Origin of the sequence: Rubritalea squalenifaciens DSM 18772 (genome assembly GCF_900141815.1) — a bacterium.
Classification (GTDB): domain Bacteria; phylum Verrucomicrobiota; class Verrucomicrobiia; order Verrucomicrobiales; family Akkermansiaceae; genus Rubritalea; species Rubritalea squalenifaciens.
Window position 1 is genome coordinate 749728 of sequence record NZ_FQYR01000003.1, and the last position, 56134, is coordinate 805861.

Below are 56134 nucleotides of genomic sequence, written 5' to 3' on the forward strand. Positions count from 1 at the left end.
GAATGAGAGAGAGATGGAGCCAGCGTTGAGATCGCTCTTTGCAGGAGGTTATCAGGATATGGCTGGTGAGCTATTTTCACGGTATGATGACACTCAATACTCTCAATACCTTGATGCCTATGAAAGGCCTACTCAGGCGTTAGAGGTCATGGGAATCCCGTCTGCCAAAGATGCCCCCAAAGAGTATTACGATTGGGTCAAGGATTCCGTGAAGCGCTCCATTACAGAAGACCAGGATAGTGAGTCAGGCCATCAGGCGCGCATTTTAGAAGCGGCTATATTCTATTTCTCAAGAGGGGAGGTAGAAATTGCGCGCTCTACCCTCAAAGAGCTTCTGATTGTGCTCGAGAAAGAAGGTCTTGATAGATGGCATGAAGTCGTCCGCAGCCTTCCTGAGGCTGGCATGTCTGAGATGGCTGTGGAGTTTATTTTAGAGCGAGGTAATGCAAACAATGATCTCGATAATATGGTCAACGCTCTTTACGGGGATACCCTAGCCATCAATCGAATATGGAAGAGCTTGCGCGATAGAGAGAACACGATCGAAAAAGACTTTGTCGACATGTCCATCCTTATGGGGATGTATCGTTCGAAACTTGCCGAAGGGAAGAAGCTTGAGGCATATGTGCTGGAGAAAGCCAAGAAAAGTGGCCGCAATGCCTACATCGACATGCTTTTCAGTCTCGCTGAGGCTGCTACTGTAAGGAATGATCTCGCTGGAAGTCTGGACTACTATCGAGTGATCAGCAAGCTGGGCAAAGAAGTTGCTGATCGCGGTGACTGGAGAAGTCATTACCGTGAGCTCGCTGAGGGCCTTCAGAGCTGGAAGGACTACATTTCTGCTTATGAACTTCAGGAAAACAATCTGCGAGAGCTTCCTGTTGAGATGGCGAAATATGCTATTTCATTAAAAAAAGTAGGCCGTAACCGGGATGGGGATGAGCAGCTGGAGAAGGCTGTGACTATGACCCTGAGTATTCCAACGGAATACAATGAGATCGCCCTTTTGCTCTATGGTGCAGGCTACAAAGATCAAGCCATACAAATGTGGGAAGATACTTTAATCGGGTTCAAGCCGACGGACTGGGAATTCCATTACACGCTACAATACATGGGCCTCTTATCCCGTTATCACATTTTGAAGGGTGACTGGAAAATGGCGTCAACAGTCGCCAGTGTTGAGGCAGCGCTCAGTCTCAAAAATTTGTCACGTGATTTCAGCCCGGCGTACTCATTGCGTAGCGGATTCTACGCCTTTTTCACAAGCGGCATGCTGGACTACCATTCAAACAGAAAGGAGGTAGCTATCTGGAAGCTGCATAAAGCCCATCAAATGGGTATCGGAGACGGCCTGTTAGCCGATGAGTTCTACCCATCTATGCGGAATACGAGCTTAGCCAAAGAGTACGATGCTTGGTTTGGCGATGCTTATGCCTTTTTGGAAAAGGTTCTTCAAAAATACCCCAACGCACACAACACTCACAATACCATTGCTTGGCTCGGGTCCCGTGCCGTTAGGAATCTGGAAGGGTCACTCACCCATGCTCAAAAAGCGGTTGAGTTAGCCCCTAAGCAGGGCGCTTATTTAGATACCTTGGCTGAAGTTTACTTCGCGAGAAGAGACCGCAGATCTGCCGTCAAGTGGAGCCAGGCCGCAGTACAATCAGTCTCTGACGGTTCAATGGCGTATCAGCGGGCTCAAGATACAGTATACAAGAGTCACATAGACCTCACTGATCAGATGAAAAGGTTCAAGACTGAGGAGTTCCCGTCTGCTGAAGTGAAACCATCGACCAAGAAGAACTAAGCACCCATGTGGCGTCTCATAATTTTGGTCTCCGCTATTCCTTTTATCGCTGGAGGCTTGGCAGCACATCTACTCGGGGTCCGCTTTCTCAAGCGCAGTATGCAGACGCATCTCGATGTAGAGACTCTCATGAAGAAACTATTGCTGTTATCAGGTCATGCGGATGACGTGGTTCAATACAGCACGAAATACTGGAGCGCTGCTTCTAATCTGAATGAAAAACAATTTGTGCTGGATGAAAAAATCCGCACGAATAGGGACGTTAACTCACTCGCGCATGCGGCTATCCAGTTTGGTCTTTATAGCTTGCAAAGAGAACACTCGGCAACCATCCAATGGCGCGTGAAAGTAGTTAAATCTGGCTACCTCCTACCTACCTTTGTCATCCTGATCGCGCTCTTCACGAGCCTTGTGGGCAAGTTGCCGGTTAAGATTGCCTTGGCGGCGGTGGCTGCGAGTTTCGGCTTCATCACTGTCATGCTTTGGCTCAGCATGCCCGTCGAGCGAGAGGCAGGTAAGTATGCCGCTGAACTCATAGAGGAACACAGGCTGTTCGCACGTATCCGAGAGGAAGAAGCGGTGGTTAGAGCCATTCATGCAACTGTATGGACGTCTTTAATTCCAGGCGTGCTGCGCAAATTAATTGTAGGCTCACCAGCAATAAAAAGCCCGGACTCATAGACAGAGCCGGGCTGTAATGGTTTGGGCAGTCAAGCTGCACAGGTCGGTCTTAGACTAGCTCTGCAGCGACGATGTCTTCAACAGTTTGTCTTGGGCGCACTACTTTTGATTCACTGCCATCCACTAGAATTTCTGCGGGGAGGCCGCGTGTATTGTAGTTGGAAGCCATGACATAACCGTATGCACCTGCGCTGAGAAGAGCGATCACATCACCTTCATCAAAGTTTGGTAGCGGGCGATTCTGGCAGAAGAAGTCACCAGTTTCACAAATAGGGCCTACTACATCAACAGTCTCGGTGGTATCATCAGCGGGCTCTCTAACTGGTGCGATATCGTGATGACCTTCATAGAGCGCAGGGCGAATCAGATCATTCATTCCAGCGTCAACCACCTTGAACGTTTTGGCAGTGCCTTTCTTCTCATAGAGACAGCGCGTAAGCATGACGCCGGCATTACCTGCAATGTAGCGGCCTGGTTCCACCAAGATCTTCAATCCAAGTCCCTTGAGGTGGGGCAGGATGCCTGCACAATATTGCTCGATCGTCAGCGGGCGCTTGTCTTCAAGCTGGTTGGCCCACCACTCAGGCTTGCCTGAATCGAGGGACTCATCATAAACGATCCCTACGCCGCCACCGATAGAGAAAAATTCTATATCGTAGAGCCCTTTGAGATCAGCAGCAAGTGGAGCCACTTTCTCGACAGCTTCAATGAAAGGTGTGACTGATGTGAGTTGGGAGCCGATGTGCATCTGCAAGCCACGCAGTTTGATATTCTGAAGCTTAGCGGCACGCCCGTAGGCATCACGGATAAATTCAAAATCAATGCCGAACTTGTTTTCTGACTTCCCGGTAGAGATATACTTGTGAGTCTTTGCGTCTACATTTGGATTCACGCGGAGGGCAACAGGAGCAACAAGTCCCAGTTCACCAGCAACTTTATCGATGAATACGACCTCAGCCTCGCTCTCAGCATTGAAGCAGTAGATACCTTGTTTAAGAGCATACTCAATCTCTTCGCGTGTCTTGCCAACACCGGCAAAGGTGCATTTTGCCGGGTCGCCACCAGCTTTGATGACTCGATACAGCTCACCGCCGGATACGATATCGAATCCGCTTCCTAGCTCAGCTAGTAGACGCAGCACTGAGATGTTTGAGTTAGCTTTAACTGCGTACTCAATCGCGTGATCCACCTCGCTCAACGCTGCATCAAGTCGGGTGTAGTGATCGCGAAACGTGTTGGCACTATAGACGTAAGTCGGAGTGCCGTAGGTGTCTGCAATGGTCTGCAAGCTCACGTCTTCACAGTGAAGCTCGCCATTATGATAATGGAATGAATGCATAGTGTTTAATGAAATTTAGAATAGATTAGATGTCTGTTACGTCTGGGTAGCTCCCTAGGAGCTTGACGAGTGAGCAGTGACGAGAAAGCTCATCGAGCGCCGCTGCTACATTCTCGTCTTCACAGTGTCCAGCCAAGTCTACGTAGAAAATGTACTCCCAGTCCCTCTGCTTTGAAGGGCGTGACTCGATCTTGGACATGTTGATCGCGCAGGATTCGAATGAGGTCAAGGCCTTCACCAAGGATCCGGGCTGATCCTTCATGCTGAACAAGATGGAAGTTCTGTCATTGCCGGTAGGCGGGCACGTTTTCTCACCAATGACGAGGAAGCGTGTCGTGTTTGTAGCTCTGTCCTGTATACACTCTTCCATCATATGCAGGTCGTACATTTCAGCTGCCAATGGGCCTCCGAGTGCGGCAGCACCTTGGTGCGCATTTTCTTTGGCTAGTTTGGCGGCTTTAGTTGTGGAGGAAACCTCCACGAGATCCGCCTTAGGGAAATTCTGGAGAATCCAGTTGCGACACTGTCCGAACACCTGTGGGTGCGAATAGAGGGTCTTAATTTCCTCACGCGGGATGCTGGCCATTAACCCGTTCTCGATTCGAAGCAGGATTTGAGCACAAATGCGGAGAGGGGAGTCTACGAACAAATCAAGGGTGTGAGACACAGCGCCTTCGGTAGAGTTCTCAATTGGTACGACACCGTAACTCGCTTTTCTGCGGGCCACTTGATCAAATACTTCGGCAAAGTTAGCTTGGGGCAAGTACTCCACTGAGTGGCCAAATTTCTTGATGGCAGCCTGATGAGTCCAGGTTCCTTCAGGACCCAGGTAGGCGATTTTGAGATCATCCTCCAGCGCAAGTGCTGCGGACATAATTTCTCTATAAATGGCCCTAATAGACTTTTCAGGAAGTCTTCCTTGGTTTTTCTCAACAAGCTTTCTGAGCAGGCTTTCCTCACGTTCGGGGGCGTAGATCTGAAGGCCCTCTTGCTTCTTGATTTCTCCAACGATATGTACGCACTCAGCCCTCTGGGATAATAGGTCCAGAAGCTGGGTGTCGATGGAATCAATTTTCTTACGTATGTCGTCTAAAGGCACGGCGCTAATATAGTGTTTGTAAAATGGTAGGGGACAAAATCCCTGAAACGTCTGCTAGGCATTTGAACCTTCTTGATCGACTGATGTGCCGCCATCAAGTTCAAGCGTTGCTTCCTCTTTGTCAGATGCAGGCTGAGATTGATCTTCCTCATCAGATTTTGGCTCAGGAAGCTTCACTGTCCTCAGTTCTCCAGCGTTGGGAAGATCGTCGATAGACTTAATCCCGAAGTGTTCATAAAATAAATCAGTCGTCTCGTATAGCAAAGGGCGTCCAGGAAGGTCCGCGCGGCCACCAATACGAACTAATTCACGATCCAATAGTTTCTGAATCATGCCGTCACATGAGACGCCACGAACAGCTTCCATAGCAGCTTTAGTGATAGGTTGACGGTAAGCAATAATCGCAAGGGTCTCCATAGCTGGACCACTCAAGCGTTGAGGCTTCTGGCCGGGAAACAGCTGGCGTACAAAATCAGCATACTCCGGCTTCGTATAGAATTTCCAACCCTTGGCGCGCTCAATGATGACAAAGGCACGGTGATTGGCATCATAAAATCTATTCAGGCTAGCCAGAGCCTCTGAAACTTGCTCCTCAGATGTGGTGGCAAGACTAGCCAGTGACGGATCTAATGTGCGGTGTTCGCAAGAATCTCCGGCATCTTCATTTTCGACTTTGATTAATTCGTCAGCCTCAGCAACACGCGCACGAACAAGTCTAGCTAGTTCGTGGGTTGGTAATGGATCTTCGGATGCAATCAGAAGTGCTTCGAGAATGGCTGTCAGTTCCATAGATAGATGCACAGACTAGATACGGGGTGAACGAATGCAAGTACAAGACGCTTCATACGATGAAAGACCCAAATAAACTCAAAACGCATCCGACCAGCGAATTCACCCATGGATTCATTACTTATACATAACTTCGCACAATGTATGTAATGCGGATATCGTAACTGTGGTCTACAGCCCTACTCCCAATCACCCTGAAAAAGGATGATCTTGACGTTCGGGAATCAGCTGCGAAGTATTGTTAGTAATGAAGCACCTCATGAGATCCCTTGCTCTCGCAGCTGTAGCCTGCAGCTCATCACTGACTCTTACCAACTGCGCCGGCACATACGGCGGATACGGCAAACCTAATATGGGAACCACGCCTACCACCGAGGAGCGCTCACTGCAGATCAGCTCGGAACCTACAGGCAACTTCTACTATGGTCGCCGCTATTTCGTCTATAAGACCCGCTTTTGGGGTTACCTACGAAAGCCGAGGCAGCCATGGTCAGAGGCTGCGCTTGTCATCATGAATGAAAATTCAACCTATCAGCCCGACCGCCTGCCTGAAGATGGTCCCTATGACGAGCGCCACGGCTATGACCAAAACTACAATTACAAAATTACTGGCTCATACACAGGTCGTAAAATATACGACCCCAACAGCAACCTGTTTCTCCCGGAATTTAGAGCGACTAGCTTCAAGCTGATTGATCGTTCACCAGGTTGGCTATTTAGCCCCGCCGACCACTATAATCCAAGCGTCATCACATTGACGAATAAATCGGTACAGATGCCGCGCTAGTGACCGGTGCGGGGTTAGTCAAGGTGACTCCGCATCCATCCAATCTCCGCTCTCAATAAGCTCGAGCTCTTCCGTTGCCGGCAAATACTCCCAGACAATAGCCTGGTCGCAGTTCTCGCATTTACGCACCTGCACACTTTTCTTTTGGTATTCACCACCCTCGTATTCATCTAGGGCCGCCATCATCGAGTCTCCAATTCTGTATACCTCCCCGATCACCTCACTGGCGTCATCTCTATCATTGGAGAGCTTGATACCCGGATACCAATCGACACGATATAGTCTACCGCTCACGACTCCAGGGCCAAGAAGCTCTGCACCAGCCATGCGAAAGCTATTGGACGCCCCCTGCCTTAGCGAGCCATAGACAAACACCTCAAACATGAATCACGCAAGCCTCACGTAAAGATCGTGTTAAATACTCATAAGCCACACAGGGTCAACATGTTAACCTACTTATTCGGTTGGTACGCTACCGTTTCACAGAGGAAGCTGCGAACATCATCAAGCCCCTCTTCTTGGTCAGCTGAAATCGGGATGATTTTCACCTTCGGGAATCGCTGTTTGAAGTTCTTAAGGTTTTCATCAGCCCCCTCCAAGTCCATTTTGTTGGCGATCACGATCCAGTCAAATTTAGCCAGATCTTCATCGTACATACTTATTTCTGCACGCAGGGTTTGCAGGTCTTCAATAGGATCTCGACCGTCAACTCCTGCCATGTCGATTACGAAAAGCAATAAGTGGCAGCGTGTGATGTGCCTGAGGAATTCATGACCCAGGCCACGGTTCTGGTGAGCGCCTTCAATAAGCCCAGGGATATCAGCTACTGTGCATCGCTTGAATCCAGGAAATTCAACCACACCCACCATAGGCTTTAAGGTGGTGAATGGATATGAGGCGATCTTCGGCTTAGCTGCTGAGAGCTTGCTTACCAATGTAGACTTGCCTGCATTCGGGAATCCCACCATGCCGGCGTCAGCAATTCTTCTCAACTCAAAATAGAAGACCCCCAGATCTCCCTCGGTTCCCAGAGTATGCTCTTCGGGCGCGCGATTGGTGGACGACTTGTAGTGCCAGTTCCCTTTTCCTCCCTTGCCCCCTTTACAGAGGACATATGTCTGGCCATGCTCGGTCAAATCAACAACAGGATCAAGATCGATGCCTTCATCTCGTTCCATGGCGACAGCCTCCTGAAGGTCTATTGCGGGACTGCGATAAATCACGGTGCCCGGCGGGACCTTGGCGATAACTGTCTTGCCATTCTTGCCGTGCTTGCGCTGGCCAGCGCCATGACCACCACCTTTGGCGACCAACTTAGGATCGTAGAAGAAAGCTTTCAGGTTATCTGTGTGGTTGGAGCACTCAATGATGATATCACCGCCATCACCGCCATCACCCCCATCTGGACCACCCTTGGGCAGATATTTTTCCCTGCGGAAATGGACGACTCCATTACCACCATCTCCTGCCTTGCAATATACTCGGATGTGATCGACAAACATAATAGTTCAGAATTGTATGAGGGTTTGATAACCTGCGGGCGCGCTACATAACAGCAAAACCCGATTCGGCAACCAACAAATGCTCCCCGTTCAACTAATTTTGTGTCTTTCAAGGCCTTAAAGGCGCTCCAAAACACCTAATTTAGCCTGAAATTTGACGTTAGTTAAGAAATATGAATCATTTTCCTAAATTTTCTCTTGGCAAACATGCCTGATTCGTGCAAGTTCCCGCCCCCGTCGCAGACAGATGTGCGACGAAGCAATTTTTAACAAGATCCTAGATCATGGTAGCACTTCGACTCAACCGCCAAGGTACAAAAGACCGCCCTTACTACAAAATCGTAGCTGTGGACAGCCGCGCACGCCGTGACGGCCGCTACATCGAGCAGATTGGTAACTACAATCCAATGATTGAGGGTGTTAACTACAACCTCGACCTCGACAAGGCTGAGAAGTGGATCAAAAACGGTGCTCAGCCATCTGACACAGTTTCAAGCATCATCAAGAAGGCCCGCAAGGCTGCTCTTGAAGCTTAATCCATCTTCCCTACAAAGTTTTCATTAAGCCGTCCGCTTTTAGCAGACGGCTTTTTTACGTTCCCTCCTCACGTGTTATAATGTAGCTCGCTCGATCTAATCTAGGCATCAAAAAAGCACCTACCATGTTAATGGTAGATGCTTTACGAAAATTTAATAAGCGCCTGACTGGCTACACCAGCGGAAGATCGTAACTGCGACCAGATTTACCCTCGAACCAGTTAATGTAGGCAGCGTTCACTGTAGCCATTCCACCAGGAGTCGGGAAGTCACCAGTGAAATACCAATCACCACATGGCCCTTTGATCGAAGCATGAAGGTTATCGATGGTCTGGAAGATGATCTGAACCTCACCGTCCCAGTCTACATCTTCAGGGTAGACCATGCGACTGACTTCAGCTGAGATTTGATCGTCAGTGAAGCACTCATAAACGCGCTTCACTTGATTAACTCGCTCTTCAGCCGGCTTACGAAGCTCTTCCTTGCAAGCTTCGTAAATTTCCTTAAGGAGCTCATTGTTGCCCTCACGCTCATGGAGAGCCACTGCAGCCTGGAAGGCAATGAACTTGCCAAGTTCGGACATATCAATGCCGTAACAGTCAGGGTAGCGGATTTGAGGCGCTGTAGAGCAAACAACAATCTTCTTAGGATTCGTTCTAGAGAGAATCTTTAGAATAGATTGCTTCAAGGTGGTTCCTCGAACAATCGAATCATCCAGCATCACGAGTGTATCCACCGGCTTCACCAAGTCATAAGTGATGTCGTAAACGTGGGATACCAACTGAGCCCTGCCTTTCTCCTGGGAGATGAAGGTGCGCATTTTGATGTCCTTATGCGCCACCTTTTCAGATTTCGGCCAGTTTCTCAAAATTACTTTATCAAGCATCTCTACATCGAGAGTGCCGTTTTCGATGGCTTCCACAAGCTCGGCGCGGACCTGCTGACGGCGATACATGCGCAAGCCATCCATAAGTCCATAGTACGCGGTCTCCGCCGTGTTTGGAATGAATGAGAATACAGCCTTGTCGAAGTCATTATTCATGGCATCAACCACCTGATCCACAAGAGCCGCCCCCATAGCCTTACGTTCACGATAGATAGAAGGGTCGTTACCTCGTGAGAAATAGATGCGCTCAAAGGAGCACGGGGCCTTTTGAACCTCTGGATGGAAGCGCTCAGTGCGAATCTCGCCGTTATGGCCTATAATGGTCACATTACCGGGCTCCATCTCTTTGACCTGCTCCTTGTTGGCCTCAAAGACAGTCATGAGAGGTACACGTTCTGAAGCGAATGCTATCACTTCATCATCAATATAATAATGGCATGGACGAATGCCGCGAGGATCACGCATGACAAACGTGTCCCCGTTACCTACGGCGCCGCAGATCGCATAACCTCCATCCCAAGATTTAGCTGATTCACTGATTATCTGCAGCAAGTCAAGATTCTCAGAGATCATGGCGGGAATCTCTTGGCCGTCCACTCCCTTGTCACGCAGTTCACGATAAAGATCCGTGTGTGCCTCATCCAGGTGGAAGCCCAATTCCTCAAGTACAGTTTGCGTATCTGTACCAAAAACCGGGTGCTGCCCCCTTTCGATCAACTTCTGATTCAATGCTCCTGCATTGGTCATATTGAAGTTACCTTGAACCAGAAGAGTTCTTGTTGGCCAGTTACTGCGACGCAGGTATGGGTGACAGGAGCCCTCATCAAAGCGACCTGAGGTTCCATAGCGCAGGTGCCCCATCAATACTTCACCACCGAAATCGAATACGTTTTTAACGCTGCCAGCGGAGCTGGGATCGAGCATCTGCTTGCGGGCAAGCTTGTTGAACGTTTTGATCTCTTTATTGAAGACTGTAGCCAAGGAGTCCTTGCGGGCATCGCGGCGGCGAAAGATGTATGGCTGCCCGAGTGGCATACCCAGCTTACAGCAACCGATGCCAATACCATCTTGACCACGATTGTGCTGCTTCTCCATGAGAAGGAAGAGCTTGTTCAAGCCCCACAGCGGAGTGCCGTATTTTTCAATATAATAGGAAATAGGCTTTCTAAGGCGGATCAAGGCGATGCCGCACTCATGCTTTAAAAAGTCGCTCATGAATCAATATGTTCGGTGATTGATTGAAAAATAATAAGTTGAGGTGCCGGAAAGTGGCACCTCTTGTAAAGTTTGGCAAATTAAGCTTCGCGCTCAACTACGCGAACACCCTCCTGGGATACCACCTTGCCAATGACATGTCCGCCCGGGCCGGCCTTGAGGATCTTGTCAGTATCCTCAGGTGACACGATGCATACCCAGCCGATACCCATATTGAAAGTGTGGAACTTATCCTCAGCATCCACGTACTTGAAGACTTTGCGCATTACCGGATTGTCCCAGAACGGGATTTCCAAGTCAGCCCCAAGACCACGGAAGAGGCGCTCCAAGTTCTCAGGTAAACCTCCACCCGTGATGTGAGCCATTGCTTTTGGGGTCACACCTGCTTCACGAACATCCTTAACGACATCGTGGTAAAGGCGCGTCGGAGCAAGCATTTCACGCACCTCCTCAGCGGAGAAATCAGAACCGTGCTCAGCCAGGACGCGACGGATAAGGCTCCAGCCGTTGGCGTGTGGTCCATCAGATGCATAGCCCACCAGAACATCACCCTCCTTCATCGTGGATGGATCAATCAGGTTCTGCTTCTCAGAGCAGCCAATGCAGAAACCGCTAAGCTCAACAACATCCTCCGGGACGATGCCCGGCATTTCAGCAGTTTCACCACCTGCAAGTATGCATCCGCAATCTTCCAGGTAGTCACACATTCCAGCAATGAGGGCTGTAATGCGTGGCTTATCGAGTTTGGCGATACCGATATAATCAAGAAAAAGCAACGGATCCCCACCAGTGGTGAGAATGTCGTTCACACTCATTGCAACAAGGTCCTTGCCTGCAATCGCAAGTTCATCATGCTCAAGCAAAAGCTCAAGTTTGGTGCCCACTCCATCACAGCCTGTGACGATAACGGGTTCTTTGTATTCACTGAGATCATATGCTGCAGCGAAGAGACCGAACGCTCCGTGAAGTTGACGCTGCTGCTGAGTGCGACGCACATGTGTACCGATGTCTCCCACGAGGGCTGCTGCCTCTCGTGTGTCGACTCCTGATTCTTTGTAGGTAAGCTTGCCTGCCATGGTGTGGCTTTGTTGTAACAGTCCCCCTCCACGTGGCAAGTCCCAAGCGGAGAGTTTTCTATTTTCTGGATTAATCATTCTGCTTCAAACTCATTCATAGATGAAGCAAAAATGCGCACCAATTAAGGTGCGCATGAAAAACGTTTGAATGCTAGTGATTAGTGGCGGAAGTGACGATGACCGGTGAAGACCATGGAAATGCCAGCCTCATCAGCAGCAGCTATGACCTCCTCATCCCTGATGGAGCCACCAGGCTGGATACATGCTGTGGCTCCTGCTGCAATGGCTGCCTGAAGCCCATCAGCAAATGGGAACATCGCGTCAGAGGCGATCACGCTACCATTGAGGGATAAGCCAGCTTCCTCCGCCTTCCAAACCGCGATGCGGGATGAATCAACGCGGCTCATTTGGCCTGCACCGATGCCGAGTGTGCGATCGGACTTGGCATAAACGATTGCATTGGACTTCACGTGCTTAACCACGCGCCAAGCAAAGCGCATTGCGCGCATTTCCTCCTCTGTTGGCGGGCGCTTGGTGACTACGCGCTCTTCAAGATTGTCCAGACCAAGGGCTGTATGATCACGATCCATAACCATGAGGCCTCCTGGGCAAGAGCGGATCACTGGAGCCTTCTTAGCAATAGCGTAGGCGTCTTCATTCATTTTGATCAGGCGGAGGTTCTTCTTTTTCTGAAGAATAGCGCGAGCTTCAGGCTCGAAGTCTGGAGCAATGATCACATCAGTAAAGATCGTAGAGATGATCTTGGCAAGCTTCTCAGTAAGAGGTCGATTCACAACGATTACCCCACCAAATGGAGCTTGTGTATCAGTTTCGAACGCACGCTGCCAAGCCTCGCGCAAGCATTCATCATCCTGCCCCACGCCGCACGGGTTAGTGTGCTTAAGGATTGCAACGGTAGGACGGGCAAAATCACAGATTAGATCAGCTGCGGCTTCAATATCTAGAATATTTGTGTAGCTGAGCTCCTTACCCTGGAGCTGGACAAAGCAATCACTGAAATCGCCGTAGAGAGTAGATGCCTGATGAGGATTATCCCCGTAGCGAAGTTCACGCTCGAAAGGCAAAGTGATGGAGAATGAAGAGCGTGTGCCCTCTGCCGCCTGGCTGAGGTAGTTGGTGATTGCGCCGTCATACTGAGAAGTTCTAAGGAATACTTTGACCGCGAGCTCTTCACGAAGCTTGAGCGTAGTATCCCCTTCGTGCTCCTTCATCTCCTCGACTACGCGCTCGTAATCGGCAGAGTCTGTCACCACGGTGACGCTCTTGTAGTTCTTGGCAGCACTGCGCAGCATGGATGGCCCACCAATATCGATATTCTCAATAGCCTGCTCAAGAGTCACATCAGGCTTCGCGATAGTCTCCTCGAACGGGTAAAGGTTTACGACGACCAGATCAATCGGCGGGATGTCATTATCCTTAGCTTGAGCGATATGCTCTGAGTTGTCTCTTTTATGAAGTAGACCTCCGTGCACTTTAGGGTGCAGCGTTTTGACACGTCCCTCAAAAAGCTCAGGAGCTCCTGTGTAGCTGGATACGTCAATAACAGGCAGGCCTGCGTCTCGAATGGCAGCAGCTGTGCCACCGGTAGAGAGAAGCTCTACGCCAAAATCATGGAGTTGCTTGGCGAAGTCGACCAGGCCGGTCTTATCGGATACTGAAAGAAGTGCACGTTGAATAGCCATATTGTCAGGTATAAATTCTACCGTCGCTGGTTGGAAGCGGCGGAAACACGTCCCTATAATACCTCCCCTGCATCTACAAGAGCAATGTGCGCACTCCACTCCACATTAATGGAATGCCTGCTTAACAATCAACATCTACGAGAAGAATGCATGACAAAGCTTAGATTTTTTTGAAAATCAGGGTTGCAATCCCGATTATTCCGGTCTTAAAGTCCGCCCGCAATACCAAGCAACGTGCGCACGTGGCGGAATTGGTAGACGCGCTGTCTTCAGGCGGCAGTGCCCTAGGGCGTGGAGGTTCGACTCCTCTCGTGCGCACCATTTATAAACCACCCTATCAACGGGTGGTTTTTTTGTTTTTGGCGCAGGCCATTTGAACCAACTTATTGTCTATTAGCGTCCAATTCCAGTCATTCATTAAGACCAATGTTAGCCGTAGATCTATCGATCTTAGTATTAGAAGTTAGAACATGTGTTCATTTGTCTACGTAGCTAACAAGTCGTTCAAACAAAATAATTGAGAGACTAACTTAATATCATCAATAAATGCATGAAACGATATCATAATGTTTTGACAAAAGCACTGCCATGCAGTTCAATGGTAGAGGACCAGATAACCCGTAACCACTTGACATATGAAATCTAAGAAGAACCTAACCAGATTCACTTACGAAACAACAGCCTTCCAAGGCTGGCGTCTCTGCTTAAGCAGAGCTGGATCCACTTTTACCAAGTATTTTTCCGACAAAAAATACGGTGGTGGACGTAAGGCGTTGAAGGCTGCTGATGAAACACTCAAGAGTCTTAAGGATCTGATTGATAATTCTCGCAGAGTGAATGGTAAACTCAGCAAGACTACTATCAAGAAGGCCGAAAAGATTCTAAAGGACGCGTAATTGCGTGTTCATAATCCGAATCTAACCTCAACAAGCTACCCCGCTCAAAATAAAAAACGCAGACCTTAACGGGCCCTGCGTTTTTATTTTTTATCTATTAGCAAAGCTCGACTCCCCAGACTGCTACTTCCAGTTTCTTGGCGAACTGAGCGCAATAGGGTGCGCCACTCAAATCGAAGCCAAAAGCTTCACCTATACCATTCTTGTCGATCTGATACTGGACTTTTTGGAGTGGCCACTGCCTGTGATGCACCTCGCCTCGATATAGTTTACCGCTTTTAGAGCATGCGTAGAGGCAATAACGTTCACAAAGCCACTCCTCCAGACTACCTCTTTCAGCTTTACACGTTTCACCAACAGGTTGATATACCCCATCAAACGAAGCCCCGGAACACTCGCGGCTAGAACGATAGTGAATTGATCCATCCGCATTCGCTACAGAACTCATGTTTGCCTTGAAGTACGGTAGATGAAAGAATTTACGGGCAGCCCATACAGCCAGACTCTGATCGGCATCTAAACTGTAAAACCACACCCCAGGCTTGTCATCTCGCTTCACATAAGTCCGTAGATTCAACTCTGGAAAATTTGAGACACCAGGGATAGAAGGTAAACCACGCATCATGACTCCTTCCATGCGAAATGGGACTACACTAATCCATGCATCGCCATCATAGGTGTCTACTTCCAAGCCGTCTGGCAGAGTAGCTTGAATCTGGGCTTTTCGGACAGGCCAGTGAAAAAACGCCAGATCCAACCAATACTGTTTCCAACTAGGTCGGCTATCAACCAGCGGCCACGGCCGGTGAGAAGTGTGATTCAGGCAGTCCATCAGATGATTCCTTGGTCCATACAGTACCTTACAACACTGTATGTTAAATAACCAAAGAGCAAAAGCCAACCTTCGATACGATTGAGAGCCATCCTGGACCACATAAACAGGGTGATCACTATGGTAAGACCGAGCATGACCATCTTATCCAAAGAGGCAATGTTCTGCTCCGCAATCGGATGCACCATGGCGGTAATGCCGATAACCGTGAGGATATTGAAAATGCAGGACCCGATGGCATTCCCCGTAATGATGTCACCCTGTCCCTTCCTGATAGCTACAATAGAAGTAGCCAGCTCAGGCAGAGAGGTGCCAAAGGCAAAGAGAAAAAGTGCGATGATGGCCTCAGAAACGCCAAACCATTTAGCCACCTCTGCTCCATGTTCAACAAGCCACTGAGAGCCAAACTTAAGTGCCACCAGGCCAACAATGATCAAAAGTACGCTCTTCACCATCTGACTGGCGCCAGATTTTTTCATTTCCTCTACCTCTTCCTCACTGAATTCCTCGTAATCCCCTGCTCCTTTTTCCTTTCTGGCCTCAATCAGGCTAGCAGTCACATAGATGATGATGCCCGCAAAAAGAATGCCGCCTTCCCAGCGCTCAATGCGCTTATCCCATAGCATCGCCACAAAGACGAGTGAAGTGATGATGAGGATGGGCATCTCCCGTTTGATGATTTGTAGATGGATGACCACAGGCTTCATGGCCGCAGCCACACCGAGTATCAGAGCGATATTGCATATGTTTGACCCGATGATGTTACCCAAGGCCACATCTGGTTGCCCGTTTAAATTAGCCTGTAGTGAGACCAAAAGCTCTGGAGCACTTGTGCCAAAAGCGACTACCGTCAATCCCACCACGAGAGGTGAAATACCTAGCTTGATCGCTATGCTGGACGCACCTCCAACAAGCCATTCTGCGCCGAAATAGAGCGCCACAAGTCCGCCGATGATAAAGAGAAAATGTATGATGATGGGATCCACGTCGCGGAGCATGCACTGGGTCTCGGCTGTGTCCAACAACTTTTGGCGAATTGGTGGCCATCTTTTTGCAATTATTAATTCCAAATCCCAGCCACGTCTGCTAAACCCCCGCGCATGTCACGCAATCATTCCATTGCAATACTAGCAGGCGACGGTATCGGGCCTGAAGTCATGAAACAGGCGGTTAAGGTTCTCGACGTAGCATGCGCTCGCTTCGGGTTCACCGTTGAGAGAGAACATTGCCTCGTGGGTGGTGCGGCGATTGATGCAGTCGGCTGTCCATTACCACAGGACACAGTGCAAGTCTGTGAAAAGGCCGACGCGATTCTCTTCGGCTCCGTAGGCGGACCTAAGTGGGAAAATCTCCCACCGGACGAGCAGCCGGAACGTGGTGCCCTTCTCCCCATCCGCAAGCACTTTGGACTCTTTGCCAACTTGCGCCCTGGCGTTTGCCTGCCAGCGCTCAAGCATGCCTCCCCGGTGAAGAATGAGCTTATCCCAAACGGGTTTGACGTGCTTTGCGTGCGCGAGCTTACTGGCGGAATTTACTTCGGTCAGCCAAAAGGTAGACATGAGGAGAATGGTGATATCGTAGCCATTGATACCATGGTCTACAAGAAAAGTGAGATCGAGCGCATTTGCCGCATCGCCTTCACAGCAGCTATGGCCCGTGACAAGCGCCTAGTCTCCGTGGATAAAGCGAACGTGCTGCAGAATTCCATTCTCTGGCGCGAGACATGCATCGAGGTCAGCAAAGACTTCCCAGAAGTCGAACTCTCCCACCTCTATGTCGACAATGCGGCCATGCAGCTGATCAAGCAACCTGCTTCATTTGACGTGCTGGTTACTGGCAACCTTTTTGGAGACATCCTCTCGGATGAGATGGCGATGATTTCCGGTTCTCTAGGCATGCTTCCAAGCGCTAGCTTGGGCGAGCAAAATGACAACGGCCTCTACTTTGGCATGTACGAGCCATCAGGCGGTTCAGCTCCCGATATAGCTGGACAGGGCATCGCCAACCCTATCGCCCAGATTCTCTCCCTGTCCATGCTCCTCAGATATTCACTGGGCGAGAATGAGGCAGCTGATGCAATCGAGGCGGCAGTCAATGCCGCCATCGACAGTGGTCTCCGTACTGGTGACTTATACACAGGTGCTGACGGTGAAACGAAGGTCTCCACCGATGAGATGGGCGACGCTATCGTGACTGCCCTGCAGGTCTAATTCCCAGAGCCAATATCGATCTAAACAAAAAAGGAGGGCTATTACTGAGCCCTCCTTTTTTATGGGTGATCTTACTCGTTCAATTTTGCCTTAAGCTCCTTAATTTCAGCCATCAACTTAGGGATCTTGGAGACATAAGCCTGCCTCTTGTGCTCTTCTGCCACAGGCCTTGCCGGCAGTCCGTGATACATGGCACCGCCCTCAAGCGATTTGGTGACACCCCCACGGGATAGAATGACGGCTTGGTCGCCGATGGTTAAGTGACCAGCTACGCCTGCCTGAGCTGCGATGGTGACATAATTTCCTAATTCACTACTACCAGCTATGCCTGTTTGGGCAACAACGAGGCAATGCTTGCCTGTCTTCACGTTGTGGGCAATCTGCACCAAATTATCAATCTTGGACCCTTCGCCAATAACTGTCTTACCAAAGCGGGCGCGGTCAATGGTGGTGTTCGCACCGATTTCGACATCATCCTCGATCACTACAATACCAAGCTGGTCCACTTTCTCATGCTTTCCATTTACCAGCTCATACCCATATCCATCGGAGCCGATAACGCAGCCGGGCTGCAGTGAGACTCGATTTCCCAATTCACAAAACTCGCGGACTGTGGCATTAGCCCCAATCAAACAATCCTGACCGATTTTCACGCCTTCGGAAACTACGGCACCAGCGCAGACTTGAGTGCCATCACCAATCTCGCAACCGTCTTCAATAACCGCACCAGCCATAATGGAGACTTTGTCCGGATTAAATATCACATCATCGCCCACAATCGCCCTAGGATGAACTCCTGGTTTAAAGACCCGCTGCCTGCTGGCAAACTTCTTAACCAGCTCTCCAAAAGCATAAGATGGGTTTTCAACCTCAATTAAAACCGGGCCTGTTGGTTTGTCAGGGAGACCAGCAGGAACGAGAACTAAGCCGGCCTTGGTTGTTAAAAAATCCTGATAGTATTTCTGATTACCAAGAAAAGAAGCGTCCTTGGCTTCGGCTTCGGCAAGTGAATTAACACTCGCAAACTCTCCTTCAGCGGCTTCTGAGATGATCTTGCCGCCTGTGATTTCTATTATTTCCTGAACACTGAGCTTCACGAACAAGACCATCCTACAGAAACACACTCCTTGTCAGTTCCGTTTTCTAATATTTTTAAAGCCGCGCATTTTAATACTACTCATATTAAACATGAGTTTCAGTTTTCGCGAAGTTTTGGCTTGGCGAGTTACCATTTCGCATGAATATAGCTCTGTATTATTTAATACACACCTATTACCCGATCAAACAGGGGGCTAGCTCAACCTATGGGCTAGTCCCCTGTTATTTTTTAACTAATCAGAAGATTCGGGCTTCAATAATTGTAATGCGCTTGCATATTCCCCGCATGTCAGCGGTGAACTACAAAACAGGTAACGAAAAACTCATCAAAGTCCTTGATGGGGCCTCACAGCACCTGAACGCATTACTCAAGAAGCAAGGTCGTCCAGATGGAGCTCTGAGAATTGCTGTTGTTGGCGGTGGTTGCTCCGGCTTGCAGTATAAGATGGATCTCACGGATGGTCCTCGTGACCGCGACATTCTCGTAAGAAGCAACGAGGTCAATGTGGTCATCGACCCAAAGAGCGCGCTGTTCGTGGCAGGTAGTGAGCTCGATTACTCAGATGATCTGCAGCAAGGCGGCTTCAAGGTGTCCAACCCGAACGCTCAGGTCACCTGCTCTTGCGGAGAGAGTTTTGCAGCCTAGCGCGAAGAGCGCTTGGCCTTCTCGTCAGCAATATATTGTCGATCTTCGACGGACAGCTTTCTCTCGTGAGTTCTCGATAAATTGCCGTCTGGATCTACCAGTAGCAGCTGCCCGTTGTGGTATCTCTTTAGCTTGGCAAAAACACTGCGGCCACGGTTGTCGTGCCAAATACGGTAACCGCGCTTTTCCATCGACTCCTTCCACTTGCCGTAATCTTGCATAGCTACACGATAAGCCTGCCTCAGACGTCCAAAGTAAAACTCGGCATTCCCTCCCTTGTAACCAGCATAATTACCAAAAACAGAATCTCGTGGAGAGAGTACCACTACTACAGGCGCGCCAAGAACGTTGTAACGCTCTTTGAGTTTCTTGACATATTCTTTCTTCCTGAGCCGCACTGCCGTGTCCCCTTCCACAACATTCGAATCCACCTGTAATCTGACTACTTTGTCTTCAGCCCAGTCCTTGAAAACCTTGGTTGAGAACACTTCTCTGTCCAATAATTTACAGGTTGGACTATGCTTGGAATTGGTAAACCATATCAGTACTGGAGAACCTGAGCGTCGAGCTACTTTCATGGCTTCAGAGTGACTTTCATACCAGTCATTACTAACGGGGTTTTCCCAAGTCTCAACTAGTGCCTCTGGGGCAGCATCTGGATCCTCATCAGACAAATAATAAATGCTATCCTCATCAGGCAGCTGGTCAGCGGTGACACGTGGAGTCACCTTGTTCAAATCACCCAGAAACCCACCACTATTGGCCTCATTCACATCATGAGATTCCTTCTTGCTCCTCATATCGTCCGCTTTTTGATTTATAGCTGTAGCGGAATTCTTGAGCATGCCACAGCTACTCAAGACGACTGAGCATGCAGACAAAAGACTGAATAACGATAGGCGATTCATGCGGGAACGCTAATTTAGCAGCAGAACAACTTCAAGAATCATTGTCAGTGATCAAATAAACTCCCGCACTCCCGCGTTGGGGTATGCAACAACTCATAAGAAATTGTCATTGCGGGCTCTTCTAATCGGGGCTATTCCAAGCACATCTTTCCGAGCAACAAGTCATGAGAAAACTCACATTCATCCTTACACTATTTATTACCATCTTTGGGTTAAGCAGTTATGTAATCGCCGCGGGTGCGGTTGAGCCAGCTTACGAAAAAGAAGAATATCATCTCGATGCGGATCAATATGCCAAATTCCCCCTTCCGCTCAGCAAGTATGAGAAAAAAACAACTGAGGATGGAAAAACCGATCTCGGCGCCACACTGAAATACCGTGCTACTCAGCAAAACGGCTTCAACCTCTGGGCCACCATTATTTTCGTCTGCGCCATCGTTCACACTTTCTTGGCAGGTTTCTTCACGGAAATGGCCCACAAGCACGAAAAGCGCCATCAAGAGAAAATCAAAGCAGAAGGCCGTACTGCCTGCGCCAAGCCTCATGACGATGCCAAAGATGATGTTTCTTTCCGTGCTCACCTATTCCATTTCCTTGGTGAGGTAGAGGCCATTTTCGGTATCTGGGTAATTGCTCTTGTTGCTGCTATTTTCTACTTCTTCGGCATTTCTGAGCATGGCTTCGCCGAAGGTATGGGAGTTGGCTTCAAGCAAGTGGAGTATTATCTCGGAAAAGACGTTAACTTCACCGAGCCGCTGTTCGTTGTTATCATCATGGCGATTTCGGCAACACGTCCAGTCGTGCGTTTTGCAGAGAAAATCGTAGGCTCAGTCGCTCGCCTTCTTGGCGGAGGCCCTGCTGGCTGGTGGCTCTCTGTACTCACCATTACTCCTCTTCTTGGGTCTTTCATCACAGAGCCTGCTGCTATGACCATTTCAGCGATGCTCTTGGCCAAATGGTTCTATTCAAAGCGCCCTCCAGCATTGTTCGCCTACGCCACACTTGGTCTTTTGTTTGTGAACGTATCCGTTGGCGGTACTCTCACTCACTTTGCCGCTCCTCCTGTTCTCATGGTTGCTGCCAAGTGGAATTTCGGACTTGGATTCATGTTCATCAACTTCGGTTGGAAGGCCGCCATTGCCATTCTAGCCAGTAACGCTATTTACTACGCTGCTTTCCGTAAGCATTTCGCCGATCTTGCAAAGCGTCTGGACGGTACTGAAGACAACAAAATCAAGTGGGCTGACCGTGAAGACCCGATCCCTGGTTGGGTCACTCTTTGCCACCTCATTTTCCTTGCCTGGACAGTGCTGACTGCTCACTACCCAGTACTCTTCATTGGCGGATTCATGTTCTTCATCGGTTTCACTCAAGCTACAGGCCACCACCAGAATGAGGTAAGCATGAAGTCACCACTCCTCGTTGGTTTCTTCCTCGCTGGTCTCGTGATTCACGGTAAATGCCAAGCTTGGTGGATTGAACCTCTGCTCACTACCTTCGATAACAAGTACATTCTCATGTTTGGGTCTACCTTGCTCACTGCCTTCAACGATAACGCAGCGATCACCTATCTTGCCTCACAGGCACCAGGCCTACCTATCATGTCCAAGTATGCCGTACTTGCGGGCGCCGTTACTGGTGGTGGTCTGACCGTCATCGCGAACGCCCCGAACCCTGCTGGCCAGTCCCTTCTTGGTAAATACTTCGACGGAGGAGTAGCCCCAGCCAAGCTAGCCATGGCAGCAATCATTCCTACGATCATCTGTGGCGCAGCCTTCATGAGCATCCCAACTAGTGGCATGTATGAAGACCCTAAACCAAAAGTAGAGGTTACTGCTACCGATAGCCATGATCACGACGACCACAATGGTCACGATCACTAAACTGTAAAGAAATCATCAAGCGATGTTCACAGGTCTTGTAGAATCTACTGGCACAATCACCCAGATCGAGAATCTGGGTGAGCAAGCCCGCTATACCGTCCAACTGCCGTTTTACGCAGAGTTGGCATTAGGCGACTCTGTGGCAACTAATGGATGCTGCCTCACTGTGGCATCGCTCGATCAAGATACCGCGTCTTTTGATATTCTCAGCCAGACTTTGAAGGTGACCTCACTGGGTCATCTCAAGGTCGGCTCATTAGTGAACCTTGAACGTGCTCTACGCCCTAGTGACCGATTGGGTGGCCATTTTGTTCAAGGCCACGTAGATGGCACGGGTGAAATTCTTGATCTATCCGAGCACGGTCAAGACCACCGCTTTGAAGTCAGTTTGCCAGAGTCCATCTACAAGTATTGTATCGGCAAAGGCTCTCTGGCCGTAGATGGAATCTCTCTAACGATTGCAGAGCTCACCGACAACTCGGCAGTCTTCTGGATCACTCCACACACCTTTGAGCACACTAACCTTGCTGACAAGAAACTTGGTGACCCTGTCAACTTGGAAGCCGATTTGCTAGCCAAGTACACTGAGAAGCTCCTCAGTTCAAAAGCCTAGTAGCGCTCGGGACGCTCACGCTTCTCGTGATCGATCCTATCCGCAAGGTTTCTGGCCTTGATCTTGTGGTCACGTTTAGCTCGGCGTTCAGTCAGCATTTGACGCTTCTTACGTCTTCTTTTTAATTCAGCAATCTCGTCTTCGAGCTTAAGGTAGCTTTCGTATCGTCGCTCATCCAGTTCACCCGACTCCACTGCAGCACAAATAGCGCAGCCTTTATCTGAGCCATGCTTACAATCGTGGAACTTGCAATGGGACGCCAGCTCCTCGATATCTGCAAAACTCTCCCTCAGCGTGGTTTCATCTGTCCACATCTGGACTTCTCTTATACCAGGGTTATCAATGAGGATCCCACCACCTTCGAGTACGATGAGCTCTCTAGCCGTCGTGGTATGACGTCCTTTCCCGGTTAGCTCATTCACCTCACTAGTCCATTGCCACTCTTCACCCATGAGCTGGTTGACAAGAGTCGATTTACCCACACCACTGGAGCCCACAATGGTGATACTCACTCCCGGCTCAAGATACTTCTTAAGCACTTCTAGTCCTTCATTCTTCGCTGCACTGGTAACATAGACGTCTGCCTCGGAGGACAACTCTTCGATCTCTAGTTTAGCTTCCTCGTTGAGTTCGGCCGGGAATAGATCACTCTTGTTTACAAGTACGACCGCTTTAGCCCGGCTTCTCTCTATGAGGGTGAAGTACCGCTCCATACGACGCGGATTGAAATCACTTCCAGCATCGGTAACCACAACGACAATGCTGACATTGGCAGCCATCACCTGTTCCTCACTGCTCTTGCCTGGCGCCTTTCTTGAAAAGCATGTCTGGCGTGAGAGCCTGGCCCGAATAACCGTATCTTCACCCTCACCACCGACATCCAGAGCCACCCAGTCACCTACCGCTGGCAATTCAGCATCACTCTCCGCATCATGGTAGACCTTGCCACCCATGACGACCTCCAATTCCTCACCGCCCTCGAGTAAAGCTCCGTAAGTAATTTTATTGTCACGAATCAAGCGCGCAGGCACCCACCCTTTTTTGGTAAAAGGTTTAAACTCGGAGGCAAACTCCTGATTCCATCCCAGATCTTCGAGCGTCATTCTTAGGAAAAGTAAGCGTTATTCTGTTGTTTTGTCACCTGCGAATCGGCCTTTCACCCACTCTTCTACGTCTGCGCGGCGGATTTTCCCCAGAGGACTCCGAGGAAATTCCGACATCACCAATAATTCCTTGATGGCGCACAAGCCCCTATTCGCGTGATCAGGCAAACGGCTGGCCGAGTCTTCGCTAACGGCCACCAATACCAGGCCCCTTCTCTGATCGGGAATAGGAACTACAATAATCTCTTTGCCTAGCAACTCACATAGATTGTCCTCTACGACTTGCAGATCTACCAGTTCACCAAGAATTTTCACACCACGACCGAATCTTCGAAGAAACTTCAATCGTCCCCCCTGAAGCAATACTTCATCTTGAGTAGTAAACCACCCCTCACTGTCTACAGGAGACTGGAAACTATAACCTTCATGTTCACGCACCACGTAGCCGCTGAATAGCGGCTCACCTTTAATCCGCAACCGGCCATCATCATCTATCGATGTATCCCATCCTTTAAGAATTTTGAGCCAGTAGTCTCCGCTATCACCCGTGGCTATTTGAGAAGACGCTTCAGACATGCCGTAGCTGCGCAACAGCGGCCATCCTAATTCAATGGCTTTCTGGTAGATCTCATCATTCAAATGACCTCCGCCCACGACAATTGTCTCGATACATGACGGCGCTGTACTTCCAAGACTTACAAGGTCGACTACCTGTGCAGGAACGAGTGATGCGCATTGTGCTTGCAGCTCTTCAATCTGACTAATGAATGATTCGGCGCTCCATTTACCCCGGCAGAGATGCACGCTACCGCCGGATAGGTAAGATCGTGCTATGACCCCAAAGCCGCCCACGTGATATATGGGTATGGTAAGGAGCGATTTACATGACTTTTTGAGATTGGTGTGACCTATAACCGCACGAGCTGAAGCAAGTAGTGCCTCCTTGGAAATTGCTACCCATTTTGGAGACCCGGATGAGCCTGAGGTTTGGAAGAATACATGCGCTTTCATTTCGGCTCCATCGCGAAGCCAAGACTCTAAGGAATGGATTTCATCAGCCTGTGAATCAGCTGCGAGTACTAAATTTGAGTCCGACTCCCAAAATGCATCAGATAAAAGCTCCTTAATGAGTCGCATCGTTACTTCAGCTTTTCCCATTTCACATCCTCCAGAAGATCATCAAATCCAAAACCAGTGCCACCTGGCGACTGCCATTGGGGTGACGGATCACCCATGCGCTCAATAAAAGCATCAGGTTCAAATAATCCATGAGTCATCAAGCCTGCGACTGGGTCCTCCAGACCATAAAACCTTTTTTCCACTTTCCCAGAGCACCACGCTGCGTAACACTGACCTATGGGATGGTCCATGTAGCTGGTGAAGACGAGCTCCCATCCTTCAATCATCGCTCTAGCACACAAAGGTGTAATGTCATCTAAAGCGGGCTTTGCAATGGCGTAGGTGAATTGACCTCGGGCTTCCTCAACCTTGCGATCCACTGCCAGCGGAATACCGTAAAGTGACCGAATCCCGGCCCAGTCACGATCATTCACCTCGCATGGATCCTCTAAGAAATCAATTTTCACTCGCAGGCTCTCGTTGAGAGATTTAATGAATGCACGAATGCCGCCGCCATCCAGCACATTGTTAAAATCCAGCCTCCACCTTAGATTAGGATAGCGCTCGTGCATGGCGTTCAAGAGCTCTACTTCCTCAGCTACACGTCTACCCGCTTTCATCTTCACCACCTCAAACCCAGCAGCTACCGCTTCCTCTATTCGTTCGGATCCGCCTACAATGGTAGCATGACTCCTTGGGACTTCGACCTTGTCAAAAACGCTAACTCCTTGACTCCTGGCACGGCCATCCACCATAGCACACTTAATAGCTGACCTAACGAGAGGTCGGAAGAACCTGCCCTTCCTCAAATCCTCAATCAACTCTTCCAGTGATGGATCTCCTAACTCACGCCAAGGGTGAATGCACCCCACTCCGTCACCAATCTTGATCAGAACCCCCTTGTGGCGCGTTCTATCAGAGCGGCTATTCAATCCAAATCGACTGACTAGCTCGTAGTGATGAATGTAAATATCCGACCGCATGATTTGACTATAGGAGGCAAGCTGCAGTAAATAAACCTCCAAAGAGGATTAGTTGCAGCCCCCCCAATGCCAGGTATTTATTGTAGATTCTACCAGGCTCTCGTTTAATCACTTGAGCGCAGATTGTCGCCCCAAGCAACATGAAGAGCGAGGGAAGAATAAACAACTCGACCTGCCCGAAATAGATCCAAGCTAATCCTAGTAAAAAGGCCAAAAGTGTTTCGATCACGATAATGATCTTCCCCCCTTTGACGCCTAGCTTTACAGCCAAGGTTCGCTTGTCATTTGATCGATCCTCATCGACGTCGCGGAGATTGTTAATAGAGATAAGGACTGCACTAAGAAGCCCGATCTGAAGACCTAACAGTATTGATTCCGCTGACCAAGTACCTGTCTGCATAAAGAACGTGCCCGCTACGGCCACCACTCCGAAAAAGAAGATTACAAAAATCTCTCCTAGTCCCCTGTACGCCAAAGGTACTGGTCCTCCAGTATAACCATAGCATAGATACAGTGATGGAATCCCTATCGCCACTACTGGCCATCCGCGCTGAGCATAGAGGAAATAACCAAACACTCCACTAATCAATAAGCAGAGGACAGCGAATAGATAGACTGTCCGTCTCGACAAAAGTCCGCTCGCCGTTGCTCTGATCGGACCTAGACGATGCTCGGTATCAGCACCTTTATCATTATCAATGGCATCATTGAAGAAATTGGTGGCAATCTGAATCCAGATCGCCCCCATCAGAGTACAAGAAGCCAACCAGAGATCAAAGATCCCCAGTAATTTCCATGTAAGCATGCAGCCCAGCCAGACCGGCACAATGGCGGCCGGAAGTGTCTTTGGGCGGGCTGCCAGGATGTACGGCTTGAGGTTCATAGACCTAAACCAAATTATGGCAGTCGAGGAAACTTGCCGAAGTCCGGCTTGCGTTTCTCTTTCCAGGCATCTCTACCTTCCTGAGCCTCTGCGCTCATGTAGTAGAGCAATGTGGCATTGCCAGCCAGCTCCTGAATGCCGGCTTGGCCGTCCAAGTCCGCATTGAAGCCAGCTTTAAGACAGCGCAATGCCAATGGGCTGTGCTGAAGCATTTCTCGGCACCATTGGAGTGTTTCTTTCTCAAGATCAGCTAGTGGCACCACTGTATTCACCATTCCCATATCCAGAGCCTCTTGGGCAGAATATTGACGGCAGAGATACCATATTTCACGAGCCTTCTTCTGACCCACGTGACGAGCCAAGTAGCTAGCGCCAAAACCTCCATCGAAGCTGCCAACTTTAGGCCCAGTCTGACCAAAAATGGCATTATCAGCAGCAATCGTTAGATCGCAAACCACATGAAGAACGTGTCCTCCACCAATCGCGAATCCGCTTACCATTGCCACAATCGGCTTTGGCATGGAGCGAATTACCTTCTGAACATCAAGAATATTTAAGCGAGGGACGCCGTCATCGCCAACGTAGCCCTCATCACCACGCACCTTGATGTCGCCACCTGCACAAAATGCCATATCCCCTTCGCCAGCCAGGATGACAACGCCAACCTTAGGATCTTCATGGGCGAGATGAAATGCTAGGAGTAGTTCTTTAACGGTCAACGGCCTGAATGCATTACGCACCTCAGGACGATTAATGGTAATTTTAGCAATCTGTCCATTCTCGGTAGTTTCATACCGAATATCCTCGAAATCTTTAGCTGTGGTCCACATAGCGCCGTCAGCATCGCTCTTCTAACTCTATTGCTCAAGAAATTCCTGCACCTTTGCTGAAAAGATTTCTGGCTTCTCCCAAGGCACTCGATGACCGCAATCTGGAACAACACACAACTCCCCCTGCTGGAGTACACTCACAGCCTGCTTTGCCACTTCTAAAAACTTCGTATCCCTCTCACCGACGACCCACAAAACAGGGCAATTTATACCTGAGAGCCGAGGCAGCAGGTCATCTTGTGCTCCTACACTCCAGTCCATGAATGAGCGGGCCACTGCCTCCCTGCGCTTCTTGAGCTGACTCCTGTCAGGCATACTGATCCCAGACAGAACAGACTGCTCATTCCACTCCTGCAAAAACTCTTCCCAATGACCTTTTAGCGCCTTTGCGGCCCACTCAGCATCCTTCGCCTGTCGTTGACTTCTCTCGGAAGAAGGTAGACCAGTGTGTGCCGATACAATAACGGCCTTTCTCCAGCGTTTAGGTTGATCGAGTAGTGCATGTAACGCCAGCCTGCCACCCATTGAATACCCCAAGATATCTGGCGATTTATCTTGCACCTCGCGATTGAAAGCCGCACCAAACTTACTCAGAGGCATAGGGCAGCACGCCAGAAACTGCCATAGATCTATCTTTGCAAGCCGCTGATTTTGTGCCTTTAAGTCTGCTGCCAGATGATTCCAATCACTGGCCTGCCCTAGTGCTCCATGTAGCGCATAAATCATAATTTTAGGTGAACGATGTGTTCTGAGGAAATGCTCAATCACCATGCATTTCGGCAGATCAGTGGACTTATAACTTGAACCTGACACTAATCACAAGCAGAACGTCCCCAACACTATTACCCGATGCCAGCAGACTACCACACACACACGCCACTTTGCCAACACGCCGAAGGTGAACCTGAAGCCTTTGTGGATGCTGCGATAGCTGCAGGAGTCACAGAATACGGCATCTCTGACCACGCCCCCTTTATTCCTGAGCCATTTGATGACTGGCGCATGCTCGACGAACAGTTCCCACTCTATTTACAGTGGATTGAGAGGGCTCGAGCACACGCTGGAGAGCGCCTAACAGTCAGAGCAGGAATGGAGTGTGACTGGATTACTGGCTGCGAGGAGTGGACGCGTGAACTCCGTAACCGATACGAGTGGGATTACCTGATCGGTTCCGTCCATTACCTTGAAGATAAATGGGATTTCGACAATCCAAAGTGGCTTGGCAAATGGGCTGATACGGATGTTGGGCTGGTTTGGGAGCAATACTGGAACACTTATATACAAATGGCCGACAGTGGCCTGTTTGATATACTGGGTCATCCAGACCTGATCAAAAAATTTGGATTCAGACCTGATGGTGATTTAAGCAGATTTTACGAGCCAGTAATCGATGCCATTGCAACCTCTGGATCGGCGATCGAGCTCAATACCGCCGGGTGGCACAAGCCCTGTGCAGAGCAGTACCCTCACTCTGAGTTCCTGGAGTTGGCAAGAGATGCGGGTATCGACCTTGTCATTTCTTCCGATGCGCACCATCCATCCGAGATAGCCAGAGACTTTGACAAAGCAATTACTCTAGCGAAAGCTGCGGGATACGAACAAACGGTTCTCTTCGACAAGGGCTCCAGGAAATACGAAGCTCTCTAACCTGGCACAGTGAGCTCAAAATCCGGAATAGGCACATAGAATCGTGTGCCAGAATCCGTGACTCCAAAGAAAGCTCCCTGCACGGATGCATCACTCGCTACCGTGTGATAACTGTTGTAGGAAAACTCGTCACCAGGCATGATCTCAGGAGTCTGCCCCACCACCCCTTTGCCTTCAACTACCAGAGTTTCACCAGCAGTCTCTTTGACTACCCACTTGCGAGCTTTGATCGTTATCGCCTCATCCGAATTGTTGAGAATCGTGATAAAATAGACAAATGGATGCGGTTTGTCTGGCGGGGATTCCAAATTAGGCACGTGCATCACTTCATTTAGCTGCACTTCCACGCCCTCGATTTGTCCAAACTTATAGCTCACGGGCGAAGCTTACTCAGATGAAATGAATGCTGCAATTCTCATCCCAGACTAAATTACTTTTGCAGGCTATTCCGGATCACATTAAGAGATTTTTGAGTCTCCTCATCCAGCTCATCCTCCTTGAGACTATCCAGCAACTCCAATGTCACCTCTCTGTCATCAGGGATATTAAACTTCAGGCATTGTGCCCAAGCTGCCATCGTCAGGGCCAGACGGACATCCTTGGATGCATTTCGCCAGTCCCTCTTTGCGTACTCAACTCCAAAGCTCCGGTGATCTGCATCCTCAACTCCAGACGCATTCACATGAACCAGAAGCGCTTTATGCCCTTCTTCGAGCTCCATGCCAGGATCCACTTCGTACATCACCATCTGGCCATAACCTGACTGCATTTTGATCATGGTCGGAGCGATGACCCCCTTGGCGGCAGAGGTTTGATTGTATCCTAATAGTCGATAGGCGTTGATTTGATGCCCGAATGTAAGACCAACCTCCACCATGGGCTCCTCATCAGAGTTGTTCCTGAGATTAACCAGAGCAATCAACTTACCCTCGTCCCACGGACTATGCAATAATTCAGCCCCAGCATCGATACCGCCAATGATAAAGTCCTTTGGCTGGTCGTAACTGAAGTGATTGATCAGTTCCTCCACCCTGACATCCTGCGAGATGGGGCGAAGCCCTGCTTGTAGAGCTTGAGTAACCCATTTCCAGCTCGCGTTTCCTGACACAAGTGGAACCCGAGTAGATGGGTCATTAGAGACCATTCTCCATTCATTTGGTTTTTCCAGGTTCTCATCACCATCACTGTGCCTTACGCGGTCAGTGGCGCGCTTTTGAATCTCATCCCGAAACTCTCTAGGCTGTAATTCCATGCCTCTCGCAACAGTCATAGCCTCGCCCTCTGAAGAAGGCTGGGATGAAGTAACTTCAGCTGGCTTGGATTGCTCATTCTCGGTCCAGTCACTCGGATTCTCAGAGACGCGGGCTACTAGGTCGGATGCAGGGATGTCTTCAATGGTTTGAACGTCCACAAGGTCCATGTTGTCGTCATGAATCAATGCATTGTTCAAAATCACGAAGCAAGCTGTCAGCACAGCTGCTGCGGAAAGAATAACGGTAAGTGGACGCTTCCACGCAGACTGGCGCATCGAGGTAATATTGTCCGCTACGGGAACCTTACCCGCTTGGTGAATCGCTGCGCGCTGATCAGGATGCAATTTGAGCGAATCATTGGAGCCAAAGCCTGACGCCAGCAAATCATTCAAAGCGACAAGCTCATTGACGTACTTTCTTAGCTCCGGCTTGCTCTTGATCGCCAGGCGCACGGCCTCGGCTTCCTTTTGAGGAAGCTCTCCGAAGGCGTATGCCGTCAAGCGCGGGTCGTTTTCGTCGATTTTCATGTCTTAGGGGATATGGTAATCAATTTAAAATGTCTGAGGGGACGAGTTCCTTCAGCTTCTTCAGTCCTTTGTGAAGCAGGAAACCTACGTTTCCCGTTGTGAGGCCAGTCGCCTCGCTGATTTCTTGGTAGCTCAGTCCTTGTTCGTATTTCATGCGAATGACCTGCTGCTGATTCTCGCTAAGTTGTCCGAGATACTGCATGACCTGGTTCACTCTCTCTTGCTGATCGATCCTTGTGTCCGGTCCGGGTTCGCTACTCTCCTCGCGGGAAAACGCTTCGTCATCCACACTTATCATACGCTTCTCCTTACGAAGCACGTCGAGCGCCCGGTTGCGACACACGGTAAACAACCAGCTTTTTAGGCCCTCCTTCACCTTTTCCACATCCTGCTGGTACAGGCGGATAAAGGTGTCCTGGACGACATCCCGGGCCCTGTCATGATCATGAACAATGCCGATCGCGTACCCGATAAGCGGGGACTCATATTGGCTGAGTGCATGCTCTACCAATTGTTCAGGCGTTGTAATCATAGCTAGCTCGTGGCTGTCCATCGGAAGGACTATTCACCTGCAAAAACGATTAAACCAAGACTTTCTTAGCACCTAGTTAAGATTTTTTAGATTATTTTCTACCCCCTTAATTTGACCTCACAAGATTCACTACTGACAAAATTACGATTTTAGCCCAAACAGAGGGCATGCGAACAGCTGTATATGCTGGATCCTTTGATCCTCCGACGAATGGACACCTGTGGATGATTGAGCGCGGGCTTGAATTGTTCGACAGGCTGGTTGTCGCCATCGGCTCTAATCCTGCAAAGACATATACTTTCACGGTCGAAGAGCGAATGGAGCTTTTGCGTGATTCCCTCCCCTCCTGCGAGAGACTCACTATCGCCAATTTTGACAACCGCTATTTGGTGGATTATGCAAAGGAAGTTGATGCCCAGTACATCCTCCGCGGGATCAGGTCATCGGACGATTACGAATATGAAAGAGTCATGAGACACATCAATTACGACATGGCTCCAGATATCACCACTACCTTCCTCATGCCCCCACGTGATATTGCCGAGCTCTCATCAAGTATGATTAAGGGACTCACCGGTCCTAAAGGCTGGGAATCCATTGTTCGACGCTATGTTCCCGCCCCCGTCATGGAGAAACTTCAGGATAGAGTTAGTTAAAAATTCCTAACATTCACCAGATTTGCACGTATAGTGCACACAGTAACGCTTCTAGCTACAGGATATAGCCGCAAATAATTCATGGATCACGAAACACTCTCAGCCGCAGTTGAAGAAAATTACACATGGATCAGCCGTGTAAAACAAGAAATGGCAAAGGTCCTTGTCGGGCAAAGTGAACTTATTGACTCACTGTTAGTTGGCCTCCTCACCAATGGCCATATTCTCCTTGAGGGTGTTCCGGGTCTCGCAAAAACTCTCGCCATCAAATCTCTAGCCGGCTGTATGCAGGCAGATTTCGCACGGCTCCAGTTTACCCCTGACCTGCTACCAGCAGACCTAGTCGGCACGATGATCTACAACCCCCAGGAAACGAGCTTTTCTGCCAAGCTGGGTCCGATTTTCAGCAATCTTATTCTCGCTGATGAAATCAACCGTGCCCCAGCAAAAGTCCAGTCTGCTCTATTGGAAGCCATGCAGGAGAGACAGGTCACCATTGGCGATAAGACCTACCCCCTGCCGGATCCCTTCCTAGTTCTCGCTACACAGAACCCGATCGATCAAGAGGGCACTTATACCCTCCCTGAGGCTCAGCTGGACCGTTTCCTGCTTAAGGTCACCGTTGGTTATCCTAGCAAGGAAGAAGAACTCTCCATTCTCGACAGAATGGCGACCTCCGAGAAAGCCCCTTCCACATCTGCGGTTGTTGATACGGAGACGGTGTCCAAAAGCCGTAAACTTGTGAACGAAATCTACATCGACCCGGCCGTAAGAGAGTACATTGTAGAGCTAGTGCACTGCACAAGACAGCCTGGCAAGGTAGATACGTCACTGGCTCCACTGATTCGCGCAGGAGCCTCACCACGCGCCACGATCAACATGGCATTGGCAGCCAGAGCCCGTGCTTTCATGCAGGGTCGCGCCTTCGTCACTCCTCAGGACGTCAAAGATCTCGCACTGAATATTTTCCGCCATAGAATTCTGCCAAGCTATGAGGCTGAGGCAGAATCCATCAGCAACGACACTATTGTTGAACGTATCCTCCAACGCGTTGTTGTCCCCTAACTGATCTCCGACCCATGCTTAGAGTACTGACTATATCCTCTCTATCAGTGGCCCTCACTGCGTGTTCAGGGCTCGTAAAGACTAAGAGTCAAGATAGTGTATCTATCAAAACTCCAGGCAATTGGCATGCCGTCTCCAAAGGGCAGCATGGAAAAATCTCGACAGGTTGGCTCAGTGACTTCGATTCAAAAGAGATGAAGAAATTCGTCTACGAAGCCGTCTCCAACAACCCATCGCTCAATGCCAGTGCTGCAAGACTCAGAGCGACCAGGGAAGGAACCATCGGAGCCTATGCGGACCTATTACCCCGTGTTTCAGCCTCGTCATCCGGCTCACGCTCTAGAAGTCCAAACGAGCCGGGCCCATCGGTGACTTCATCGAGCTACAACCTTTCACTCAATGCATCCTGGGAACCTGATATCTGGGGGAGGCTAAGAGATTTACAACAGGCAAACTATGCCGGCTATTTAGCTTCAGTTGAAGACTACCGTGCAGCACGCCTCTCACTTGCTGCCAATACCGCCAAGGCTTGGTGTAACCTGATTTCTGCTGAAAGTCAGCTAGAGCTGGCGCGCGTGACACTAGCCAGCTTCCAGAAGAACAACTCCATCGTAGAGCGCAACTACAAGGCGGGTGTCCCCGGCACACGGGCTTTAGCTGTTCAGTTAAGCCGTAACAACGTGGCTTCTGCCCAACGCTCAGTATCTTCTAGACTACAGGATAGAAACCAAGCTGCGCGACAGTTAGAGCAATTGGTCGGCCGCTATCCAGCTGGACTCGTCAAAGGCGCCAAGGAGCTCCCCAAGATGAGGGAGAATATTCCATCCGACATCCCAGCTTCACTTCTCCTAAGGCGTCCGGATCTGGCTGCTGCTCAGTATCAGGTTTTTCAGTCCGCCAAAATCGCTGATGCCAGCCAAAAGAATCTGTTGCCATCAATCAGCCTAACAAGTAGAGCTTCGACTTCATCTCGACGCTTCGGCGACATTTTTAACCCGCAATATATCGCCTCCAGCGTGGCTGCCTCCCTCGCCCAGACAGTCTATCAAGGCGGTGAACTCAAGGCAAATGCCCGTGCAGCTCTTGATAGAAACAGGGCGTCCATTCATGATTTCAGCACCAGGGCTATCGCTGCATTTAGAGAGGTAGAGGACGCGCTCGAAGCCGAGCGCTCACTCAAAGAGCAAGAGGAGTTTCTTCTTGTGGAAGTAAAGCAAGCTACACTAGCTGAGAGATCAGCAGAGCTCGACTACTCCGAGGGGGTTGACGACTCGGGAATTCTCGAAATCCTGGAATCACAACGGAGAGCCAATAACGCTCGCGCATCACTCATCGCCCTCCGTAACAGGCGCATCCAGAACAGGATAGACCTACACCTAGCTCTCGGAGGAGACTTCCACACCGAATCCAAGTAAACAGGCTTTAAAGTTTTCCTCGCAATCACTCCGGCCATCCACCAATCTCCACGCATCAGTTATGTTCACTCCAAAATGGAAAAAGGAAGCCAAGATGCTTCACAAGGGCTCCAAGAAGTTTCTTCACTACAAGAGAGACCTCCTCAAGGAAGACCGAATCTCTGAGATCGAAGCTCGCCGCTTGGACCTCAAGAAGGCCATCAAGGGCAAGGACAAGGAGGCCGCTCTTGAAGCCGGAAAACAGCTACAGGCCACCTGTGAAAACGCCCTGCCCCGCTACAAGGGTCCAGACGCACTCACTGAAAACGTCGAGGTCTTTTTTGTAGCCATTGTGATCGCCCTTGGCCTGAGAACTTATTATCTCCAGCCTTTCCGGATCCCCACGAATTCCATGAAGCCTACACTCAACGGCTTTATTGGTGAGGAGCTATCACAAGACAAGTGGCCAGCCTACCCTATTCGTATTGCACAAATCGCGACACATGGTCGCGACTACATTTCAGTAAAAACTGACAAAGAAGACAAAATTGTCGACCTCAAGGAATATCAGGCACTCCATTTCTTTACGCGTACAAAGATTGTATTCAGCAGCGGACGTACTGAAACGGTGCCCGGCTCAGCTCGCGCACTGATTGATGTGATGAACAGAGATGAGATCACAAAACTAGCAGGCATTAAGTTGGCACCAGAGGACGACGAAAACTTCATGAAAGTTTTGATGCAGACCACGCTTCCAGCAAATTTCACGGTTGCCGAGGGTTACGTGAGCTCAGGTGACCTAGTCCTCGTCGACAAGTTTTCCTATCACTTCCGCTCTCCTAAGGCCGGGGAAGTTTTCGTATTCGATACTCGCAAGATCAGAGAAATTCGGGATAAGCCGGGTTACGGTTCTCACTACATCAAGCGCCTCATTGGGGTGCCGGGAGACACTATTGCACTTGAGGGCGGAGAGACTCGCATGAACCCGTACAACGGCATGCCTAAGAAAGAAATCCCTTCTGGAAGAAGCATCTACTACGATACGCAAATATACCGGAACGGTAAGAAAATGACCGCACCTGGGGTGCTGAGAGTCGAGTCCAAAGAGGGCTACTACGACGGGTACTCCACGATGGATCGCCTCAAACGTGGAAGCGAGAATGCTGTCAAACTGGCCTACAAACCATCAACAGGACTCTCTGAGTACTGGGCCATGGGGGACAACTCACAAAACTCATCAGATTCACGCGATTGGGGCACAGTGAAAGAATTTAACGTGCTTGGCCCTGCCCTATTCTCACTCTGGCCATTCGGTTCAGGGCATTGGGGAATTATCAAATAAGACCTATGTCTGAAGCCAGTGAAATCACCAAGAAAGCCAAGTCCAATTTGGCTTTCGCCTTTGCCTGCCTGCCTCGAGACAGACGAGCAGACATGGTGACCTTTTATGCTTTCTGCCGGGTGATTGATGATCTGGCCGATGATCCCGATATCCCTAAAGACGACAAAATTGCTGGCTTAGAGTCGTGGAAAGCCTGTTTCACCTCTCCTCCTGAGAATCTTGATGCATTGCAGCAAGATATGCTGGAGATCAGGGATCGCTATGCAATCGATAACCAGCTGTTCCTTGAGCTCATTGCAGGCTGCGAATCCGATCTAAATCCCAACCGTCGGTTTGGTTCTTGGGAAGAACTGGAAAAGTACACCTACCGGGTAGCTTGCTGTGTAGGCCTCATCTCGATTAAGATTTTTGGCTGCAAACACAAAAAATCAGAAGACTACGCCGTAGCTCTAGGCCACGCCCTCCAACTTACGAATATCCTTCGTGATGTGGGTGAAGATCTCGACGACAATGTGCGGGTCTATTTGCCGGAAAATGACATGATACGCTTCCAGTATACTGAGCGTGACCTCATTGGCCGCGTTTATGATGGTAGGTTCATCTCCATGATGAACTACATTGCAGATCGTGCTGAGGCTTTCTATCAGGAAGCTGTCGACAGTCTTCACCCTGACGACAAATCAGCCCTGAAATCCGCTGAAGCCATGCGTAAGATCTACCACGCGATCCTCGTTAAAATGCGTGGTGATCACTTCAACGTGTTTGAGAAACGCTACACACTCTCCAAGCCCAGAAAAATCTGGTCACTACTCACCACCTTTGGTGGCATCGGCTAAAAAAGTCTGGCCGTTCTCACCCCCAAAAGTTAAGACATTAGACATGAAAGCCACATTCACCCTCTGTGCCGCAGCTGCTTTATCCCTGTTAATCTCATCTTGCTCCGCACCCAATGGCATCGTTGATTCTGCCGTTGATTTCGACGACAACTATCCGATGGGATATTATCATAAAAACGGCTACGTTATCAGCCCTTATAAGCCACATAACATTATGAATGTGAAAGGCATGACTTCCGGGCACTTGGCAAGAGACCCCTCGACTGCGGATGTGGATCCGACTACAGGCAAACCTATCATGAAGACCGCCAAAATCTTCCGCATCCCAGAGCCGCCTGCTCGTAAAGCAGCAGCAAACTAAACCGATTTTTCAATCAAACAAAAAAGGCCACTCGAAATAGTGGCCTTTTACTTTTTACAGCTCGTATCTCTGCAAATGCTATTCCTGAATACCCGGGATTTCCGGTTCAGGGGCTGGAGTGTCATCTGGAGGAGACACGTCTGGCGCTTCGTCAGGTGGTTGAATGCCAGGGATTTCAGGATCAGGAGCAGGCTCATCTTCTGGCGATTCAGGCTCTACAACAGGTGGAGCACCTGGAGCCAGAGGCACGTTAGCCGTCAACATCCCCTGAGGCACAACGGCTGCGTTCGATACGTAACCTACTTCACCCGTCATGGCTTGAACTTGAATGAAGTTACCTTCTGGAGTGAGCACCTTAAGCACAACCCCCTGCGCTAAAACTCCCTTGGGTTTCGTGCTAGGCCCTGGCTTGCTTGCATAAAAGGCCGTATTGGGAAGTGAAGTTTCCACATAATCTCCAGCCATTAAACCACCATTGATGTCGGCATCTCCACTAGATGGTGTGCTCGACGTAAAACTTGATCCACCGGCCAAGTCTAAGGGGTTAATCCCTGATCCACCCTCAAGAGGTTGATTCAATTTCCCGCAACTAACACAAGCTGTGATAGGACCTAAATAGAGTAAAAAGCTCGAAAGACGCATACTAGTATAATGCGTTGATTTCTAAGGTTGGTCAACGGTTTCCTTCCACTCGTTTTAGCCCCTTCAAATAGGATCTGAGACCGACCCGCCAATCAGGGACTTCTAATCCTGACGATACTAGGCGGGTGGAGCGCATAGCAGTCCACCTGGGTCGCCGCGCCCTAAAAGCTTCAATATCTACCATTTTGCTCGATCTTGGAGCACTGATTTTTGCCGAAACTAGGCCCAGTTCCTCAGCTGCACTTATTACCTCTTGTGCATACTGTAACCAGCTCACTTGTGGTCCAGTGCTAGTTAGGTGTACCAGGCCAGAAAAACCCTCAGCTAACAAATGTGTACACATTTTCACTAGATCGTCAGAATAATTTGGCACTGAGTATTTATCTGAGATGTAGGTGCCCGGCCAGTCCTCAGCAGTCATCTGCCGGAGAACCTGGTCAACAAAGGTCTTCCTGCCCGGTCCAAATATCCAACTCACTCTGGCAACGATGGCACTAGGGTGCGCATGCATAACTGCGCACTCACCCTCTAATTTTGTAACACCGTAATGATTGATAGGGTTCGTGCCTGAGCTTTCGTCACACCATCCTTCCTGCTCCCCATCAAAGACATAGTCCGTACTAAAGTGCACCATCTTGGCTGATCGGGACGCGCATTCCTCAGCCATGATTTGTGGAGCCTTCGCATTAATGCTGGTAGCTAGATCAGGCTGATTCAAACACTGCTCAAGACCTGTCATTCCTGCGCAGTTCAGGAGGACGTCAAATTCACAATTTCGGAGGTGACGCGCAAGATGAGTCCCATCGGCCAAATCTACCTCATCCCGACTCAGTGAGCGGACATCACACTGGCTCTCTTTTAATAGTCTGGTGAACGCTTCACCTAACAAGCCCTTTGCGCCAATTACTAGATACTTCATGCCTAATCAAAATAAAAAGCGCCCATGCTCATATGGAGCTATGGACGCCTCATGAAATCTTATGCTGGCTATTAACCGATATACATTTCCTCACCGAATTCGTCTTCTGCCGATACACCAGCATCACGAATGCCTTCAAGAGTTCTACGGCTACCACGCTTGGTGTTCGGACCTGCTACTTTGTTTTTGACGGCATCAACAACTGTAGGAGTCAAGGCTGCCACGCCAAGGCATGCGAGGGAAAATGCGATAGGGCGACGAGCGCCGCGGTGCATCATGTCGCCAACCAAGATCCCAGCTGCCAAACCCAGAAGAGTCGGAGCTGCTGCAGAAGATTTATCCATCCAGTTTTTAGGTGACTCGGAGTGTCCGTATTCCATAAAGGAAACTTAACCTCAGACTAGCCAATAAAAAAAGCTCAAATCTGGCTCATTATGACTTTTCCTAGGATTCATGCCTGATACTCCTAGCTCATGGCAAACACCTATGCACTGATTCTCGCAGGCGGAAGCGGCACACGCTTCTGGCCACTTTCTCGTGATTCCAGACCTAAGCAGCTTCTCAATCTTTTTGGAGACAACACCTTACTGAATCAGACGATCAGCCGCCTAGAAGGCCTGATTCCTAAAGAAAACATCCTGATCCTCACGAATGAGCTGCAGATTGACGCGGTTCGCCAAGTTGCCAGCGAACTACCTGCTGAGAATATTTTTGCAGAGCCCGCCAAGCGTGACACCGCCCCGGCCGTTGCTCTGGGCATTGGTTTGGTTGCTGCACGTGATCCCGAGGCCACCATGGTTGTCTTGCCCGCTGATCAGCTGATTCAGGACGTGGACTCCTTTCAAAACGTCCTCAGCGATGCCGTGACAACCGCACAGAACAATCACGCACTACTCACCATCGGCATCAAGCCCACCTGGGCCTGCCCATCTTTCGGCTATATTGAGCGAGGCCAACGCTTCCAAGGTGCTGAGTCTGCGCTTGAAAACCCTCCGTTCGAGGTGATTCGCTTCCGTGAAAAACCAAACCCTCAGCTTGCTGAACAATTCATCGCCCAAGGCAATTTCGCCTGGAACGCAGGTATGTTTATTTGGTCGATTCCGACGGTCATCCAAGAACTCTCTGAGCACACTCCGGAACTCGCAAAATTTATCGGAGAATTGAGAAACTCCAGTGACATCAATGCGACAGTCGCTGCACAATTTCCTAGCCTCACCCCTATCTCCATCGATTACGCTCTGATGGAAAAAGCCTCACGAGTGCTCAACATTGAAGCTTCCTTTGACTGGGACGACGTTGGCTCCTGGATCTCCGTTGCCAAATACCTGAACGAAGACGAACAGGCCAACCGAACGAATACAGAACTCATCGAGGTCGACTCCCAAAACAACATCGTGTTCACAAAGAACAAAGAGAAGAAGATTGCCCTGCTGGGTGTTGACGACCTCATCGTTGTTGAGACGGATGACTCCATCTTGATCGCCAATAAGCATCAGGCCGACGATATCAAAAAAATCGTCTCCAAGCTCCCACCGGAACTCAAGTAGTAGGTAGCTACGATCTATTTCGCGAGGTAGATCTTCTTGTAGTACTCATCAGCCATGCGGTCTGAGTCGAAGAATGGGACCACGTCACTCATGCTATTATGCACCAGTTTCCACCATTGGTCGGGCTGGTCATAATACATGGGTAGCATTTCTGTATTCAAGATTTGGTAGAACCCCCGCATATCATGGTGGTCACGAGCTTCATCTGTAAGGCTGCGGTCGGCTTCTGGAATAATAAATGCATTGTGCCCGTGGTCAGCAAACTCACAAATCCAGCCGTCATAGGTAGAGCAATTGACACTCCCATTCATGGCAGCAGACATACCAGAGGTTCCTGAGGCCTCTCGCGTAACAATCGGATTATTGAGCCACACATCAGAGCCATCCTTGAGTAATTTCGAAAGAGACAACTCATAACCAACAAGTACCGCCATGTTTTTATGGTGGTTTGATAGCTCGCAAAGACGATTAAATTGATTCACCGCTCCTTGGTCTGTCGGGAACGGCTTGCCCGCCCAGATCACTTGAACTGGCTTGTTAGCCCTCTCTAACATCTTCACGAAGCTCTCAAGATCTCTGGTTATTAGGTCAGCCCTTTTGTAGCCCGCAAACCTTCTTGCCCATACAATAGTGAAGACATCAGGGTCAAACAGACGCCCCGTCTGATTAGCCACTTCATCAAACAACTTCGCTTTCAGTCTCCATTTGCGTGAGGCGATGGCTGGATAATCTCCTTCCAACCTTGCGGCCTCGAGCTTGGCGTCCACCCAGTACTTCTTATTCTGCGCATTGGTAACATGGGAAATTTCGCAGACACCTTTCGCATCCTTCCACATCGCACGAGCTACATGCCCATGAAGCTCCGATACGGCATTAGCCAACTTGCTCACACGCAAGGCTACCAATGTATGATTAAAGGTGTCGCCATGAATCCCTGTAACCTTCTTGAGCGTATGATCATCCAATCCGGAGAAGAAGGTGAACTTCTTGAGTAAATCGTAGGATGTCTTCTCATTCCCTGCTTCTACTGGGGTATGAGTCGTGAATACAAATTTCTTGCGCACGGATTTGAGTGAGCCACCTTTCTTGAGCTCATAGAAGACCGATGACAAGGCGTGAGCCTCATTGAGGTGCCAAACATCAGGGTCCACTCCCAATTCCTCTAGCAGCTTGGCACCTCCCACTCCAAGAAGTATATACTGAGCAATCCTAGTTAACTCATCTGCATCATAAAGCCTATACGAGATAGTTCTAGAAATGTGGTCATTCTCTTCAATATCTGTCGTCAGAAAAAACATCGGCGCCGTACCAAAAGTTTCTGATGGAAGATAATACGCCTTCACCCAGACATGGTGACCATGTACGGGTATGGTGAACTTAATGCCGGTATCCTTCAGGAAATGATAGACCTTTCTCCTGTGAGCTACCGCCATCCCCCGGCTCTCTGAACGTACTTGATTGTAATAGCCATAGGACCACAGGATACCAATCCCTGCCACATTCTGTTTCAGGTCATGAGCACTGCGCATGTGTGATCCAGCCAAAAACCCAAGACCTCCAGAATAAATCTTCAACACCTGATCCAAGGCAAACTCCATGGAGAAGTAGGCAACACTTTTCTTGTAGCTAGAAGCTATCTTGTAATGTGGCTGATAGGGCTTGGGTAAATAGCTCATGGTATAGGCTGAGGGGTATGCAATTAGACTATAGTTAGCTTGATACTACGCATTGGTCAAAAACCATTTATATGCCAGACCTTCTTTATCTGAATAGGTGCAATACGTAGCAATATCTTCACTTCTCAACCTCGTGGATGAAAGCGGTTATGAATATTCTTCAGCCGCTTTTGATCAACATGCGTGTAGATCTGAGTCGTAGAAATATCCGCGTGACCAAGCATCTCCTGAATCACGCGGAGGTCAGCACCATTCTCGAGTAAGTGAGTCGCAAATGAATGGCGGAGCAAATGGGGGTATAGGTTCGTTTCAATACCTGCATTCTTAGCCCTTTCCTTTACAATATCTCTTACTCTATCAGGACTGAGCGGCCCACCACGCACAGAGATGAAGATATGTGAGGATGTCTTTGGGCCAACAAGCTGCGGTCTCTCCAGACGAAGGTAGGACTGTACGCAATCCATGGCGGTCTTCCCCACGGGCACCACCCTTGTTTTGTTACCTTTGCCGGTGACTCGAATGAACGCTTCATCCATATCTAAATTTTCAAGTCTAGCCGTGCATAATTCAGACAGCCGCAAACCAGAGGCATAAAACAACTCCAGAATGGCCCTGTCACGCTTGCCCAAGCGTTTATTGAGATCAACTGATTCGAGCATGCCTTTGACCATATTCGCATCCAGTGAATCTGGTAGCGACTTCTCCACCTTTGGCGACAACAAAGGCTCAGCAATATCTGCCACCAAGACGCCACGCGAAGCGAGGAAACGCGAAAATATCTTCAAATGCACCGTTAGTATGCGAAGAGACGAATTCCCCAACCCCTCATTTTTTCTGAAGCCAAGATAGTTAGATAACTCCTGGGTTCCCAAGTCATACAGAGAGAGGCCTTTGTCGTTCAGCCAGAGATCAAGCCCCTCCAAGCTTTGGCGGACGGAATCCTGATAGGCCTGTGAAAGCCCCCTCTCTGTAGCCAGATAGAGAAGAAACCCAGATATGTGTTGTCTGATGTCACTCATGGGTCAATAGGGCCTACGATCCGCTGGCTCCCTGAGCCAGGCTCACATGCTATCAACAATGGAGAGGTGCCGTCCATCCAGAATAAAAACTGCCTCCAATCTAGTCATCTGGCCACTCTGGTTTTCTAGCAGTTCTCTTGGAGGAATCAGATCAAGCGCTGAAATGCTCAGCTAAAATATCCCTCAGACCTTTGGCGTCTTGCTCATCGAATGAGGCTAACTCGGTAGAATCTACATCAAACACAGCCAAGAGATTCCCGTTTTGATCGAGCACTGGAACCACGATTTCGCTCCGAGAGCGCGCATCACAAGCAATGTGACCTGGAAAGGTGTGCACATCCGCCACTACCTGTATCTCCTTGGTTTCAGCAGCCTTACCGCAGACTCCTTTTCCGAAAGCAATTCTCAAACAACCCGGTGTTCCCTGATAAGGCCCGATGACAAGTCCCCCATCCAGAGCGCGGTAGAAACCAGTCCAATAGTAGTAATCAAAGGTAGTGTGTAGCACAGAGGCAATGGAAGCCATCTTGACGACGACGTCTGTCTCCCCTGACAGGAGACCGCGTAGCTGAGTAGCTGCCAATTGGTACAAATCCTTTTTACTCTGCTCCATATGCTTTATCGTACTGATCCTTGGGAGCACTCTCTTCATAGACCTTGTCTTGTGTGTCCAGTGCTGAAACTTTCTCAAATACGACGACTACATATTTGTCGCGAGCGGTTGATGCTCCCTTTTTGGGATAAGCTTTGTCCCAGAACTTCACTGGCTTCCAGTCAGTACTCTCGGTGAACGAGCTGAACTTGGTGCGATTCTGATTATCTGAGTATCCAGCATCCCATATAAATACGGTGCCTTGCGGAAGTTTGAATAAAGGAGAGTTCTCTAAGTCTACTCGCTCCTTGGTTGCCCATATTCCCTGCGTAAACGGATGAGCCACGTGGCTTGCCAACACGAGAGTGTCTTCCGGGTAATGCTCAGCAACCCACTGAGAAGCATCGACTACTCGCTGAGATAATTCGCCCTTTTCCATGGGCTTGGCCACAAGGCCGTAGTGCTGCTCCTTGTCTCCTTGATTGATCGCTTCCCAATCTTGGTAGACCACCTGATGGTGGGCCATATTGACACCTTGATAAATAATCGCAGAGAGAATCGCCAGAACACTGACAAATTTCCAGCGAGGCTGAGGACCCTGCTTCAAAAAGGCACCTATAAAGTGAGCTCCAAGAAGCGCAAAGAGAGGCGCCATAGGCATGAGGAAGTGATAATAGCCACCTGAGGCAAAAGCACCTCGCCAGAAAATGAGCGAATGCACCACAAAATACATGATGTAGGTGAGGAGCGGCAGACTCCATTGAGCCCAGCGCCCCTTCAATTTAAGCAGGCCGCAAGCTGAGAGGATGATGGAGAATAAGCCTACCCCACCAATCAGCAGAGGCACGTAGTGGTAGATTGGTCCACTGCCATACATGTCTGTTGGCTTGGGAGCAAAATAGATCTCGTATGGCTTGCTACCCTCAATGAGATAGGCAGCCAAGTTATAGCAAATAATCGCTGATACAGTGCTTAGTCCGTACAGGCTATCTCGTCCCAGAGCCTTAAACACATCCTTGTCTGAGCAACGACCCTGCACCGCTTCAATGCATCTACGGCCAAAGCCTCCCTCTTGGGAGGTTACCCAGAGACCCCAGAGCCCTGTGATGAGGATGCCTTCGTGACGAATTAAGGACAGATAACCAAAGCAGAATCCAGCCCAGTGCCAGTATTTCCTGTTAAGACCAAACCAGATTCCCAGAATCCAGAAGAGCATGAACGGAGTCTGCGTTAGCACTGGATAAGACAGTTCAGGAAACCAAGATTGAAACAGCATCAGGACTGGGATTGCCCATACTGCGGTAATTTTGAGTTTCTTAGCTACCAAGGCGGTAATCCAGATGGATACCAGCGCCAAGCCAAAGGTGTACAAACGCGTGGCGGTGAACCCGAGCGGAGCAGCCACAAAATGCACCATGTTTCTTCCCGGACGAGTCCAGTGATTGAAGATTTGCTCATGATTCTCCCACACGCTGCGAGAGAACAGATAATGACTCAACTCATCGTCCAGAATCCATCCCGTATTATTGAATAGACGATACAGGATCCATGTGATGCCAAGTGCCAAGCCCCCCCATAAAAAGGAGAGTTTCATCGCGCGTAGGCTTTTCTGACCAACAGGGTTGCTCATGACGCTAGGGTGTGTGGTTTAGAGGTGTAAAAAACCTCAATGCTAGCGTTCGGCTACAGAGAGTTGGCCGTTATTATCGAGAACCATGACATTCTTGTTTCGTCTCCAGATGCCATATTTAAAGATGCAATAGATCGCTCTCACGCCATCCTTCCAGCCGATGTGCTTGCCCTCACTGAATGAGCGTGGGTAGTAAGAAATAGCCACTTCCATGACGCGCAGTCTCCTACGTGCAATTTTTGCGGTAATCTCAGGCTCAAACCCAAATCGATTCTCCTCCACTTCGATATTTTGGATCACCTCGCGCTTGAAGGCTTTGTAGCAGGTCTCCATGTCAGTCACATAGAGATCCGTCGCCATATTGGAAAGCGTGGTTAAAAAGCGGTTACCCATCGTATGCCAGAACCTAAGGACGCGTCTTGGATTGTCTCTGAGATAGCGGGAGCCATAGCAAACATCACATTTCCCTTCGATCAGAGGAGTTACAACGAGCTCAAATTCATTGGGGTCGTATTCCAAGTCAGCGTCTTGCACAATAACATAGGGTAACGTGGCGCCTTGGAAACCTGTCCGCAGAGCAGCTCCCTTGCCCTGATTGACTTCGTGACGAAGAAGGTGAACCGCAGGCTCACTTTCAGAAATTTTGGAAACGATTTCTGCAGTCTTGTCCTTTGAGCAGTCATCGACAACGATCACCTCGCCTACCAAATCGACCTGGAGAACTGCCTCAATGACTTGGGCGACAGTCTTCTCCTCATTGTAAGCTGGAATAACAACAGTTAAGGGTTTTGCAGTGCTAGTAGTAGATGTCATCGATCAAGACTTTTGGGATAAAGGAGATTCACCACACTAACGGGCGAATACCAAGAATTTTCGAGCAATAAAGTTCACCAGAGCGGAGCTCACAGCAAAGGCTCCGACGGCGACAAGGTTCGGGTACCCTGCATTGATCATCCACATTTTACCAACTTCCCCACCGCAAAAACTGATGGCTGAGACGAGAGTGAAGATCATAAGCTCTCTCCATGGGTCATGCTTGCCAGGAGTGAAGACAAAGAATCGGTTGGTAAAATAAGCAAATAAGTTGGATGGGATAAATGCTGCAAATAAAACCCATCTCACATTAACTTGCTTTACCTCAATAGGCAGATCATCAGACATGTACTCAGGCGCAAACACCCGAAACCCTTGCACCACCAACAGCAGGACGATCATCGACAGCACGCCGCAGAAGGCATACTTAAAGAACTGTGCCCACAAAGGGCCCTCTTTGAGCTTAAGCTCTTGAAAAATGATTCTAGGCTGAAGCGGCACCTCACCTAAGACGGGGAGAACAATGGAGAGGCTATGTTTACGCTCACTGGCCATAATGCATAAAAAACGCAGCTGGTATAGTCACACAGCTGCGTCTGTAAACATTGAATTGGTGTCAAGATTAGCCACCGATCTCAGTGCGGCCTGAAAGTGATGCACCCTCTTCCATGCTGAGCATCTTGGTTTTGATGTCGCCCTCAAGCTTGGAGTTAGTCTTGAGTTCGCAGCGATCGGATTGGATGGTGCCTTCGACTTTCCCGTAAAGCTTCACTTCGCCAGCCTTGATATCACCTTTGATCTGAGCATTCTCACCAATGGTAACCTTACCTTTATCAGAAGCGATTTCACCTTCGATTTTACCATCAATGATCATATCATTTGAGAACTTGATGGAACCAGTGATCTCGATTCCGCTTGCCAGAACGTTGGTTGCATTTGCCATAACTAAACGTAAATCAGCACAGATCCCTTCAGAGAGCAAATCTATTATTTCAGTCGCGTGCTTTTTTATGAAAAAACTTTCATCAGGCCTCTTCTGATTCCTCTTCGAGGACGAATTCCGCCCAGGCAATCTCTTCATTCAAGACTTCGAGAGCAGCATCCATCAATGCGTCGAGGTCAGGCTCATCACTCTGGAAGTGAAAGCCAAGCAAAGCGCCTCCATGGACAATAGGCGGCTCTTCTTCATCAAGATCGGACTCACGTACGTAATACCAATCCAAGATGCCCTCACGAACATTTGGGTTCCACTGAGCAACGAGTTCAAGGATGGCAATAGGATCATCATCGCCAGCATCGCGCTGATTAGCAAGATCCTCCCCATCACATTCCAGCCCTGCTACCATATCAATTTGAATGGTTGACTGATTTTCGCCGAGCAATTCTTCAATGTCAGTGAAGTCTGGTGAATCTTTAGAGATGATTTTCATACGCGCCGAAGGTCATACATCCCCCCTCGATCTGCAAGGTAGATTTACCCCTAGCAGCATAAAAAAGGAGATGCTCTCGCATCTCCTGGAGTAAATTCTATTGTTAGTCTGGCTGGATCAGACAGTCATGACTTCCTTCTCCTTCGCAGCAGTCTCTTCATCGATCTGCTTGACGAATTTGTCGGTAAGCTCCTGAACGCTCGCTTCGAAATCACGAAGACTGTCCTCGGTAAGCACGTTGTCGTTCTTCATCTTCTTGCCTGAGTCCATGCCCTCCTTGCGGCAGCCACGGATACGAACCTTGGTATCTTCACTGATGGTACGCACACGCTTCACCATTTGCTGGCGGCGCTCTTCGGTAAGCTCAGGAATAGGAAGACGAAGAGTCTTTCCTTCATTGACTGGGTTAAAACCAAGTTGAGCTTCACGGATAGCACGATCGATATCGTTAATCGTAGAGGCGTCGTATGGCTGGATGAGGATCTGACGAGGTTCTGGCGTAGTGATCACAGCCAACTCGCGGAGCTTCATTTTGCTGCCATAGGCTTTCACTTCAACTACAACGCCATCAACGAGCGCAGGAGACGCCTTGCCGGTACGGACTGAGGCAAACTCTGAGCCCATGTACTCAACGGCTTGCTCCATGGACATCTCCAATTCTTCCAATACTTCTTGAGGTTCCATAATATATATCTGTTAGTTTAAACTTCGTCGCTATCTTTGCTTACAATCGTGCCGATGTCTTGACCGACAATCGCTTTGGTAATGTTGCCATGAACATTAAGATCAAAAACAATGATTGGAATATCATTATCCATGCAGAGCGTGAATGCTGTAGAGTCCATCACCTTGAGTTGCTCCACGATGCATGTCTGGAATGACACTTTGTTGAAACGCTTTGCCTCAGGATTCTTCTTGGGATCAGCATCGTAGACTCCATCGACCATAGTCGCCTTGAGGATAGCATCTGCCCCCATTTCACTAGCTCGGAGAGCCGCGGTCGTATCTGTGGAGAAGAACGGGCTGCCAGTACCGGCTGCAAAAACAACTACTCTGCCCTCCTTAAGTTGGCGTGATGCCTTGCGTCGGATAAACGGCTCAGCAACATTCTTCATTTCGATAGCAGACTGGACAATGCAAGGCACTCCTTCAGCCTCCAATGCACTCTGCACAGCCAGAGCATTCATCACTGTAGCAAGCATACCTACATAATCTGCAGTCGCTCGATCCATGCCCCTAGCGCTCGCGCTCGCTCCACGCCAGAAATTACCGCCACCGACTACGATAGCGATTTCCATTCCAGTGGAATGAGCGGCTTTAATTTCACAAGCGATTCGCTCAACAATTTCTGGGGAGATGTTATCTTGGCTTCCTGATTCTCGCAGGGCTTCTCCACTCAGTTTAAGGACTACACGTTTGAAGGATCGATCAGTTTTACTCATAGCGCGGCTGCGTTTAGGAAACAGGTCAGCTGATGAATTGAAAAGCTTATTCCTTAAATGAGGTCGATTTTTCCCCAGCCGATCCTAGAATTTATGGATTTCGCCTTCTGTTGGAAGCTCGTCCTCATCCTCAGGCTCCTCGATCAGAGGCTCAATCTTCGGCACTTTAATGACGAACTGCTCACCTAGTTCCCGGAAACTTTGATTCTTGAGGCCTAGACCTTCAATGCTAATGGCGCACTTCAAATCTTTACGTAGATGGGCGTCAGCATATGCCTGCAAGGTTTTCTTGATGGCAGTCACGGCCAGCTTAATGGAATCCCGGGCACCAACTTCCATGTCCTCTGGTGTGACTATCTTGGAAAGATCAAAGACGATCAACAGACCTTTGTCATTGAGTGTAGGCTGGACCGAGATATTGTAGAGCACTAACAGATTAGCCTCCTTCTCTTCGTAGGTCCCGATACTTTGCATTTGATGCTGGAGACCAACAGCACATACCAGCGCCTCTGGCAATGCACCAGAGAGAACCATGGGACGAGACATCACCACCCCAAATGCAACCCCGCTCTCCATCCCAGGCACGCCATCAACATCAGTGCCGTGCAATGATATTGGCTGCCAAACCGGATACACCGCCTTGGTGGACGAGAAGGCAGTTAAGGCCGTTGCGATAAGTACAGTTAGAGTCTTAAGCATGACATTGTTACCCTAGATGGATAGATCCGGCTAGGCGAGTGAAAAGAGTTTATCTCCCACGGAAAGTGGTGATGCCTTCAGAAAATCCTCCACCCCCATGCGGCGGCTGCCCTCAACCTGCAGCTCATGTATGCGAACAGAGCCAGAACCACAGGCGACGATTAATTCACCATCTAGTTTCAGCACTTCGCCGGGTTCACCGCTGAGTCCAGATACGACATCCAGCCCAGGGAAGATCTTGATCCTCTTGGTACGGCCTTTAGCATCCTGGAAACAAGTATAAGTGCCAGGCCATGGATCATAGGCGCGCACCCTTCTCTCAATCTGCTCAGCTGAACTCCCCCAATCAATCTGGCCGTGTTCACGCAGCAACTTGGGAGAATAACTAGCCAAGGAATCATCCTGGGCAGTGCGCGATGCAACACCATCGAACAATTCCTGGAGAGCCTGCAACATAGCCCCGGGAGCGACTGCGGCCAACTCGTCATGAAGTTGCCCTCCAGTGGTTGCTGACCCAATGGCCACCTTACTACTAAGAATGATATCACCCTCATCAAGCCTTGGAGAGACATGCATCACTGTGATACCCGTCTCGGAATCCCCTTCATCAATAGCGCTCTGAATACAGGAAGCACCTCTGAATTTGGGGAGCAGGGACGCATGCAAGTTGATACAGGCAACACTCGGCATCTCCAGTAACGCTTTCGGCAGAATTTGGCCATAGGCCATCACCACAATCACATCGGCAGCAAGTGCCCGAATCTTCTCAAGCTCGTCAGCCCCCCTCACCTTTTCTGGCTGCAAGACCTGAATACCATGACTCAAGGCAACTTCTTTGATCTGCGGTGGTGTCATCACCATTTTACGGCCGACTGGCTTATCAGGCTGAGTTACGAGAGCCACAAGTTCGTAATTACTGGACAGCAGAGCCTCGAAGGAAGGAATGGCGATATCGCCAGTCCCCATGAAAAGGATACGTTTCTTATCTTGCATGACGTCTAGGTATGAAAAAAGAGCTGCCGAGGCAGCCCTTTAGGAAAAAGTAGAAAAAGGTTAAATAACCACTTTATTCATCTCTCCGTATACTGGAAGCTCCAGAATACGACTGATGATATCATTGAGAACTTTGATCGGCTGCTGAGCAGCATCGATATCAGTACGAATGGACTCAGGGTAGAACTCCAGGATTGGCTTGGTTTCGGCCTCATAGGTTCTGATGCGCTCCTCGATCACCTTGTCTGATGCATCATCCATGCGGTTATCTCTCAGGGCACGTTTACGCATGCGGCGAGCGAGTTCTTCGCGATTTGGGCAAGAAAGATGGAAGACCTGAAGCACATCAACATACTCAGAAAGGATTTCAGCCTGACGAACATTACGTGGAATGCCGTCTAGCACCAAGATGTCTGCATCCGGGAAATAAACATGGCTATCTTTCCAGTTTTCGATCTGTGCCTTCCACAACTCGATCGTCAGCTCATCTGGAACAAGCTGGCCCTTACTGGAGTACTCAACAAATTTTTTACCAAGTTCAGTGCGGGTATCCAGTGAGCGGAAGACGTCACCACAGGCGCAATGGAAGAAGCGCGGCACCATGCCTAATGCTTTGCCTTGAGTGCCTTTGCCGGACCCAGGAGCACCAAGAATGAGAATTGCAGGTCGCTTTGAGCGGGTTTCTGTTGCCATAGAAGCGGCAGTGTAGTGCCCACTACCTCGAGCGCAAGAGGAATTCTGCGCTCATGACACCAGGCTAGCCACATGACTCTTGGCTGCCTCAAGAAACTCCTGGGTAATCGGCTTCAGTGATCCTTGATACACGGCCCCGATGACTAGTGGAGGAAAGCCGTCCAATGGCAGCAACTGACACCCCTGATAAAGATTGACCCCAGGGATAGCCACAGTGATCCCCGCGCCGAAGCCTCTCCCCACATAGCGCTGGATCACATCGAGTGCATTCACTTCCATACTGACCTCCCAGCGTACCGATTGCTGATTGAGGCCTTGTTGAAACAACCTCTGCAGGGTCTCATTAGCCGGCAAGCCCACCAGAGGGATTTTACCAATTTTACCATCACCATAAGGGCAATCTTCAAGCAGATCTTCCAGGCTACTCACTTTGCAGGATGCTGGAACAGCTAAAGCCAGGGGGATCCTCATTAACTCAATGGACTTAAGCCCATCACTCAAGCGGTCATGTAACACGGTGACGGCCACATCGGCCTGCTGAGATGTCAGCAAGCCAAAGACTTCGGAAGGCTCAACCTCCTTCAAAGTCAACTTCAGATCCGGGGTTTTCAGCTTGAGCTTCTCAAGTACCTCAGGAAGATGGTTACCGAGGACTGAAGCCGACGCGGCAATCCTCAGATGGCTACTCTCCTCACCTTTCAACCGCTCCTCGATATCTGCCAGACGCGAAAAGAACGGGTAGGCAAAATCATACAAATCCTCACCCGCTTTAGTAAGGGCGAATGGCCGGCGATTAAACAGCTTTACCCCAAGCTCGTTTTCAAGCTGTAGGATCTGCCCACTGACCGCAGGTTGCTGAATGCCATAGGGCATTTTTCTAACCGCAGCAGTAATTCCCTCATACTTGGCTACGTAGTAGAACAACTCTAGGTGGTGAACATTCATCAGACATATGTTTAACAGGATATGTCCACCTATGGCAATCAACTATCACCATGGAGTAGCACCACACTTTCTCTTTCCAAGTCAGAATCAGTTTGTTAGCAGATGAAGAGTGTAAATAAATATTATGATGAATTCCTACCAGAAACACACTCCCCTGATGGGACTCATCGTTTTCAACTGCCTCTATATTGCTGGTGCCGTGGTAATGGCCATGCTAAACGGCAACACTGAATTCGTTTACTATGTGAGCGTGCTGATACTTCTTATTATCGGCGCATTCATAGCACACAAAAAGATCAATTATACTGCCCCCTTGCTCTGGGCACTCTCATTTTGGGGCCTAGCCCACCTAGCTGGTGGGCTGCTTGCCATCCCGGAAAATTGGCCCACCGATGGCGGCAAGCGGGTACTCTATTCGCTCTGGCTAATTCCAGGGAAGCTGAAGTACGACCAAATCGTCCACTGCTACGGCTTTGCAGTCACCACATGGCTCAGCTGGCAGACACTAGCGTCTATCATTCACCAGCGATACAAGCGACGCCTGCAGCCCACCTTCGGGGTCGTACTACTCTGTGCTACATCCTCTATGGGCTATGGTGCACTAAATGAAGTCATCGAATTCTTTGCAACTCTCATAATTTCTGAGACTAATGTGGGTGGATACGCAAACACCAGTTGGGACCTAGTTTATAATACCATTGGTGCCCTCCTGGCAGCTATTGCCATCTCGGCCAAGCAACGCTACTAAAACTGAATATGGCTAAAGGATACGATCAGCACAAGGAGCGCATGGAGACCCTCAACTACTTCGGTAAAGATTTGGCGCGACGGGCGAAATCCAAGTGTGAGCTCACTGGTGAGTCGAACACACCACTCGTGATTTATGAGGTCCCCCCCGTACCGAAGGATCCCGATTTTGACCGATGCCTGATGATCAGCGAGAATGCTGCCGCTCAAATCAACAATCCAAAGATCCTGGTTCCTGATGACTGGCGCTACCTCAGAGAGTTGATTTGGAGTGAACAGGAACTCGTACAAATCATGGCATGCCGAATTCTTAGTTATATCGCTCAATCAGAGCCTTGGGCTCAATCGGTTCTCGATGACGCCTATCTAGATGATAGTATAACGGATGCCGCCATGGCCAACCCAATCGCCTAATTCAAACCGCCCACATGAAAAGCCCACTCCATCCAGAGACTGAACTCGTGGAATTCGAGCTAGAACCAGGTCTGACTTCTTGGCAGTGCCCCATATCCAAAGGCCACTGGATTCAAGCACCTGCCTACTGGCAGTGGCACTCCACCCAGCCCACGTCTCACACTCACAGCACTGTAAGCAAGCATGAGTACCAGCCTGTCAGAGAAGCAAGAGCAGGTGACGGTCCTCACAACGGAAATCGTCCAGCCTTACTATGCCCTGAGAGCCATTGCCTATTGGTGAGATATCGGGTTGGTGAAGGGCTCAGTTTTTATGTAGACCGTAGTCCGAGCACAGGCGGGATATGGCTTGACCCAGGAGAATGGGAAGCCCTGAAAAAACATGGTCTCCATGCCTCCCTTCACATGATCTTCAGCTCATCATACCAACGAAAAGTGAGCATCCAGGAGGCTGAAGACTCTATGAATGCACGCTTTTTCAGTGAAATGTCACGGATGGATGCCGACCGCCTCAAGTCATTTGCAGAATGGCTCGTGGATCAACCAAACAAACGACGCATCGTAGCCTGGCTACACGAACATATTGGTAATGAGTAAGCTAAGAAAATATTTAGTTGGCGATCTAAGCTGGAAACGAATGGTCCTCTCCCTCATCAGCATCTATCTGATGCTGCTCGTAGTCGCGGTATTCTTTGCGCACAAACTGGTGTTTTACCCACCGAGTGATCATTATGATGAAACCCTCCCCCACTTAACTCTTATCGACGACGGCCAAGGCGGAAAGATCGCCACAGTCCATTACCAGGCCGCCAAGGGCAAGCCAACCATCTTCTGGTCCCACGGCAATGCAGAGGACATTGGCCAACTAACAGACCTGTTTCGGGAGTTTTCAGGCTTAGGATATGGAGTGATTGCCTACGACTACCCTGGTTATGGGCTAAGTGATGGTGCCGCCACGGAAAAGACATGTTACGCCACCATCGACAAAGTTTGGTCTCATGCCACTGAAAAACTCGGCATCAAGGAACAGGATATCATCCTGCTTGGACAATCAGTGGGTACTGGACCTACCGTGTATCTTGCAGCAAAAAACCAGCCTGCCTGCGTCGTCCTCCTGGCTCCATTCACCAGCATTTATCGTGTCGGCGTCAAATACCCCATATTCCCCTGTGACATGTTTCCTAACATCAGCAGAATCAAAGATGTCCACTCACCTCTACTCGTGGTGCATGGGAAGAATGATTCAGTCATCCCACACGAACATGGGCAGCAGCTCGTGGCCAAGCATCAGGGAGTCAACCAACTGATCAGCCTGGAGAAAACAGACCACAATGACATTTACTTCCGGAACTTAGACTTTGTCGTTAGCGAGATTAACCATTTCGCCGAAGCTCATCACTCTGTCATCGAAGAGTAAGTGCTCAGATCTACTTCGAAAAAATCCCACATCACCTGCCTATACACCTCAAGCTTGAAGTCTGGTAGCCACTCTTCGTGAAAATCCTCCGGGTGAACCCAGTCATAATCCCTGAACTCGGGGTTGTTTTTGCCAATATAGGGAGACGGGGCCCATTTCTTAAGCTGGCACAGATAGTAGGTCTGCTTCTGGCCATCGTACTTCTTCTTTTTCCTGATCTTGGGAGGATACAGATATCGGTACCCTCCCTTTTTCTCCAAGACCTTATAATGAGATTTTTTCAAGCCTACCTCCTCCCACACCTCTCGATAAAGAGCTTCTTTTTTCCTCTCACCTTTGTCTACACCACCTTGTGGAAATTGCCAAGATCCGTGGAAATTCTTACGCTCGCAGACTAGAACCTCACCACGATGGTTCATGATCAGGGCTGCTACATTGGATCGGTACGTTGGCATTCGTTAAAATTATTAACCTGTGCACGTCTGTCCTGTAAATCAGGTTTTGACAGAAACTCCTGTAACCGTTCACTTGTTAAATCGTAGACACAAAAAAGCACTATGAAATCTTTTGCCAAAACAATCACCTATTCTGCCATCATTGCAATGGCGGCTCTCAGCCCCACCACAGCATTCTCCCAAGACGACCAGAAAGACAATTCTGATGTCGTGAATTCTGTGAGGCGTTTTTGGCAGGCTGATCTTCCTGGGGGGCGCTACATGGTCGCCCTGGACCGCCTCTCATCCGTAAGCATGCACAGCTACATGATCAAAGGAGCCGTGGTGCACGAAGTAAATATCGAAACACAGGGCGCCCTAGCGACTCGTATATACGTCATTGAAGCTCTCGGGGAAAACGGCAATTCCAACATCGCCCAAAACCTGATCAACCGTGCCAAACAACTAGGTGACCAGGCCGCCAAGCGTACTGGCAGTGATGCTAACACCGTCGTCACCAAAGAATACCCAATCACCACTCACGCCAAGACTGTTGAGTATCGCCTCTATGAAATAGCAGACCTCAACCAACTCTACAGCTCAATTACTAAAGCCTGGCGAGAGAACCGAGGTAGAAAGTTTACCGTAAAATAAACCTCCTTCATTTGAAAAGGCTGACCGGCAGGTCAGCCTTTTTCTTTACTTATTTCCCTTGGAAAAGGTCACCCTCTCCTTCGGATAAATCCTTAGGCGCACGTACTACCCGGTCTACAGCATGCTTAGTTACCAGATTGCCACGGACACTTCGCCCTTTAACGGCAATCTCTCCAAAGTGGAATGGTCTGGCAAGGTTGCGCAACCTCAGTGCAGCCTTGAGGTGAACTACCACCACATTGTTAGAGCTCTCTTCTTCAGAGTCGTGGACCGCGAAGTAAAAGACTCGGCTACCTTTGGGCCCTTTGGCAATCTCATACTCTTTCTCTCGAGTAACGCCGCCGATCTTGAAGCGCTTGGCGCGCACTGGACCATCACGCCCCTCACGGTAA

General features: G+C 49.4%; 62 protein-coding genes and 1 tRNA gene (2 of these 63 running past the window's edge). 23 read left to right on the plus strand and 40 right to left on the minus strand.

Annotation, left to right across the window (positions count from 1 at the left end; genetic code table 11):
- Positions 1-1807 carry the 3' portion of a YfgM family protein gene (locus BUB27_RS08475; protein ID WP_143183379.1) on the plus strand. The gene continues 923 nt to the left of window position 1, outside the view, so the window shows 1807 of its 2730 coding nt (coding positions 924-2730); its start codon lies off the left edge, out of view; the stop codon is at positions 1805-1807.
- A gap of 129 nt (positions 1808-1936) precedes the next feature.
- Positions 1937-2488: a zinc metallopeptidase gene (locus BUB27_RS08480; protein WP_159434878.1), complete on the plus strand. Its 552-nt coding sequence runs from the start codon at positions 1937-1939 to the stop codon at positions 2486-2488.
- A gap of 49 nt (positions 2489-2537) precedes the next feature.
- On the opposite strand, the gene lysA is transcribed toward BUB27_RS08480, so the two are convergent.
- Genes lysA through scpB form a run of 3 tightly spaced genes read right to left on the minus strand, consistent with a single transcriptional unit; the run spans position 2538 to position 5715 of the window.
- Positions 2538-3827 (minus strand): diaminopimelate decarboxylase, encoded by a 1290-nt coding sequence (gene lysA, locus BUB27_RS08485; protein WP_143183381.1) that lies wholly within the window; start codon positions 3825-3827, stop codon positions 2538-2540.
- Between the two features lie 25 nt (positions 3828-3852).
- On the minus strand, positions 3853-4926 hold the full coding sequence (pheA, locus tag BUB27_RS08490) for a prephenate dehydratase (RefSeq protein ID WP_143183382.1): 1074 nt from the start codon (positions 4924-4926) through the stop codon (positions 3853-3855).
- Between the two features lie 54 nt (positions 4927-4980).
- Complete coding sequence (scpB, locus tag BUB27_RS08495) at positions 4981-5715, minus strand: SMC-Scp complex subunit ScpB (protein ID WP_143183383.1); 735 nt, start codon at positions 5713-5715, stop codon at positions 4981-4983.
- Between the two features lie 259 nt (positions 5716-5974).
- Between scpB and BUB27_RS08500 the strand changes: the two genes are divergently transcribed.
- Entirely contained in the window at positions 5975-6502 is a 528-nt protein-coding gene (locus BUB27_RS08500; RefSeq protein ID WP_234991717.1) for a hypothetical protein, read from the plus strand.
- An 18-nt stretch (positions 6503-6520) separates the two neighbouring features.
- Here BUB27_RS08500 and BUB27_RS08505 read toward each other — a convergent pair whose 3' ends face one another.
- Both BUB27_RS08505 and obgE read right to left on the minus strand, forming a co-directional pair.
- Positions 6521-6886: a gamma-glutamylcyclotransferase family protein gene (locus tag BUB27_RS08505; RefSeq protein WP_143183384.1), complete on the minus strand. Its 366-nt coding sequence runs from the start codon at positions 6884-6886 to the stop codon at positions 6521-6523.
- A gap of 68 nt (positions 6887-6954) precedes the next feature.
- A complete protein-coding gene (gene obgE / locus BUB27_RS08510; protein ID WP_143183385.1) occupies positions 6955-8004 on the minus strand; it encodes a GTPase ObgE in 1050 nt (349 codons plus the stop codon).
- Between the two features lie 284 nt (positions 8005-8288).
- On the opposite strand from obgE, the gene rpsP reads away from it, so the two are divergent.
- The gene (gene rpsP, locus BUB27_RS08515) at positions 8289-8540 is read left to right on the plus strand and encodes a 30S ribosomal protein S16 (protein WP_234991718.1); all 252 of its coding nucleotides are present in this window, start codon (positions 8289-8291) and stop codon (positions 8538-8540) included.
- 172 nt (positions 8541-8712) lie between these two features.
- Here rpsP and BUB27_RS08520 read toward each other — a convergent pair whose 3' ends face one another.
- From BUB27_RS08520 to purH, 3 genes are all read right to left on the minus strand, one after another.
- Positions 8713-10641, minus strand: coding sequence for an amidophosphoribosyltransferase (locus BUB27_RS08520; protein ID WP_143183387.1), 1929 nt, complete (start codon positions 10639-10641; stop codon positions 8713-8715).
- Positions 10642-10721: 80 nt separating this feature from the next.
- Complete coding sequence (purM, locus tag BUB27_RS08525; RefSeq protein ID WP_234991719.1) at positions 10722-11795, minus strand: phosphoribosylformylglycinamidine cyclo-ligase; 1074 nt, start codon at positions 11793-11795, stop codon at positions 10722-10724.
- An 80-nt stretch (positions 11796-11875) separates the two neighbouring features.
- Entirely contained in the window at positions 11876-13420 is a 1545-nt protein-coding gene (gene purH / locus BUB27_RS08530) for a bifunctional phosphoribosylaminoimidazolecarboxamide formyltransferase/IMP cyclohydrolase (RefSeq protein WP_143183389.1), read from the minus strand.
- Positions 13421-13656: 236 nt separating this feature from the next.
- On the opposite strand from purH, the gene BUB27_RS08535 reads away from it, so the two are divergent.
- Positions 13657-13741: transfer RNA gene (locus tag BUB27_RS08535), tRNA-Leu, on the plus strand.
- A 314-nt stretch (positions 13742-14055) separates the two neighbouring features.
- Positions 14056-14316 (plus strand): hypothetical protein, encoded by a 261-nt coding sequence (locus BUB27_RS08540; protein ID WP_143183390.1) that lies wholly within the window; start codon positions 14056-14058, stop codon positions 14314-14316.
- 97 nt (positions 14317-14413) lie between these two features.
- On the opposite strand, the gene BUB27_RS08545 is transcribed toward BUB27_RS08540, so the two are convergent.
- The gene (locus BUB27_RS08545; RefSeq protein ID WP_159434879.1) at positions 14414-15073 is read right to left on the minus strand and encodes a YqjF family protein; all 660 of its coding nucleotides are present in this window, start codon (positions 15071-15073) and stop codon (positions 14414-14416) included.
- A 74-nt stretch (positions 15074-15147) separates the two neighbouring features.
- The gene (locus BUB27_RS08550; protein WP_143183392.1) at positions 15148-16146 is read right to left on the minus strand and encodes a calcium/sodium antiporter; all 999 of its coding nucleotides are present in this window, start codon (positions 16144-16146) and stop codon (positions 15148-15150) included.
- Positions 16147-16248: 102 nt separating this feature from the next.
- On the opposite strand from BUB27_RS08550, the gene leuB reads away from it, so the two are divergent.
- Positions 16249-17358, plus strand: a complete 1110-nt coding sequence (leuB, locus tag BUB27_RS08555; RefSeq protein WP_143183393.1) for a 3-isopropylmalate dehydrogenase — start codon at positions 16249-16251, stop codon at positions 17356-17358.
- 71 nt (positions 17359-17429) lie between these two features.
- Here the strand turns inward: leuB and lpxD are convergent, their stop codons facing one another.
- Positions 17430-18467 (minus strand): UDP-3-O-(3-hydroxymyristoyl)glucosamine N-acyltransferase, encoded by a 1038-nt coding sequence (gene lpxD / locus BUB27_RS08560; RefSeq protein ID WP_143183394.1) that lies wholly within the window; start codon positions 18465-18467, stop codon positions 17430-17432.
- A gap of 275 nt (positions 18468-18742) precedes the next feature.
- Between lpxD and BUB27_RS08565 the strand changes: the two genes are divergently transcribed.
- Positions 18743-19102, plus strand: coding sequence for a HesB/IscA family protein (locus BUB27_RS08565; RefSeq protein ID WP_143183395.1), 360 nt, complete (start codon positions 18743-18745; stop codon positions 19100-19102).
- Here the strand turns inward: BUB27_RS08565 and BUB27_RS08570 are convergent.
- Entirely contained in the window at positions 19099-19902 is an 804-nt protein-coding gene (locus BUB27_RS08570; protein ID WP_159434880.1) for a thioredoxin family protein, read from the minus strand. The two genes, BUB27_RS08565 and BUB27_RS08570, sit on opposite strands and share 4 nt — an antisense overlap.
- Positions 19903-20174: 272 nt before the next feature.
- Here BUB27_RS08570 and BUB27_RS08575 point away from each other — a divergent pair, with 272 nt between their 5' ends.
- The gene (locus tag BUB27_RS08575) at positions 20175-21893 is read left to right on the plus strand and encodes a putative Na+/H+ antiporter (protein ID WP_143183397.1); all 1719 of its coding nucleotides are present in this window, start codon (positions 20175-20177) and stop codon (positions 21891-21893) included.
- A gap of 22 nt (positions 21894-21915) precedes the next feature.
- Positions 21916-22506, plus strand: a complete 591-nt coding sequence (locus BUB27_RS08580; protein WP_143183398.1) for a riboflavin synthase — start codon at positions 21916-21918, stop codon at positions 22504-22506.
- Here the strand turns inward: BUB27_RS08580 and rsgA are convergent.
- The 6 genes from rsgA to BUB27_RS08610 are packed head-to-tail and all read right to left on the minus strand — an operon-like array spanning position 22503 to position 28195.
- Positions 22503-23609 (minus strand): ribosome small subunit-dependent GTPase A, encoded by a 1107-nt coding sequence (gene rsgA / locus BUB27_RS08585; RefSeq protein WP_143183399.1) that lies wholly within the window; start codon positions 23607-23609, stop codon positions 22503-22505. The genes BUB27_RS08580 and rsgA overlap by 4 nt on opposite strands.
- Positions 23610-23627: 18 nt before the next feature.
- Entirely contained in the window at positions 23628-24746 is a 1119-nt protein-coding gene (locus tag BUB27_RS08590; protein ID WP_159434881.1) for an AMP-binding protein, read from the minus strand.
- Positions 24747-24748: 2 nt separating this feature from the next.
- Positions 24749-25711, minus strand: coding sequence for an enolase C-terminal domain-like protein (locus BUB27_RS08595; RefSeq protein WP_143183401.1), 963 nt, complete (start codon positions 25709-25711; stop codon positions 24749-24751).
- A 7-nt stretch (positions 25712-25718) separates the two neighbouring features.
- Positions 25719-26594, minus strand: a complete 876-nt coding sequence (gene menA, locus BUB27_RS08600) for a 1,4-dihydroxy-2-naphthoate octaprenyltransferase (RefSeq protein WP_143183402.1) — start codon at positions 26592-26594, stop codon at positions 25719-25721.
- 14 nt (positions 26595-26608) lie between these two features.
- On the minus strand, positions 26609-27424 hold the full coding sequence (gene menB, locus BUB27_RS08605; protein WP_143183403.1) for a 1,4-dihydroxy-2-naphthoyl-CoA synthase: 816 nt from the start codon (positions 27422-27424) through the stop codon (positions 26609-26611).
- Positions 27425-27451: 27 nt separating this feature from the next.
- Complete coding sequence (locus BUB27_RS08610; RefSeq protein ID WP_143183404.1) at positions 27452-28195, minus strand: alpha/beta fold hydrolase; 744 nt, start codon at positions 28193-28195, stop codon at positions 27452-27454.
- A 78-nt stretch (positions 28196-28273) separates the two neighbouring features.
- Between BUB27_RS08610 and BUB27_RS08615 the strand changes: the two genes are divergently transcribed.
- Positions 28274-29071 (plus strand): histidinol-phosphatase, encoded by a 798-nt coding sequence (locus tag BUB27_RS08615; protein WP_143183405.1) that lies wholly within the window; start codon positions 28274-28276, stop codon positions 29069-29071.
- Here the strand turns inward: BUB27_RS08615 and BUB27_RS08620 are convergent.
- From BUB27_RS08620 to BUB27_RS08630, 3 genes are read right to left on the minus strand one after another with little or no spacing between them, the layout of a single operon-like run.
- Complete coding sequence (locus tag BUB27_RS08620; RefSeq protein ID WP_200797091.1) at positions 29068-29448, minus strand: Co(2+)/Mg(2+) efflux protein ApaG; 381 nt, start codon at positions 29446-29448, stop codon at positions 29068-29070. The two genes, BUB27_RS08615 and BUB27_RS08620, sit on opposite strands and share 4 nt — an antisense overlap.
- 53 nt (positions 29449-29501) lie before the next feature.
- Positions 29502-30851, minus strand: a complete 1350-nt coding sequence (locus tag BUB27_RS08625; protein ID WP_143183406.1) for a VWA domain-containing protein — start codon at positions 30849-30851, stop codon at positions 29502-29504.
- Between the two features lie 19 nt (positions 30852-30870).
- Complete coding sequence (locus BUB27_RS08630; RefSeq protein ID WP_159434882.1) at positions 30871-31383, minus strand: RNA polymerase sigma factor; 513 nt, start codon at positions 31381-31383, stop codon at positions 30871-30873.
- A 167-nt stretch (positions 31384-31550) separates the two neighbouring features.
- Here BUB27_RS08630 and coaD point away from each other — a divergent pair, with 167 nt between their 5' ends.
- The 6 genes from coaD (at position 31551) to BUB27_RS08660 (ending at position 37037) form a co-directional block, all read left to right on the plus strand.
- Positions 31551-32039, plus strand: a complete 489-nt coding sequence (gene coaD, locus BUB27_RS08635; protein ID WP_143183408.1) for a pantetheine-phosphate adenylyltransferase — start codon at positions 31551-31553, stop codon at positions 32037-32039.
- Positions 32040-32120: 81 nt separating this feature from the next.
- Positions 32121-33104, plus strand: coding sequence for an AAA family ATPase (locus BUB27_RS08640; protein WP_143183409.1), 984 nt, complete (start codon positions 32121-32123; stop codon positions 33102-33104).
- A 14-nt stretch (positions 33105-33118) separates the two neighbouring features.
- Positions 33119-34519, plus strand: a complete 1401-nt coding sequence (locus tag BUB27_RS08645) for an efflux transporter outer membrane subunit (protein ID WP_143183410.1) — start codon at positions 33119-33121, stop codon at positions 34517-34519.
- 61 nt (positions 34520-34580) lie between these two features.
- Positions 34581-35840, plus strand: coding sequence for a signal peptidase I (lepB, locus tag BUB27_RS08650; protein WP_143183411.1), 1260 nt, complete (start codon positions 34581-34583; stop codon positions 35838-35840).
- 5 nt (positions 35841-35845) lie between these two features.
- The gene (locus BUB27_RS08655; protein ID WP_143183412.1) at positions 35846-36676 is read left to right on the plus strand and encodes a phytoene/squalene synthase family protein; all 831 of its coding nucleotides are present in this window, start codon (positions 35846-35848) and stop codon (positions 36674-36676) included.
- A 43-nt stretch (positions 36677-36719) separates the two neighbouring features.
- Entirely contained in the window at positions 36720-37037 is a 318-nt protein-coding gene (locus BUB27_RS08660; RefSeq protein ID WP_143183413.1) for a hypothetical protein, read from the plus strand.
- A gap of 78 nt (positions 37038-37115) precedes the next feature.
- Here BUB27_RS08660 and BUB27_RS08665 read toward each other — a convergent pair whose 3' ends face one another.
- The 3 genes from BUB27_RS08665 to BUB27_RS08675 all read right to left on the minus strand — a co-directional run bounded on the left by BUB27_RS08665 (position 37116) and on the right by BUB27_RS08675 (position 38978).
- Positions 37116-37502, minus strand: coding sequence for an SH3 domain-containing protein (locus tag BUB27_RS08665; RefSeq protein WP_143183414.1), 387 nt, complete (start codon positions 37500-37502; stop codon positions 37116-37118).
- 208 nt (positions 37503-37710) lie between these two features.
- Entirely contained in the window at positions 37711-38598 is an 888-nt protein-coding gene (locus tag BUB27_RS19270; RefSeq protein WP_143183415.1) for an SDR family oxidoreductase, read from the minus strand.
- A gap of 71 nt (positions 38599-38669) precedes the next feature.
- The gene (locus BUB27_RS08675) at positions 38670-38978 is read right to left on the minus strand and encodes a hypothetical protein (RefSeq protein ID WP_143183416.1); all 309 of its coding nucleotides are present in this window, start codon (positions 38976-38978) and stop codon (positions 38670-38672) included.
- Positions 38979-39071: 93 nt separating this feature from the next.
- On the opposite strand from BUB27_RS08675, the gene BUB27_RS08680 reads away from it, so the two are divergent.
- Positions 39072-40145 (plus strand): mannose-1-phosphate guanylyltransferase, encoded by a 1074-nt coding sequence (locus tag BUB27_RS08680; RefSeq protein WP_143183417.1) that lies wholly within the window; start codon positions 39072-39074, stop codon positions 40143-40145.
- A 14-nt stretch (positions 40146-40159) separates the two neighbouring features.
- Here BUB27_RS08680 and glgP read toward each other — a convergent pair whose 3' ends face one another.
- The 14 genes from glgP to BUB27_RS08750 all read right to left on the minus strand — a co-directional run bounded on the left by glgP (position 40160) and on the right by BUB27_RS08750 (position 52077).
- Positions 40160-41821, minus strand: a complete 1662-nt coding sequence (glgP, locus tag BUB27_RS08685; RefSeq protein ID WP_143183418.1) for an alpha-glucan family phosphorylase — start codon at positions 41819-41821, stop codon at positions 40160-40162.
- Positions 41822-41946: 125 nt separating this feature from the next.
- Positions 41947-42840, minus strand: coding sequence for a tyrosine recombinase (locus tag BUB27_RS08690; protein ID WP_200797092.1), 894 nt, complete (start codon positions 42838-42840; stop codon positions 41947-41949).
- A 151-nt stretch (positions 42841-42991) separates the two neighbouring features.
- A complete protein-coding gene (locus BUB27_RS08695; protein ID WP_143183419.1) occupies positions 42992-43453 on the minus strand; it encodes a GAF domain-containing protein in 462 nt (153 codons plus the stop codon).
- The gene (locus BUB27_RS08700) at positions 43440-45062 is read right to left on the minus strand and encodes a hypothetical protein (protein WP_143183420.1); all 1623 of its coding nucleotides are present in this window, start codon (positions 45060-45062) and stop codon (positions 43440-43442) included. Before BUB27_RS08700 ends, BUB27_RS08695 begins: the two co-directional genes overlap by 14 nt.
- A gap of 42 nt (positions 45063-45104) precedes the next feature.
- The gene (locus BUB27_RS08705) at positions 45105-45875 is read right to left on the minus strand and encodes a glycosyltransferase family 2 protein (RefSeq protein WP_143183421.1); all 771 of its coding nucleotides are present in this window, start codon (positions 45873-45875) and stop codon (positions 45105-45107) included.
- Between the two features lie 36 nt (positions 45876-45911).
- On the minus strand, positions 45912-46430 hold the full coding sequence (locus BUB27_RS08710; RefSeq protein WP_143183422.1) for a GtrA family protein: 519 nt from the start codon (positions 46428-46430) through the stop codon (positions 45912-45914).
- 67 nt (positions 46431-46497) lie between these two features.
- Positions 46498-46818, minus strand: a complete 321-nt coding sequence (locus tag BUB27_RS08715; RefSeq protein WP_143183423.1) for a bactofilin family protein — start codon at positions 46816-46818, stop codon at positions 46498-46500.
- A gap of 82 nt (positions 46819-46900) precedes the next feature.
- On the minus strand, positions 46901-47305 hold the full coding sequence (locus tag BUB27_RS08720; RefSeq protein WP_143183424.1) for a hypothetical protein: 405 nt from the start codon (positions 47303-47305) through the stop codon (positions 46901-46903).
- Between the two features lie 117 nt (positions 47306-47422).
- Positions 47423-47989, minus strand: coding sequence for a ribosome recycling factor (gene frr / locus BUB27_RS08725; RefSeq protein ID WP_143183425.1), 567 nt, complete (start codon positions 47987-47989; stop codon positions 47423-47425).
- A 17-nt stretch (positions 47990-48006) separates the two neighbouring features.
- Entirely contained in the window at positions 48007-48747 is a 741-nt protein-coding gene (gene pyrH / locus BUB27_RS08730; RefSeq protein WP_143183426.1) for a UMP kinase, read from the minus strand.
- Positions 48748-48831: 84 nt separating this feature from the next.
- On the minus strand, positions 48832-49446 hold the full coding sequence (locus tag BUB27_RS08735; RefSeq protein WP_143183427.1) for a hypothetical protein: 615 nt from the start codon (positions 49444-49446) through the stop codon (positions 48832-48834).
- A gap of 30 nt (positions 49447-49476) precedes the next feature.
- Complete coding sequence (gene fmt, locus BUB27_RS08740; RefSeq protein WP_143183428.1) at positions 49477-50439, minus strand: methionyl-tRNA formyltransferase; 963 nt, start codon at positions 50437-50439, stop codon at positions 49477-49479.
- 60 nt (positions 50440-50499) lie between these two features.
- Positions 50500-51132 (minus strand): adenylate kinase family protein, encoded by a 633-nt coding sequence (locus tag BUB27_RS08745; protein ID WP_143183429.1) that lies wholly within the window; start codon positions 51130-51132, stop codon positions 50500-50502.
- Between the two features lie 51 nt (positions 51133-51183).
- Positions 51184-52077: a LysR family transcriptional regulator gene (locus BUB27_RS08750; RefSeq protein WP_143183430.1), complete on the minus strand. Its 894-nt coding sequence runs from the start codon at positions 52075-52077 to the stop codon at positions 51184-51186.
- Positions 52078-52201: 124 nt separating this feature from the next.
- Here BUB27_RS08750 and BUB27_RS08755 point away from each other — a divergent pair, with 124 nt between their 5' ends.
- From BUB27_RS08755 to BUB27_RS08770, 4 genes are read left to right on the plus strand one after another with little or no spacing between them, the layout of a single operon-like run.
- Entirely contained in the window at positions 52202-52825 is a 624-nt protein-coding gene (locus tag BUB27_RS08755) for a DUF2238 domain-containing protein (RefSeq protein ID WP_143183431.1), read from the plus strand.
- Between the two features lie 8 nt (positions 52826-52833).
- Positions 52834-53238, plus strand: coding sequence for a phnA protein (locus BUB27_RS08760; RefSeq protein WP_143183432.1), 405 nt, complete (start codon positions 52834-52836; stop codon positions 53236-53238).
- A gap of 14 nt (positions 53239-53252) precedes the next feature.
- On the plus strand, positions 53253-53834 hold the full coding sequence (locus BUB27_RS08765) for a TFIIB-type zinc ribbon-containing protein (RefSeq protein WP_143183433.1): 582 nt from the start codon (positions 53253-53255) through the stop codon (positions 53832-53834).
- The gene (locus tag BUB27_RS08770) at positions 53827-54654 is read left to right on the plus strand and encodes an alpha/beta hydrolase (RefSeq protein ID WP_143183434.1); all 828 of its coding nucleotides are present in this window, start codon (positions 53827-53829) and stop codon (positions 54652-54654) included. The genes BUB27_RS08765 and BUB27_RS08770 overlap by 8 nt, the downstream gene beginning before the upstream one ends.
- Here the strand turns inward: BUB27_RS08770 and BUB27_RS08775 are convergent.
- Positions 54633-55109 (minus strand): NUDIX domain-containing protein, encoded by a 477-nt coding sequence (locus tag BUB27_RS08775; protein WP_143183435.1) that lies wholly within the window; start codon positions 55107-55109, stop codon positions 54633-54635. The genes BUB27_RS08770 and BUB27_RS08775 overlap by 22 nt on opposite strands.
- A 102-nt stretch (positions 55110-55211) precedes the next feature.
- Between BUB27_RS08775 and BUB27_RS08780 the strand changes: the two genes are divergently transcribed.
- Complete coding sequence (locus BUB27_RS08780; RefSeq protein WP_143183436.1) at positions 55212-55742, plus strand: hypothetical protein; 531 nt, start codon at positions 55212-55214, stop codon at positions 55740-55742.
- A gap of 49 nt (positions 55743-55791) precedes the next feature.
- Here the strand turns inward: BUB27_RS08780 and BUB27_RS08785 are convergent, their stop codons facing one another.
- A protein-coding gene (locus tag BUB27_RS08785; protein ID WP_143183437.1) for a DNA gyrase/topoisomerase IV subunit A crosses the window boundary here: on the minus strand, positions 55792-56134 show its final stretch. Its footprint extends 1652 nt past the window's final position; only the last 343 of its 1995 coding nucleotides appear in the window; the start codon falls outside the window, past its right edge — the gene reads right to left on this strand; its stop codon occupies positions 55792-55794.

Coding starts and splice junctions, on each gene's coding strand:
- BUB27_RS08480 (WP_159434878.1), top strand. CDS start 1,937: ATGAAGAAACTATTGCTGTTATCAGGTCATGCGGATGACGTGGTTCAA.
- lysA (WP_143183381.1), bottom strand. CDS start 3,827: ATGCATTCATTCCATTATCATAATGGCGAGCTTCACTGTGAAGACGTG.
- scpB (WP_143183383.1), bottom strand. CDS start 5,715: ATGGAACTGACAGCCATTCTCGAAGCACTTCTGATTGCATCCGAAGAT.
- BUB27_RS08500 (WP_234991717.1), top strand. CDS start 5,975: ATGAGATCCCTTGCTCTCGCAGCTGTAGCCTGCAGCTCATCACTGACT.
- BUB27_RS08505 (WP_143183384.1), bottom strand. CDS start 6,886: ATGTTTGAGGTGTTTGTCTATGGCTCGCTAAGGCAGGGGGCGTCCAAT.
- obgE (WP_143183385.1), bottom strand. CDS start 8,004: ATGTTTGTCGATCACATCCGAGTATATTGCAAGGCAGGAGATGGTGGT.
- rpsP (WP_234991718.1), top strand. CDS start 8,289: ATGGTAGCACTTCGACTCAACCGCCAAGGTACAAAAGACCGCCCTTAC.
- BUB27_RS08520 (WP_143183387.1), bottom strand. CDS start 10,641: ATGAGCGACTTTTTAAAGCATGAGTGCGGCATCGCCTTGATCCGCCTT.
- purM (WP_234991719.1), bottom strand. CDS start 11,795: ATGATTAATCCAGAAAATAGAAAACTCTCCGCTTGGGACTTGCCACGT.
- purH (WP_143183389.1), bottom strand. CDS start 13,420: ATGGCTATTCAACGTGCACTTCTTTCAGTATCCGATAAGACCGGCCTG.
- BUB27_RS08540 (WP_143183390.1), top strand. CDS start 14,056: ATGAAATCTAAGAAGAACCTAACCAGATTCACTTACGAAACAACAGCC.
- BUB27_RS08550 (WP_143183392.1), bottom strand. CDS start 16,146: ATGCTCCGCGACGTGGATCCCATCATCATACATTTTCTCTTTATCATC.
- leuB (WP_143183393.1), top strand. CDS start 16,249: ATGTCACGCAATCATTCCATTGCAATACTAGCAGGCGACGGTATCGGG.
- lpxD (WP_143183394.1), bottom strand. CDS start 18,467: ATGGTCTTGTTCGTGAAGCTCAGTGTTCAGGAAATAATAGAAATCACA.
- BUB27_RS08565 (WP_143183395.1), top strand. CDS start 18,743: ATGTCAGCGGTGAACTACAAAACAGGTAACGAAAAACTCATCAAAGTC.
- BUB27_RS08570 (WP_159434880.1), bottom strand. CDS start 19,902: ATGAGGAGCAAGAAGGAATCTCATGATGTGAATGAGGCCAATAGTGGT.
- BUB27_RS08575 (WP_143183397.1), top strand. CDS start 20,175: ATGAGAAAACTCACATTCATCCTTACACTATTTATTACCATCTTTGGG.
- BUB27_RS08580 (WP_143183398.1), top strand. CDS start 21,916: ATGTTCACAGGTCTTGTAGAATCTACTGGCACAATCACCCAGATCGAG.
- rsgA (WP_143183399.1), bottom strand. CDS start 23,609: ATGACGCTCGAAGATCTGGGATGGAATCAGGAGTTTGCCTCCGAGTTT.
- BUB27_RS08590 (WP_159434881.1), bottom strand. CDS start 24,746: ATGCGACTCATTAAGGAGCTTTTATCTGATGCATTTTGGGAGTCGGAC.
- BUB27_RS08595 (WP_143183401.1), bottom strand. CDS start 25,711: ATGCGGTCGGATATTTACATTCATCACTACGAGCTAGTCAGTCGATTT.
- menA (WP_143183402.1), bottom strand. CDS start 26,594: ATGAACCTCAAGCCGTACATCCTGGCAGCCCGCCCAAAGACACTTCCG.
- menB (WP_143183403.1), bottom strand. CDS start 27,424: ATGTGGACCACAGCTAAAGATTTCGAGGATATTCGGTATGAAACTACC.
- BUB27_RS08610 (WP_143183404.1), bottom strand. CDS start 28,195: ATGGTGATTGAGCATTTCCTCAGAACACATCGTTCACCTAAAATTATG.
- BUB27_RS08615 (WP_143183405.1), top strand. CDS start 28,274: ATGCCAGCAGACTACCACACACACACGCCACTTTGCCAACACGCCGAA.
- BUB27_RS08625 (WP_143183406.1), bottom strand. CDS start 30,851: ATGAAAATCGACGAAAACGACCCGCGCTTGACGGCATACGCCTTCGGA.
- BUB27_RS08630 (WP_159434882.1), bottom strand. CDS start 31,383: ATGATTACAACGCCTGAACAATTGGTAGAGCATGCACTCAGCCAATAT.
- coaD (WP_143183408.1), top strand. CDS start 31,551: ATGCGAACAGCTGTATATGCTGGATCCTTTGATCCTCCGACGAATGGA.
- BUB27_RS08640 (WP_143183409.1), top strand. CDS start 32,121: ATGGATCACGAAACACTCTCAGCCGCAGTTGAAGAAAATTACACATGG.
- BUB27_RS08645 (WP_143183410.1), top strand. CDS start 33,119: ATGCTTAGAGTACTGACTATATCCTCTCTATCAGTGGCCCTCACTGCG.
- lepB (WP_143183411.1), top strand. CDS start 34,581: ATGTTCACTCCAAAATGGAAAAAGGAAGCCAAGATGCTTCACAAGGGC.
- BUB27_RS08655 (WP_143183412.1), top strand. CDS start 35,846: ATGTCTGAAGCCAGTGAAATCACCAAGAAAGCCAAGTCCAATTTGGCT.
- BUB27_RS08660 (WP_143183413.1), top strand. CDS start 36,720: ATGAAAGCCACATTCACCCTCTGTGCCGCAGCTGCTTTATCCCTGTTA.
- BUB27_RS08665 (WP_143183414.1), bottom strand. CDS start 37,502: ATGGCTGGAGATTATGTGGAAACTTCACTTCCCAATACGGCCTTTTAT.
- BUB27_RS19270 (WP_143183415.1), bottom strand. CDS start 38,598: ATGAAGTATCTAGTAATTGGCGCAAAGGGCTTGTTAGGTGAAGCGTTC.
- BUB27_RS08675 (WP_143183416.1), bottom strand. CDS start 38,978: ATGGAATACGGACACTCCGAGTCACCTAAAAACTGGATGGATAAATCT.
- BUB27_RS08680 (WP_143183417.1), top strand. CDS start 39,072: ATGGCAAACACCTATGCACTGATTCTCGCAGGCGGAAGCGGCACACGC.
- glgP (WP_143183418.1), bottom strand. CDS start 41,821: ATGAGCTATTTACCCAAGCCCTATCAGCCACATTACAAGATAGCTTCT.
- BUB27_RS08690 (WP_200797092.1), bottom strand. CDS start 42,840: ATGAGTGACATCAGACAACACATATCTGGGTTTCTTCTCTATCTGGCT.
- BUB27_RS08695 (WP_143183419.1), bottom strand. CDS start 43,453: ATGGAGCAGAGTAAAAAGGATTTGTACCAATTGGCAGCTACTCAGCTA.
- BUB27_RS08700 (WP_143183420.1), bottom strand. CDS start 45,062: ATGAGCAACCCTGTTGGTCAGAAAAGCCTACGCGCGATGAAACTCTCC.
- BUB27_RS08705 (WP_143183421.1), bottom strand. CDS start 45,875: ATGACATCTACTACTAGCACTGCAAAACCCTTAACTGTTGTTATTCCA.
- BUB27_RS08710 (WP_143183422.1), bottom strand. CDS start 46,430: ATGGCCAGTGAGCGTAAACATAGCCTCTCCATTGTTCTCCCCGTCTTA.
- BUB27_RS08715 (WP_143183423.1), bottom strand. CDS start 46,818: ATGGCAAATGCAACCAACGTTCTGGCAAGCGGAATCGAGATCACTGGT.
- BUB27_RS08720 (WP_143183424.1), bottom strand. CDS start 47,305: ATGAAAATCATCTCTAAAGATTCACCAGACTTCACTGACATTGAAGAA.
- frr (WP_143183425.1), bottom strand. CDS start 47,989: ATGGAACCTCAAGAAGTATTGGAAGAATTGGAGATGTCCATGGAGCAA.
- pyrH (WP_143183426.1), bottom strand. CDS start 48,747: ATGAGTAAAACTGATCGATCCTTCAAACGTGTAGTCCTTAAACTGAGT.
- BUB27_RS08735 (WP_143183427.1), bottom strand. CDS start 49,446: ATGCTTAAGACTCTAACTGTACTTATCGCAACGGCCTTAACTGCCTTC.
- fmt (WP_143183428.1), bottom strand. CDS start 50,439: ATGCAAGATAAGAAACGTATCCTTTTCATGGGGACTGGCGATATCGCC.
- BUB27_RS08745 (WP_143183429.1), bottom strand. CDS start 51,132: ATGGCAACAGAAACCCGCTCAAAGCGACCTGCAATTCTCATTCTTGGT.
- BUB27_RS08750 (WP_143183430.1), bottom strand. CDS start 52,077: ATGAATGTTCACCACCTAGAGTTGTTCTACTACGTAGCCAAGTATGAG.
- BUB27_RS08755 (WP_143183431.1), top strand. CDS start 52,202: ATGATGAATTCCTACCAGAAACACACTCCCCTGATGGGACTCATCGTT.
- BUB27_RS08760 (WP_143183432.1), top strand. CDS start 52,834: ATGGCTAAAGGATACGATCAGCACAAGGAGCGCATGGAGACCCTCAAC.
- BUB27_RS08765 (WP_143183433.1), top strand. CDS start 53,253: ATGAAAAGCCCACTCCATCCAGAGACTGAACTCGTGGAATTCGAGCTA.
- BUB27_RS08770 (WP_143183434.1), top strand. CDS start 53,827: ATGAGTAAGCTAAGAAAATATTTAGTTGGCGATCTAAGCTGGAAACGA.
- BUB27_RS08775 (WP_143183435.1), bottom strand. CDS start 55,109: ATGCCAACGTACCGATCCAATGTAGCAGCCCTGATCATGAACCATCGT.
- BUB27_RS08780 (WP_143183436.1), top strand. CDS start 55,212: ATGAAATCTTTTGCCAAAACAATCACCTATTCTGCCATCATTGCAATG.